Raw genomic sequence first — 57,671 nt, forward strand, 5'->3', positions numbered from 1 at the left:
AACTGATTAACCCTGGTTTTATTAATAATCATGAGAGACCCTCAAACCAGCCCCTCAAACCAAACCCTCAAACTAGCCCCTCAAGTTAGACCCTCAAAGTAAACCCTCAAACCGATTGACCCTCAAAAAGTTTGATTACCCGATAGAGCCTACTCCGCAAGGATGGGCTCTGTTTTTCTGATAATTTTACATAAAACTCGATAAAATGGATATACCCGTGGGTTCTGGCGAATACTATAATGTTACCAAAATATTCGAAAATACTAGGAGAACAAGAAATGCATGGTATAGTTTTGACACAAAAGCCTGATGATTGGCAAATATTCCAACAGGTTGAGGGGAAGGCAGGCGTTTGTATCAAGGGGAAGTATAAAGTAATAAAAGATGCGATAGATGTAGGTGTGGTTTCGGTTCATCCCATTGTCAGAGTAGTTAGAGAAGATGATAACTATATGATCATTCCATGGCATGAGGTGGAGACTGAGGAAAAGATTTCTGAGTATGAGGGAAAATTTGAAACAACTTTATATATTCCTGAAGGCGGGCTATACAGAATAGATACAAGCCTGGAGACTAAGAGCACGCTTCCAAATGTGACATGGCTATATAGGGGAGATAGTGTACTACATTTGGGAGTAGGGGATATTTTTATTATTGCCGGTCAGTCCAATTCATCAGGCTATAGCAGAGATTTTTGCCCCGATGCGCCTCATCTGTGCGTTCACCTTTTTAGAAACAGGGGGAAGTGGGACTTGGCAACTCACCCTATGAATGACAGCACAGATGCAGAGGGAGTGGCTAATGAAGAGTGGGGAATTCCAGGAACATCTCCGTATCTTTCCTTTGGAAAAGAATATTATAAAGCTACAGGTCGCCCGGTAGGCTTTATTCAGACATCATTGGGAGGTTCACCTATGAAAAGGTGGAACCCCGATGTCGGTGACCTTTATGCAAATATGATAGATAAGATAAACCTTACAGGAAGAAAGTATGCCGGAGTTTTGTGGTATCAGGGCTGTTCAGATACTGAACCGGAGTCAGCAACTGTTTATTTTGACAGATTTAAATATATGGTAGAGAGTCTTAGAAAAGAGTTGGGGTATGATATTCCTTTTTTTACCATGCAGCTTAACAGGCAGATAAACGGAATAAACGATGAATCATGGGGAATGGTGAGAGAAGCCCAAAGAAAAGCAGCGATGGAAATATCAGGCGTTTATCTTATGACAACCGCGAACTTGCAGCTCTCAGACGGAATTCATAACAGCGCTATGTCAAATTTAGTACTTGGAGAGAGACTTGCGAGGCAGGCTCTTTCAAAGCTTGAAAACGGAGATACATTTGAACCACCATTTATTGAGAAAGTGAGTGAGATGACTACTGATGAAAAGGAAGAAGAAAAGGTAGATGGAAGCTGGATAAGGCTTGATTACGGCAATATCAATAACTGCATAATAATGTATTCCACACTTCCTGAGGATAGTGGCTTTATGCTAGAAGATGAAGAAGGAAAAATCGAGGTTCTTGAAACTAAGACAAATCGCAGTAATAAGAATAAGATGTATATAAAAGTATCAAGAATTCCTAAGGAATTTATTGATATATCATATTTGTGGGAAGCTAATCCGAAGGGAATACCTTTTGTGGATGAAGTGTCATTTCTTCCACCGGTTTCTATGTATAAGGTTAGATATAAGATTGACAGGTGATTACAATGGAAAAGATAAATTGGGAAAATGTACGGCACGAGACCCCTGAGTGGTTTAGAGATGCAAAGTTTGGGATTTTTTTCCATTGGGGACCATATAGCGTTCCAGCATATATGAATGAGTGGTATTCCCGCAATATGTACGCCAAGGGACTTGAACAGAATAAGTATCATGAAAAGACCTATGGCAAGCTGCATGATTTTGGATACAAGGATTTTTATCCAATGTTTAAGGGGGAGAAATTTGATGCCGATGTCTGGGCAGACCTGGTTGTAAAATCTGGAGCTAAGTACGCCGGACCTGTTACTGAACATGCGGACAATTTTTCTTTATGGGACAGTAAGGAGAACTCTGTAAATGCGGTAAACTATGGCCCGCATAGAGACGTGGTCGGAGAATGTGAAAAGGCATTTCGGAAACGTGGAATAAAGTTTATAACAACCTTCCATCATCAGTGGCTATGGGGCTGGTTTATGTCCACAGATAATGAAGCTGATGTCTATGACCCGGCTAATGAAAAGTACTATGGACCGGCACTTCCTCTTGAAACCAACAGGTATGAGCCCTATAGATACCCGGATGAGGCCTTTTGCAAGAAGTGGTACGGAAAAGTTGAGGAAGTGATAGATAAGTACAAACCAGATATGATCTATTTTGACAGCAGAAGTTTCATAATAGATGAAAAATACAGATATGGCATCGCTGATTATTATTACAATCAAAAGGGCTTTAAGGACGGTCTTATTACCTACAAGCAGGAAGATTTTCCTAAGGGCATAGGAACCTATGATATAGAGTGTGGCAAGTTCTCGCTTCCTAAGCCATTTCCATGGCAAAGCGATGATAGACTTGAAGATAACATTACCTGGTGCATAGTTCAAAATCCCAAGTACAAATCAGCTAAAAGAATCATTCACCAGCTTTGTGATATTGTGTCCAAGAATGGAAATTTGCTTTTGAATGTAGGTCCCTGTGCTGATGGCTCTTTTCATCCGGATGCGGTAAAAGAACTTGAGGAAATAGGTAACTGGCTAAAACTCAATGGAGAGGCTATCTACGGAACAAGACCTTTTGTAATTGCCGGGGAGGGACCAACTATTATTGAGGATGCCCAGTATGACATAGAAAAGATTAATAAGCAGCTAAATTATGGCGGTGCAGTTGACGTGCATAGCGAGACGCTATCTGAATTTGATATTCGTTTCACTACTAAGGGTGATGTTCTATATGCTATTGCCATGGGCTGGCCTGAAGATGGCAATTTTACCATAAAATCTCTTGCCTACGGAAACTACGTAGATAAAGAAGAACTTACAGTTGAAATGCTGGGAGCAGGCCCCCTTACTTGGACAAGGGACAATGGAGGTCTCCACATACAAGCCCCATTAGAGCGACCTTGCAAACACGCCTATGTTATAAAGATCAGCTAATAAAAACTTCCCACATTCTGGTTCGAGTCCGAGCCGGGGCGTGGTAAGTTTGTAGTTATGATTGGGCGAGGTTGTAGGCCTCGTTTTGGCGTTCAATGTAATCTTCCAGGCCTTGATAATACATCTGATCCAAGGCTCGATTCCAACAATCCAATGTGTCGTCAGAACTGATGATGCATTGGATTAATTTATCCTGTACCACAGAAGTACTGAATAGATCAGAAGCCTCTTTTGGGAACATCAGAAAAGAATATGGACGGGTAAGCTGCGTTGTGTTTTCTGAATACCAAATGGCGGATTTTCTTGAAATTGCCAAAGTATCCTCTCCATAAAGAAGTTTGTTGAGATTGTTTTCTTCAAAATCCGTCCAACTGCCTCCCCATGTGGCGAGCCCAGAGAACATATACATTGAGGGATATTTTGATTCAAGAAGAGTCTTTAGCTCGCAGTTTTGAGTATCTAACAGACATTGATAGTTTCCATCACCGGTCTTTATGTAGTCCTCACCTTCAATACCATATTTTGTAAGCATGTATCCTTTTTCGGATAAAAGAAATTCAAATAGCGCCAGTATGCGTTCTCTTTTTTCATCTCCTGCATTAGAGGAGATGTATGACTCTGACCAGAAGATACTACTTGAGTTACTGTACCTTTTTCCATCGGGAGCAGGAAAAATGGGAAGGATGTCTACACATTCCTCAAAGGGCTTATCGTTATGGGAATCCCACAGCTTTTTTATCTCTAAAAGGGTTCCTGGGGATGATTTATACTCAAGGGCTCCCAATCTTCCTGCTGCAAAGTCTTCAATAATGGTTGTTGGAGACTTTGAGTAAAAATCGGGATCAAGACCGCCGCTTTTGTAGAGATAACCATAGTCTTTAACAACTTCTTTGAATTGTGGCGTTGACCAGGAAGGAACATATCTACCATCTTGTTCAATCCATGAATAAACATTACATTCGGGAGTTATGCCCAGCATTACCCATTTGCCAATGGCAGACAGAGTGTTTACGTTGTAGCCTAAGGTATCATCTGTGCCGTTGCCGTCGGGATCGTCATTGGCAAAGGCACTGACCATTCTGGCAAACTCGTCAAAAGACTGGGGATCAGAGTAACCAAGATTGTTCATCCAGTCGCGTCTTACAAGCATGGCAGCATCTGTAAAACCAAGTTCTGAATCAAGAAATGCGCATCTTGGAATTGCATAATATTTGCCGTCGTTGTATTTGGTATAGCTTACAGAATTCAGCAAAGATGAAAGAGCGGGATATGGAGACATATCTTCGGGTAAAGAACATATACTGCCATTTTCAATCATTTGCGTATAAGTTGCAGAATCGTTGGCATCATTGGAGGAAATTGTAAGGTTTGCAAAGACATCAGGGAGACTATCTGTAGCCATAAGAATCTGATATCGTTCCTTGTAATTTGTCCATGTTACAGACATGGGGATAATTGTGATGTTAAACATTTCTTCTATCAAAGCTCTTAATTTATCATTTTCCGCATCATTTTTCATGTTCTCAATATTCCAAAAGCCTACGGATATATCGAGATGTTTATCATAGGATAAGTTCTTCAAGGAATCAGTAAGGTATTGGTTTCGAAGATCTTTTGCAGAAATTACATTATTAGTATTCGAACATGCAAATATATTTACTACCAATGTTAACAATAAGCATAATGAAGTAATCTTTTTTTTCATGTGTGTCACCTGTCATTTCTGAGGTTGTAGTGAAAGACTTTTTCGATAGTTTGTTGGTGTGTCTCCTTTTATTTTTTTGAAAACCTTGGCGAAGTAGAAATAGTCGTTAAAACCTGCTTTCTCAGATATTTCAAATACAGTATCTTCAGAGTGTTCCAGAAGATAGCAGGCATATACTATGCGAAGATTGTTGAGATAGGAAATAAATGACTGGCCAGTTTCCTGCTTGAAAATCTGGCTTGCATAATTGGGATTTATTGAGCAGTACTGGGATATGTCATGCATGGATATATCTTCTTGGAAATGAGCTTCGGCATAGTCTATCATCATTTTTACTGACTTATGAGATACACTTAGATGTTTTGGGACAAAGTTTTCCTGTGAAGAATTTTCTAAACTGGGGGCATTGATCTTACTATCAAGAATTATATAGGCTTTGTTCATGGCATCTATGAGTTCACTTTTTGAAAAGGGCTTAAGACAGTAGCCAATGGCATTGTGGAACATTGCTTTTTGCGCATAGGCAAATTCTGCGTGCCCACTTATCATTATGAACAACGTAGGAAGGCCCTCTGCGTGAGTTGTTTGCAGAATATCAAGACCTCCCATTCCTGGCATTCTGATATCAACAAATGCCAGATCAGGCTTTCTGGTCCTGATATACTCAAGGCCTGAAGTTCCATTGTAGAACTCAGCTGTTATATCGAACATGCTTTGATCTTTTATAGTGGCTATAAGACTTTTTACTACCCATTTTTCATCATCGATAATCACTGCATGATACATAAGTTTGCTCCTTATAATTTGACCTCATCATATGGAATGTGAAATTGAACGTTTGTGCCAACTCCTTCCTCTGAGTCTAATGTAAGAGTGAAATCAGCTCCGTAATATAAAACCATTCTACTGTTAACGTTTAAAAGCCCTATGCTGGTGTGGTCATTAGGGTTCTTGGGATTGTCCACATTTTTCAAGGACTGACGAAGAGCATCTCTTGTAACAGTATCCATTCCTACGCCGGTATCATATACCCATACTGCGTAGTAGGAATTTGAAGGATCCGGTCCAGCACCTATTATAAGTTTTCCCGGTGTTTCGCTGGGTTCTAAGCCATGAACAATGGCATTTTCTACGAGGGGTTGCAGAACCATACGAGGAATCATGCATTGTAAACATTTGTCTGCTACTTCGTATTTAACTTCGAATCTGTCTCCGAATCTTTCTTTTTGGATCATGAGATAAGACTTAACTATTTCAAGTTCTTCTTCTAAAGTAACAATATCTTTTCCTTTGATGCTGTATCTAAAAATCTGTGATAGAGCGTTAGTGACGGATATTATTTCGTCATCCATGGAAGCAGAGGCAAGTCCGCAGATAAGAGTCAATGTGTTATAGAGAAAATGCGGGTTTATCTGGCTTCTTAAGTATGCAATCTCGGTTTTTCTGTTGTTGGACTCCATTTCATACATTCTTGTATAGGTCTCAAAAATTGTGTGGTTAAGTCTGTCCGTCTCAGTAAGCATTTCATTAAAAGAAGTGGTGATGTCGTCTAGTTCTTGAATTCCGATAAGGCCTTGATCAACATGAAGGCCTGCTTTGGCGACATTTCTGTTTCCTGTGGATACCTTGTGCATGAAGTCAGTCATCTGATCAAATGATGTAATGAAAGGCTTATATAGCAAAAACATGAAGAGTAATATCAGGGCTGAAAGACATAAAAGTCCGATAAGTACACCACGGGATAATGAAACAAGCTGCATAGTGATTCTTTTTTGCTCCACCAGAACATAAAGTGTATATGAGATAGAAGATATGTTATGAGCTTTTACGGCATAGTATGCTTTGGTAGATGGAAGGTATGTCTTATAGATAGCATTTTCTGAATACTCTTCCGGCAGGTTGCCTGTAAATTCAGGATCTCCGAACACTATGTTCTTATTGGAATCTTCCAACAGTATAATTGGTGAAAAAATCTCAACTTCTTCTGAACCATTTCCCAAAAGAGCTTCCAGATCAATAGCCAAAAAAAGAATTCCAAGATACCTGTGATCAGCAGAATTCAGTGTGTATATCGGCATAGCAAGAATATGGCAATACTTTTTTCCTATGGTAGTAGTTCCTAGTGCCCTGTAGGGAAAACGTGATGGCTCTAGTGAAGAAGTATATATCTCGTAGTTTGATATGGCTCCGTTTAATGATACAAAGTCTCCATTTGTTCCATATACTGCAATGTCAGCTATAGATGATGCAAGTTGGGCAGAATCAGAGAATTGTTTGTGCAGAGCCTGATACAGCTCATATTTGGAATCGATGTTCTCATTCTGAAGATATTGCTGAACAGAGTTTCCGTAGGCCAGGCTGTAGCAGATGTTTTCGTAGTTCTCATAAGCATTTCTTGTGGTCTTTGCCAATTGAGATGAATAGGTTGTAAGACTGTTATTAAGCAAAGCCAGATGTGAAGTTGTATTTTGGATGGTGATAAGAACTGTTAAAACAAAAGCCCCCAGGATAAACAAAATCATTATAGACAATAATTGTCTTTTTAAAGGAATTAGAATCTTTTTGTCTTGAAAACGTATCATCGTGCATCCTTGTACAACATTTTATAGTCTTTCAATGATTACTCTATCCCAATGATACCAAAACCTCAATGTAATATTCCATACAGAATCTGAGAATTTTACATATTAAATCTAAGAATATTATTTCACATGAAAAATATGCATAGAACGGTGGGAATTATACATTTTACCGAATATAAACCGTTCTTATAATGGGAGTATCAAGCGGAGGTAAGTGTATGAACGGGAAGAAAAATTTCTGGAAGACTTTAGCCAGACAAAAGACTCTGTGCTTTATGGCTCTTTTGCCTGTGCTGATGATCATTGTCTTTAAATATGTTCCTATGTACGGTATTCTTATTGCTTTTAAGAACTATAAAGCAGCTAAGGGCATTTGGGGAAGCCCATGGTTGAATCCTGTATTAAAGAACTATCATACTTTTTTTAAAAATGTAAATTGCATACAGATTATTTGGAATACCTTGAAGATTGGAGTATTGACGCTGGTATTTACATTTCCAATGCCAATAATATTCGCTATTCTCTTAAACGAATTAAAGGGGAAAATATACAAAAGGATTGTGCAGACAATTTCGTATATTCCGCATTTTATATCTATTGTAGTGGTTTGTTCTATGCTGAATGGTTTTGGTTCGACATCTGGGTTCTTTAATGATATAAGAGCCTTTTTTGGAGCAGCAAGAGTAGACATGAATAATGGAAGTACATATTTCCTTCCTATGTATATAGGCTCTGCAATTTGGCAGGGAGTTGGGTGGGGCTCAATAATTTATCTGTCGGCTCTTTCCAATGTGGATGTATCACTCTACGACGTAGCAAACATTGATGGCGCCAACAGATGGCAGAAGATTAAGCATATTGTATTTCCATCTATTCTTCCTACAACCACTATTATGCTGATCATGAATGTAGGAAATGTTTTAAACAGTGATTATACAAAGATTCTGCTTATGCAGAACAGTACAAATATGAGTGATCTGGAAACTATAGCGACTTTCGTTTACAGGCAGGGTATCGTTGAAGGAAAATTCTCATATGCGACGGCAGTTAACCTGTTTGTTTCAGTTATTTGTTTTATATTGGTGTTTGGCGCCAACATGATTACCAGAAAGATAAACCCTGAAAACAGTATGTGGTAGGAGATGAAGATGCTTACTAAGGAAGAAAACAGCAACAAAATATATATTGGCAGCAAAGTCTTTGATGTGTTTTTGATAGTTTTTATGGCGGTTTTATCACTGGTGTTTATTTATCCGTTTCTTAATGTTATAGCAATATCGCTTTCGAGTAACAGGATGATCACTACCGGACAGGTAACCTTTTTTCCGAGGGAGCTGTTCTTTGAAGGCTACAAGCTTTTGTTTAAGGAACAAAACATATTCAGAGCCTATGGAAATACTGTAATAATTGCAGTGGCAACTATGGTATTGTCGCTCTCTCTTACGTCACTTTTAGCCTATGTCATGATGGTTCCTGATTTCGTTCTTAGAAAGTTTCTTGCTATTTTTTTGCTTATAACAATGTTTTTTAGTGGTGGTACAGTGCCGACATACATACTTATACAGCGGCTTGGAATATATGATACATGGTGGGCTCTTATTCTTCCAAATGCTCTATCGGCTTACAATGTCTTTATTTATAGGGCGTTTTATAAGGGAATATCACTTGAAATAAGAGAAGCGGCCAGAATAGATGGAGCAGGAGAATTAAGAATCCTTACTACAATATATGTACCTCTTTCCAAGGCATTGTATGCGACCTTTGGACTTATGTCGGTTGTTGGCGTTTGGAACAGTTATTATGAAGCTCTTTTATACATCAAGGATCCGGACAGGCAGCCCATACAGATGCTTCTCAGGAAGATAGTTTTTTCGTCTGGAACAGACAGTATGAATGACACAAATCTGATGCTTGCCAGCGGAGCTTTAAATCCACTTAATGTTCAATATGCATGTGTTGTGGCTACAATTGGCCCTATACTTCTGGTTTATCCATTTGTTCAAAAGTATTTCGCCCAGGGAATGCAAATTGGAGCTGTGAAAGGCTGAGCATGGTGAGAGTGTTTTTGTGATTCTTAATCATTTTTCATATGAAAAGGAGGATAAAATGAAGAAGAAAGTATTGGAAAAACTTGCTGCTTTGTGCCTGATTGGCACGATGATAGTTGGGGTTGTTGGATGCGGACAGACAGAGACGTCATCTTCAATAAATGATGAGGCGGAAAAAGAAGTGAACACCTCAGCTCAGACAGAGGCATCCGAGTCTAAGTCCACTGAACAGGAAGCTAATAGTGAGGCTACTGTAGACAAGAATGATCCTAATGCTACAGCTATGACAAACGGACTTAATTTGCCTGAGATTGACGGTGGTGTGTTAAAACTTAATGTAAGTATCCCGGAATTCAATATTTCATCTGAAGGAACCATGATCCAGCAGGAGTGGGAAAAGAAAATGGAAGCGTATCTTGGAGTAGACCTTGATATTACTTGGACCAGAACTCCTTATGCAGATTACAGAGAGAACGAGCTTTTGGTATTACAGGCGGGAACAAATATTCCAGATATTGCTACTACTACAAAAGGCTCTTCCATAGTTGAATATGGCGAGGATGGAACATTACTTAATCTTTCAGATTACATGGATTACATGGTTTACTATCCTGATTATCTTGAGCAGACTAATGGTGGTCCTAACTATGCCAAGAATGAAGATGGATCTATGTATTACTTTATCGATGGCTTCTATAATCCTGATGACATTATGGGGGCACAGTCATTTACCGCATTTGCATACCGCTTTGACATACTTCGGGATATGGGCTGGACACCGGCAACAACACTTGATGAGTTCACGAAGCTCTGCGAAGATATGAAGGCAAAAATAGACGACGGAACTCTTGATCTTGATTATGTCATAATAAATAACACCAAGGACTATTCAATTTACCGCGGGTTCGTAGGAATTTTCCATACTTGGGACTGCTTGTATTACAACGGATCTGAGTGGGTATTTGGACCAATAGAAGATAATTTCCGTGATATGCTCAAGTACATCAATGGTCTATATAAGGCAGGATACATTGATCCCGAGTTTGCAACTGCTGACTTTAATCAGGGAACAGTTAAGGCAACAACTGGTGTAGGGGCTATATGTCCCACTCTCTGGGCTGGATCGGTAGCCTCCTGGAATTCTGCAAGAACTGATGACAAGACAGAATGGGGACTGGCTTATCTTCCTGCTGGTGACTACGGTACGGCATGGAAATGGGGCTCAAGGCAGGCTGGAAAATCTCTAAACGCCAATGCTTCCGGTATATATATCAGTGCAGATGTTGAGTATCCTGAGTATGCAGTAGCACTCATAGATTATCAGTACTCTGACCAGATAGTTGAGCTGCTTAACTGGGGCATTGAAGGTCAGACATACAACGTTGTAGATGGCGAGAAAGTTTTTGTTGATGAAATCATGAATGCTGAGAATCCAGCGAACACATCAGGTGAGTATGGACTTATGGCTTCAAGTGTATGCCGTACAGGTATTCCATTTGTACCGATTGACTTTAATGCCATGCTTGATCTTGCATCACTTCCCGAACCTTGGTGGAACGAGAGCAATGGTTTCTACGAAGGCAAGTATTGGGTAGAGTCGAGCGTAAATGGTGGGGATGATTCTGTATCCCCATACGACAGAGCCCCTGTTACATATCTTTCAGCTGAAGAGCAGACGGATAAGTCACAGCTTAGTTATGGTGGTGTTTGCGAGAGCAGAGCAAAAGAGCTTGCTCACAAGTTTATCGTAGGCGAACTTGATATCAATGATGATGCAGCTTGGGAGAGCTACATTGCAGATATTAAGAGTCAGACAGACAATGACTTTGATTCTATTCTTGAAACATTAAACGCTAGGACAGTTAAATGATCTAGGGCAGATAAAGAGAGCAAAAGCATTAAATATGCATAGAAAAAGCGGTGTGGCATTTTGTTACACCGCCTTTTTGAGAAGGAGTATATGATGTAGCCATGGTTATTGAAAAGCTGAAGGTAAACCATATAGAAAAAAATATAAATGTAGAGGATCGGGATCTTTTTATTTCATGGGTTGCTTCTGAATTCGAAAATGACAGTAAAATGGAGTGCTTTAGCATTTGTATAAAAAATGATGACGGAGATACTATTTGGGAAAGCGGGCTTGTTAAGGAGCAGCGTAGAACAGCTTATAGATGTAGTAATGTTCCTCTTAAATCTGATGAGAGGTATGTTTTTACTATATCTCTTTTGGCAAAGGCAAATGGGGAAATGACGGAAGCTAAAGCAAACGGCTTTTTTGAGACCGGGTGGCTTTTTGACAAAGAGAAAAAAGGTATCTTTATTGGAGAAACTAAGGAAGGAGAAAATCACCTTTTCAGAAGAGATTTTCGATGCAATAAGGAAATTAAAAGTGCAAAGCTATATGTATGCGGAATGGGGCATTTTAGTTGTCTTATAAATGGAAAAAAGGTGACGGAAAATGTTCTTGAGCCTGGTTGGAGTGATTATAGGAATCGTTCTTTTTATGTGGCTTATGACATAAAAGATAGATTAAAGTCAGGAAATAACTGCATGCTCTTCAGGCTTGGAGAAGGAATGTTTCATGTACCTCAGTCAGATTATAGATATGTATATTATCCTCGAAGCTTTGGTCTCCCTAAGCTGTGGGTAAGGCTAAGTATAACTTATGAGGATGGCGAGAAAGAGTTTATTGAAACCGATGAAGAATGGAAGCAGATCATAGGGCCTGATATCTATCAGGAAATGTATGGTGGAGCTTACTATGATGGGAGACTATATAAAAAGGAGTACGCTGAGCCGGATGTGGTTCCAGATAGCTCTTGGGAGAAAGCTTCTATTGTGAAGGGACTTCAAGGGAAAATGACTGTAATGCCAATAAGACCTTTAAAAGTTATGAAAGTTCTTTACCCTGTTAAGGTTCAGAGTATTGCTGATGGAATCTGGTTATATGATTTTGGTACCAATTTTTCAGGTTGGGCACGAATAAAAATAAGACTAAAGAAAAAAACTGATAGGCCAATTATAATGCGCCCGGGAGAACTACTAAAAAAGACAGAAGACGGAATTAGAGTTGATCAGAAAGTAACCGGCCAAAACTATAGCTGGATATATGTTCCCGGAGAGGGAGAAGAACAGGAGTATGCGCCGGACTTTACTTATACAGGTTTTAGATATCTAGAGATTGAGGGAGCAACTCCCTTAGAACATGAAAGCATTAATAGAGAAAGCTTTCCGATCATAGAGAGGGTTATAGGGGAGTTTATTTATCCGGACTATGAGGATATGGGGAAGTTTACCTGCTCCAATAAGCTTTTTAATGACATTCACAAGATTGTCCGTCAGGCAATTCTCAGTAATACAAAAAGCTATTTTACTGACTGCCCGCACAGAGAGAGACTTGGATGGCTTGAACAGACTCATCTTATAGGACCATCGATTCTTTATAATTTTGATGCAATAGATCTTTATTACAAGATAGAGAAGGATATGGTGGACTCCCAGCATGAAAACGGACTTGTTCCTGATATATGTCCGGAGTATGTTACGGGTTTTGAAAAATGGCATGAGGGATTTGTTGATTCTCCTGAATGGGGAAGTGCCATAGTACTTAATCCCTGGTATATTTATCGAAGGTGTGGGGATAAGACTCTTATAGAACAGCATTATGATTCCATGAAAAAGTATGTGGATTACCTTACAGACAAGACTCATCATTATGTTTTGCATCATGGCCTTGGAGATTGGTTGGATATAGGTCCCAATACCCCTCATTCGCAGAACACTCCTGTTGCAGTAGTGGCTACCTGCATCTACTATCTGGACCTTCAGATAATGGTTAGGGCAGCAAAGCTTTTGGGGAATGAAAAAGATATGGATTTTTATTCTCAGCTGGCTGGGAGGGTTCAAAAGGAATACAGATTACAGTTTTTTGATGACCAGACATCTAGATTCGCTACGGGAAGTCAGACAGCTCAGGCCATGAGTCTTATGTGTGGTCTTGTGGATTTTAAGGATGAAAAGAAAGTTCTTAAGGTACTTATAGATGATATAGAAAAAAGAGGTTATGCCATAACTGCTGGGGATATAGGGCATCCATTTTTGATAGCAGCTCTCATGAAATACGGAATGTCAGATGTGATAAACAAAATGACTAATATAACTGAGCACCCGGGATATGGGTATCAGGTTGTAAATGGTGCCACGACACTTACAGAAGAATGGGATGGAGTAGACCCTGATAATCCACATGGCTCACAGAATCACTTGATGCTTGGAAGTATTGAGGAATGGTTCTATGGAGGTCTGGCTGGTATGGAATGGATAAAAGGAAAGGGCCATTGGGACAACATTTTTATTAAGCCTGCCGTTTTAGAAGATATCGATTATGTGGATGCATCTACCTGGCATCCTAATGGCATAATATCTGTAGCATGGCGAAGAAATGACAAAACCATAAAGGTTAAGGTGACTATACCCTTTGGAATAAAAGCGACATTATGTGACAGAGAGGGTAATGCCATAAGGCAGGTAGGATGTGGGATACACGAATATGACTTATAGAAAGTCACATACAAGGAGAAGCACAATGATAGCTATTACAGACCCTAGGATTGAAAAATATAAGACACCATATAAGTATTCCGTTCCGGTGCTATCTGGTTCCGGTGCAGTGGGGGCTTTTGATGAAAAAGCTGTGGATATTCCTTTTGTCTTTTGGCATAAAGATAAGTTTTATATGCTTTATACAGGATTTGATGGGAAGGGGTATCAGTCTGCTCTTGCTACTAGTGAGGATCTGCTTAATTGGGAGCACAAGGCAGTTATATTAAAAAAAAGTGAGGATGCCAATAGATGGGATCATGTGGGAGGTGCTGCTACATGGATTATCAAGGAAAATGATGATCTGTGGTCCCTTCCAAAACTTCGTAAGATAGAAGGAAAGTATTGGATGGTTTACCACTCTTATCCACAGGAAGGCTATGAAAATGGACCAGCGGAAATAGGTCTTGCCTGGACTGAGGATGAAGAGCTGATTGACTGGCACTTTCCGGATGCCCCTGTTTTTTCCTGGAAAGACGGAGATGACTGGGAAAAAGGAGGGCTTTATAAGGCGTGCATAGTTAGGGAAAATGATACCTGGTACATGTTTTATAACGCCAAGGATAAAAAGGAAAGATGGATTGAACAGACGGGAGTCGCATTTTCAAAAGACCTGAAGACATGGGAAAGATGCCCGGAAAATCCTGTTCTTAGAGTGGGTGAGGATAGCTGGGATCAGCGCTTTGTATCAGATCCATATGTAGTAAAGGATAAGGACACATGGGTGAATTTTTACTTTGGCTACGGAAAGGTGTATGAGGATGGGCATGCGCATGCCCAGGAGGGGCTGGCACTGTCCAAGGATCTTATTCATTGGGAAAAAATACAGGACCCCATAATTACTTTTGGAAAAACTGGAGATTATGATAGTGGTCATGCCCACAAAGCATCTATTCTGTATCATCAGGGAAGACTTTGGCATTTTTATTGTGGGACGAGCAATTGGAGAGCAGGTTTTTCCACTGATGCATTCGGAGAGTACAGAACTATTTGTGTGGCGTCGGATAAGCCTTTTGAAAATGACAGTCACATCAGGCCATTTTTGTGGATGAAAGGAGAAGGTAAAGAGGCTATTTCAAAGGAGCTTGAGCAGATACAGGCATGTGGGATAAAGGAAGTATGCTTAGAATCAAGACCTCATCCTGATTTTTGCCAAAAAAAATGGTGGGACGAAGTTTCTTTTGTTCTGGAAAAAGCAAAGAAAAATGGAATGAGAGTATGGATATTGGACGATGACAAATTTCCTACAGGACATGCCAATGGTGCTTTTGCTAGGCAGCAGGATAAAAAGAAATGGTATCTTGCTGAAAGGCATATGGATATTATGGGCCCATGCAGGCAGGGGGCTGTACTTGTTGAGCCTTTTTATAAGAGCGGTAAACTGCTTGGAATAATAGCTGTGCCAAAACCTGATGGAGACAGTCTTGACGTGTCTATGGAAGGCTGCATTGAGTTAACTGATAAGGTGGTTAATGGTTTTGTGTATTTTGACCTTCCAAAAGGACCCTATAGATTATTTGTTCTTTATACAACTCATGAGGGCGGCGGAAGGGACGATTACATGAACCTTATTGATGAGGATTCTGTAAGAGTTTTGATAGATGAAGTGTATGAGGCTCATTACACTCATTTTAAAGAATACTTTGGCAGCACTTTAGCGGGTTTTTTCTCGGATGAACCTGAGCTTGGTAACGTAAAGGGATATCCTTTTGATGACACATTGGGGAAAAGGGATCAAAAGCTTCCCTGGAGCAGTGAATTATCGGACAGACTGTTGGAGCTTTGGGGAGAAGACTTTTTGAAAAATATGATTTCTCTTTGGTACGAGAGCGGGATGGAAACAGCAAGGATCAGAAGTGAGTACATGGACTGTATGTCTGAGCTTGTTTATAAATGTTTCTCGGGACAGATAGGAAGATGGTGTCAGGAGCACGGAGTTGAATACATAGGTCACATTATCGAGGATGATAATGCCCATACACGGATGGGATGTAGCATAGGACATTACTTTAGAGAAATGCAGGGACAGCAGATGGCTGGCATTGACGTTGTGCATCACCAGATTGTTCCGGGATTTACGGAACCTGTTCATCAGTGGATAGCAGGGGACAGGGATGGAGAATTTTTCCACTTTGGTCTTGCTAAGCTTGGGGCATCTGCAGCTCATCTGCAAGAAAATAAAAGAGGAAGAGCACTCTGCGAGATATTTGGAAACTATGGCTGGGCTGAAGGTATTAGCTTTATGAAGTGGCTAACAGACCATATGTTGGTTCGAGGAATAAACGAGTTTACGCCTCACGCATTTTCTATGACTTATCCTGACAAGGACTGTCCGCCCCATTTTTATGCCGGCGGCAATAATCCGGGATTTGAGTGTTTTACATATCTTATGAGATATATGAATAGCGCAGCAAAGTTCCTTAGCAAAGGAGTTCATGTGGCTGAGGCAGCTATTCTCTATCATGCAGAGGCTGAGTGGGCTGGTGGAGAGTACGAGCTTTATCAAAAGGCTGGACGTAATCTCATGGAACATCAGATGGACTATGATATTGTCACGGAAGATATGCTTATGGAGCTTATATCTGATGGAATAGAAAATCATCTTACAGGGAACGGCTTTGAGATAAATGGAGTGAGCTTTAGCGTACTGGTCTTGCCCTATAGGACATATATTGATGATGCATTGGAGACATTTGTTATAAAGGCTGGAATGGCCGGAATCAAGATAATACAGATAAAAGGGTGCCCGGAAAAGAAGATTGATAAGGAAAAGGTTTCGGAGGAATTTAGTAAGTGTGTGACAGTGGTATCTGATTACAAAGACTTATATAGGGATATTCCAAGGAAGTGTTTTGATGTTTGCGGAGGAAATATAGATCTTCGAAGTTTTGCCATGAAAGATGGAGAAGAGCTTAATACCATGTGGTTTAATGAAAGCGTAGATGAAAAGATAAGCTTTTGTATAAAACCGCTGGATGTAGGTTTTAACAGAGTAAAACTTTATGATCCATGGAATGAGAAAAATGTGACTTATAAAATAGCAGATTCTGGCTTCCTGTTAGAACTTGAGCCAGGAGAAGCGGTATTTCTTGATATCTATAAAGAGAATAATGAAAATGAATATCCGCTTTCAAGAAAGATGATTTATAGACAGAATCTTGATATAAGTTGGAAACTTTTTTCTAAAAGAGTGTCAGAAGATTATTTTGAGCCTTTTAGGATACTTCAGACTGGTGAATATCCCGCATTAAATGGAATAGGTTATAATCCAGCTTTTGCAGGAGCTTATCGCTATTGTGGAAGTTTTTTGTGGCGTGGAAATTTAGAAAAAGAATGTGTTTTACATATTCCCGAAGCCTCGGATTGCGTTAAAGTAATTCTAAATAACCATGAAATTGGCTGGGTGGCTGGTTTTCCGGGCAAGGTAGATCTGACAGGAAAGCTCTTGGAAGGGGAAAACGATCTGATTCTTGAAGTTAGAACAACACTGGTGTGGACCATAAAGGATGGCGCTTCAACCCATTTGCAGGTATCGGCAACCGGAATTACCAGGGAGCCTTATATTGGAGTATATGAATTGGAGTATACATAAAATGAGAAAAATAGGTGGCTTTATTCATGGAGGAGATTACAATCCGGAACAGTGGCTGGATAGACCGGATATATTGGAAGAGGATGTCCGGATGATGAAAAAAGCTGGTATTAACTGCGTTACCCTGGGGGTATTTTCATGGTCTTTTTACGAAAAGGAAGAGGGCTGCTTTGAATTTAACTGGCTAAAAGAAATAGTTGACCGCCTGTACGAAAATGGCATCTATTTTATCCTGGCAACTCCATCAGGGGCAAGACCTGCATGGTTAGATGCTAAATACCCTGATGTCATGAGAGTAAATGAAATGGGAATAAGAAATCACCATGGGGGAAGACACAACCATTGCATGAGTTCGGTTAATTACAGAGAAAAGGTCAGAATTTTGGATAAGAAGTTGTCTGAGAGCTTTGGTAGTCATCCTGGATTTATCATGTTTCATATTTCCAACGAGTATGGTGGATATTGTTTTTGTGACGCTTGTACTAAGCGCTTTAGAAATTATCTTAAAGACAAGTTTGGAGGTGACATTGAAGCTCTGAACCGCGCGTGGTGGACCAGCTTTTGGAGTCATAGATATAACAGCTTTGAGCAGGTAGAGCCTCCTTTTATCATTGGAGAGAGAAGTGTTATGGGGCTTAATCTTGAGTGGAATAGATTCACTACCTATAACACCACAGACTTTATGAAGGAAGAGATAAAGGCTGTAAGAGAGGCTACTCCGGATGCTAAGGTAACTACCAATTTCATGTGCCTCTATGGAGCTTTGGATTATCATGCTATGGCCAAAGAGCTTGATGTCATATCTTGGGATAGTTATCCCAAGTATGGTAACGATTATGAAAGCCTTTATGAGACAGTGGCAGAGACTGCGTTTAGTCATTCGATGATGCGCTCAATGAAAAAAGACAGACCATTTTTATTGATGGAAAGCGCACCGGGGCTGGTTAACTGGCATGAGTACAACAAGCTTAAACGCCCTGGGGTTCACAAACTTGCATGTATGCAGGCAGTTGCCTGTGGTTCTGATAGCGTACAGTATTTTCAGTGGAGAAAGGGAAGAGGCTCTTTTGAACAGTATCACGGCGCTGTAGTGGACCATCTTGGTAAGGATGACACAAGGATTTTCAAGGAGGTTATAGAAGTATCGGAGCTTCTTAAGAAGATAGAAGAAGTTGCTGGATCGGTTGTACAGTCCAAAGTTGCCATATTATTTGACTGGGATAGCAGGTGGGCAATCGCAGATATGAAGGGACTTTCTGCCAAAACCAAGAACTATGAAAAGACATGCATAGACCTCTATAAGGACCTTTTGAGGCTTGGCGTTGAGGCAGATGTTATTCCTGTGACAGAAAAACTTTCTGATTATGATATTGTTTTAGCCCCAATGCTGTACATGTTAAAGCCTGGTATGGCAGATGCTTTAAGGACGTATGTGCATGATGGTGGGAATCTTGTAGCAACATACCTTACAGGATATGTGGATGATAATGCTTTGTGCTATATTGGAGGATTCCCCGGGAGTGGGCTTTGTGAGTTGTTTGGAGTTATCAGTGAAGAGATAGATACCCTTTATCCTACAGATAAAAACGGAATGAGATTTGCAGACGGGACTGTACTGGAAATTCATGACTACGCTGAAATCTTAAGGGTTTCTGATGCTGAGGTACTTGCCAGCTATACTGATGATTTCTATAAGGATACTCCAGCGCTTACTTGCAAGAAATATGGGGCTGGAAGCGCATATTATGTGGCAGCAAGGCTTATTAGAAATGGCAGACTTGGAATGGTTCAAAAGCTCCTTGAAAAACACGGCGTGAAAACTTGCATACTTCCTGACAATGTTGAATACCATCAGAGAGTAAAGGATGGAGTAAGCTATAGCTTTTATCTGAATTCAGGCAAGAAAGATGAAAGGATAAATAATGTAAAGGGCTATGATCTTGTAGGCCAGGAAGATGTCAGTGGCGAGTTATATTTGAAACCTTTTGAAGTTGCTGTTATAAGGGAGGATTGAATGGAGTAAAGGGGAATTTAAGTAAACATAGGATGTTTGTGCATAAAAAGAGATTTTAGTAACTTCTAAAGTCTCTTTTGTTTATGGTTGAATAATGCTGACCGAAATAACAACCTATGTTGAGGCGGTGATGATTCCAAGCAGGAATACCTGATAAAACAGGCAATACATCATTGCGGTTTGAAATATATACAAATAATTTTATTTGTATTTGTATATTAATAATATATACATAGGATGTTTGATTATTTAAAATAGTAATTGCTTATAAAACTATTTTTTTGGAGGGTAAAAAATGAAAGGAAAAGTATTGGCTAGTGTTTTGACATTATCTATTGCAGCTTCACTGGTTTGTGGTTGCGGTTCTCAGGCTACAGAGACAGTTGCAGAGGATAAGACGAGTGATTCTACAGGTGCAGTTACTGAAGCTAAGACGGAAGAGAAAACTTCAGAAACAAAGTCTGAGGAAAAAACTTCAGAAACCACAGAGTCAGTGCCTATCACTGTATGGGGATGGGATCAGTCATTTAACGGCGTTTCTTTTGAAGAAGCAGACGCACTTGATGACAGTGTAACAGTTGATTTTCAGGAAATGGGAAAAGCAGATTGCCTGCAAAAAATACATACAGTTTTAGCGTCTGGAGTAACTGATGATCTTCCGGATATTGTAATTATTAGTGACGCAGCGGCACAAGGATATCTTATGTCATATCCGGGATCTTTTCTCCCAATGGATGATTATCTGAACTATAACGATTTTGCAAGTTATAAAAAGGACTATGTGTCTTACGATGGGGTTGGCTATGGAGTTCCTTTCGATACCGGTGTGGCAGGTCTTTTTTATAGAACTGATTATATTGAAGAAGCGGGTTATACTGAAGATGATATGCAGAATCTGACATGGGATGAGTATGCGGAGCTTGGCAAAAAGCTTGCAGCTAATGGGCATATGCTCCAAACCTTTAATCCAAACGACGTTTCAAATTTCCAAATATTGCTCCAGTCATGTGGCCAGTGGTATACGGATGATAATGGTCAGGCTAAATTTGTTGACAACGAAGCACTTCATGAATGCTATAGATTATTCAAAGAGTTTAACGAAAGTGATTTTGTGAAAGTGGTCAGTGATTGGTCTGAGTTCCAGGGAGCAATAAATGGAGGAGATGTTGCATGTGTTATCAGAGGTTCATGGATAGCATCAACAATCAAAGCCGGAGCCGACCAGAGTGGATTATGGAAGCTGGCTCCAATTCCTGTACTTGAAGGTATAAATGGAGCAACTAATAAGTCTAATCAGGGTGGATCAAGTTTTTACGTTCTTGCAAATGCAAAGAATGCAGATGCAGCAGCAAAATTTCTTGCGAACACATTTGGCGGCAATACAGATCTTTACAATACACTTGCGAAAAATGCCAATATTATGGGCACATATTTACCTGCTTCTTCAGTAGAGGCATATAGCACAGGCGATGATTATTTCAGCGGGCAGGAAGTAAACAAGATCCTTGCTGGTTGGATTGCTGAGATCCCAGCGGTTAATCCGGGTGCGTATACTGCAGAAGCTCAGGCTGCACTTCTTGCGGTTACTCCCGAGATATTAAATGGTGGAGATATAGATTCACTTCTTTCCACAGCAGAAGAGCAGTTTAATCAGTCAATACAGTAAAAGAGAAATAAGATGCCGGGATGCAATGTCTCGGCATCTTATTAAAAGGATAGAGTGAAAATGGAAAATAAGAAAACTGTTCTTGCACGATGGTCGATGATATCAATTGCAGCAGTATGCGTAATGGTTTTTAGCTATGTTCCGACTGCCTCAGCTTTTTTGCTTTCGTTCCAGACTGGAAAAGGTGCTAATCTTCAGTTTAATGGATTTGCAAACTATATAAGACTAATAAATGATGGTACTTTTTGGGTAACACTGGGGAATACTCTTATATATGCGGCGGTAGAAATACCTATCATGCTCTTTATTGCGCTTGTTGTTGCAGTTCTTTTAAATGATCCAAATATAAAAGAAAGAGGAGTGTATCGTACCTGCATTTTTTTGCCATGTGTTACATCGATGGTCTCGTATTCGATTCTGTTCAAAAATATTTTCGCATTAGACGGAATAATAAATAATCTACTACTTAGATTAAATATTGTTGCAACACCAATTCCTTTTGTGCTTGATGCATTTTGGGCCAAGGTGGTAATAATAGTATCTTTGATATGGCGATATACAGGATATTATATGATCTTCTATTTGGCTGGTCTTCAGAACATAGATCCGTCTATATATGAAGCTGCTAAGCTTGATGGCTGTAACTTTAACCAAACTTTTTTTAAGATTACAGTACCGCTTCTTAAGCCGATTATTTTTTTGACTACGATCATGGCTTTAAATTCCACATTACAGCTTTTTGATGAAGTTGTTAACCTTACAGGTGGAGGCCCTGGAAATTCAACAAGGACTATATCGGAATACATATATGATCTTTCATTTAACTATGTTCCGTCATATGGGTATTCAGCCACAGTGTCATTGGCAGTATTTGCTCTGGTTGTTGCTTTGACAATTTTGCAGAAGGAGGTTACGAGAGAAAAAGGTGAATAAAGCAGTTAGCTATTCAATAAAGAGACTTTTTTTAATAATTATTTCTTTTCTTTCTGTATTTCCTTTTTTGTGGATGGTCATAAGCGCTACTAATGATTCGGCTGATATTATGATGGGGAAGCTGACATTTGGAAGAGCTTTGCTAAAAAATATTAGAAATGCTATAGAAAGCGCAAATTTGGGGAGGTCTTTTATTAATTCGACGCTCTTGTCAGTTGTGATCACAATTCTTTCGCTTTTCATATGTTCTTTGGCTGGTTATGCCTTCGTTATTTATAAGAATAAGGCCACAGAAGTTTTGTGCATGATAATAGTTGCATCGATGATGGTTCCATTTGCGGCTAAGATTATTCCTCTTTATAGAATGTTTGCGAATATGGGATTACTTAATAACTATTTGTGTATTATTCTCCCAGCAATTGGAGCGCCTTTTTTAGTATTTTTCTTTAGACAGAATTCTGAAAGTTTTCCAAAAGAAACTATAGAGGCTGCCAGAGTTGATGGATGTAATGAGTGGATAATCTTTACTTCAATTTATTTTCCCATGATGCGTTCTACATATGCCGCTGCTGCAATTTTTTCTTTTATGGCAGCTTGGAATAATTACATGTGGCCATTGATAGCATTGCAAAGCGAAAGTAAATATACTCTTCCGTTGGCAGTGTCTAATTTGGCCAATGGATTTACCCCTGATTATGGAATGGTAATGGTGGGAATTATTATATCTACAGCCCCTACAATTTTGATTTTCTTTATACTTCAGAAGAACTTTGTTGAGGGAATATTGGGATCAGTAAAGTAAGAGGAAGGTTAATTATGGATAGGAAGCTAAGCAGGCCATTTATCCTGTTTGGAGGAGACTATAATCCTGATCAATGGGATGATGAGACTATAGATCAAGACATTGAGGTCTTTAAAAAAACAAAAATAAATACGGTCACACTTCCGGTTTTTTCTTGGGCAAAATTGGAACCATCGGAAGGAATATATAATTTTGAATGGCTTGATCACATTTTGGATAAACTTGATGAAGCTGGACTTTCTTATTTTTTGGCCACACCAACAAGTGCGCAGCCTGCATGGCTTTCCAGAAAATATCCGGAAGTGCTACCTGTTGATATTGCAGGAAGAAAAAGAACTCATGGAATGAGGGTATTCTTTTGTGTCAATAGTGATAAGTTCAGAGAGCGAGCAGCAATAATCGCAGGCAAGATGGCAGAGCGTTACAAGGATAGACCGGGACTGATCGGGTGGCATGTTGCAAATGAATATGGTACATATTGCTATTGCGAAAATTGTCAGAAAAAGTTTAGAAGCTGGCTTAAAGAACGCTACAAAACATTGGATGAATTAAACTTAAGGTGGCATACATGTTTTTGGGGAAAGACACTATATGATTTTGAAGAAGTGGTAGTTCCAACGGAATTAAACGATGATTACAGGTTTAATCCGGCAGTTCAGCTAGACTATATGAGGTTTATAACTGATTCAACTATAGAGTGTTATGAAAACGAGGCTAAAATACTAAAGGCTGCAACGCCGACACTTCCTGTATTTACAAATATTTCAGGGTATATAAAAAAGCTTGATCAATCAAAGATGGTTTCGCATATGGACACAGCCGGATGGGATAATTATCCATGGCCTACTGATGAAAGGAGTTTTCCGGCTATGAAGCATGATATCATGCGAGCTCTTAAAGGCGGAGAATCCTACTATGTCATGGAGCAGTCGCCTAATCAGCAGAACTGGCAGCCATATAATAAGTTGAAAAAACCTGGAGAGGTAAGGAGGCTTGCTTATCAGGGCTTGGCGCATGGCTCTGATAGTAGCCTGTATTTTCAGATGAGGCAATCTGTTGCTGGGCAGGAAAAGTTCCATGGAGCTGTTATATCACATTCAGGTAGGACAGATACCAGAATAATACGAGAGTTTACAGAGCTTGGTGGTGAATTGGAAAAGCTTGGGGATCAGTTTATTTGTGGGAAAGCTGATAGCAGGATAGGAATTGTGTTTGATTGGAATAATTGGTGGGCGCTGGAGTTATGCAGTGGACCTTCAAAGGACATGGATTATCTTAGAGAAGTTCATAGATATTACAAGCACTTCTATTACAATAATTATTCAGTTGATTTTCTTATTCAGGATGTGGATTACAGCAAGTACAAAGTAATAGTTGCTCCAATGCTTTACATGATGAAGGAGGGGATAGCTGAAAAACTGCGAGAGTTTACGCGAAACGGTGGCATTCTCATAGGAACATATATGACAGGGTATGCAGATGAAAATGACAGATGCATCTACGGTGCATATCCGGGACCATTAAAGGATGTATTTGGGATATGGGTCGAAGAGACAGATGCTTTATATCAGGATGAATATAATCAGATTCATGAAATAGATGATGATAGCTGTTCATATAAATGTAGCTTTTTGTGCGATCTGATTCATACCGAATCTGCGAATACCTTAGCAGTTTACGAAAGAGATTTTTATGCGGGGTTACCGGCGGTTACTGTTAACAGTTTTGGAAATGGGAAAGCATATTATATTGCAACAGCTCCGGACTATGAATATCTTGATAAGCTAATAAATAGAATACTGGTTGATGAAAAAGTCGAACCAGTTATGAAATCCAGTGGAGAAATTGAGATTGTTAAGAGAATAAAAGACGGTGATGAGTATATTTTTGCTATAAATCATGGGAATGAACGTGGCATAATATATATCGGAGATAACCATTATAAAAATCTATTAACAGAAGATCAGGTCACTGGAACAATAGACATATCTGCCGGTGATGTAATGGTTATGAAAAAAGGAATTGATAAGTGAGGATGTTGCATGAGCGCTGAGCATGGATTTGAAGAGAAAAAGAAATCTGTGGTTGATAAAGTGATGGATGGAATAATCGCAGACATTATTGAAGGGAAAATCAACCCGGGAGATAAATTGCCTACAGAGATTGAACTTTGCGATAGATATGATGCAGGGAGAAATTCTGTGCGAGAGGCTATCAAGAAGCTGGAAGCAAATGGAATAGTATATATAAAACGAGCAGATGGAACCTTTGTAAGTGAAAACTATAATCAGAAAATGCTTGATCCAATGCTTTATAGCATTATTCTTCACAAAAACAGTTGGCAGGATTTTGTTGAATTGCGATCTGTAATAGATATAGGAACGCTGGAAGTTATCATCAATAATGCGCATGAAGGTGATAACTATCGGGAATTTAAGAGAATTCTGGCTAATATGGAAAAAGAGATATATGAGGACGAACCATCCATAGACAAGATCATGGAGTGCGATGCGGAATTTCATGCGGCAGTAGCGGCAATAGCGCATAATCCTCAGCTTGTAACAATAACAGATTACATAACAAAACTTACTGCACCTTCCAGGAAACAGGCTATTAAAAATTTTATAGAAAAGAATGAAGAAGACAACTTTATAAAACTTCATAGGCAAATGTTAGACGTCATTGAACACAAGAGAAGTGAGTTGATTGTAAAAACAGTTCTTGATCATTATGTTTATTGGAAAAAATAAGGAGAAAACACATGAAAGTCGGAGTAGTTTATACAAGCACAACACCTGAACTTATAGAAGATGTAAATAGAGAAATAAAGAAAGAACTTGGAAATGACGTTGAGATTTATGCGCAGCAGGATCCAACGATCCTTGCTGATGTCAGAGAGGCAGGATATGTTACTCAGGCTCCTGCAGCAAGACTTATTAAGATGTTTATGAACGCAGCAGAAGAGGGATGCGATGCAGTGCTTAATGCATGCTCATCTGTGGGTGAGGTGGCTGACAGCGTTCAGGTTACAGCTGCATATATTGGAATGCCCATTGTTAGAATTGATGAGGAAATGTGCAGGGATGCAGTAAGAAAAGGACTAAAGGTAGGAGTTATGGCTACACTTCCAACAACTCTTGTGCCAACCTGCAATACAGTTAACAGAATGGCAAGAGAGTGTAACAAGCATGTGGAGATCAGTCAGTGTCTTGTGGAAAATGCTTTTGGTCTTGATCAGGAGCAGTTTAGAGAGCGCATGAGTGCATCTGCAGAAACAATTGCTAAAGATGTAGATGTTATAGTTCTTGCCCAGGGAAGTATGGCATATTGTGCAAAGTACCTGAGTGATAAGTTCGGAGTTCCTGTTCTGGCCAGCCCTGCATACGGAGCGGCAGCACTTAAGGCAGCACTCGTGAAAAAAGGAGTCATCAATGGATAAGGTTATATTATCGGCGGCGCCTGTCTGTGCCACACCTCATAGAATTGATCCGGAAGAACTCGCAAATGAAATATATGAATGCTATAAATGTGGGGCTGCAATGGTGCATCTTCACGTAAGGGATGAGAATGCAAATCTCACTCCCGATATTTCACATCTGTCTAAGACCATAGAAATAGTTAAAAAGAGATGTGACATCATTATCGAGATTTCCACAGGAGGAGTTTCCAACCTGACAATTCAAGAGAGATGTGCACCTATCTATGCAGATTTTACGGAAGCGGTGAGCCTTAATGTGGGTTCTGTAAATCTTGGAAAAAGTGTATATCAAAATCCTATTGATGATGTTAAATACTGTGTTAAGGAGCTTCTTGCTCACAAAAAATTCCCTGAAACAGAGCTCTTTGAACTTGGAATGGTAAATACAATGGCGAAGCTTGTTGAGGAGTTTGATTTTTGTTCACCTATACTTCTTGCCCTGGTATTTGGCCATGAAGGAGAGCTTCCGGCAACAGAGAACGCTTTGCGTCACATGGTCCAGTATGTAAAAGAGTGTTTCAGAGGAAGAGAAGACATCATTTGGGGATACACACAGGCTGGCAGAAAGAACTGGGATATGATGAGATATGCTCTTAACTATGGAGCGGGGACCCTGCGAGTAGGATTCGAGGACTCAGATTACCTTGATGAGAAAACGCGAGTTGAAACTAATAGCCTCATTGTGAAAAGAGCAGCAGATCTCATCCGCGAATGTGGAAAAAAGGTAGCAACACCAAGGGAAGCAAGACAGATCTTAAATCTCTTTTGAAAAAAATATATTCATAAAATACAAATAGGGGAAGGTTTTACCGGGGATGGAAAAAGTATCTTATGAAGAACTGCTGAAAAATGCAAAAGCTATCAGCGCTGAATACAGGAAAGAATTGGATATTGCCAAAAAAGAGCTCAAAGAAGCGGCAAATTCTTTAAACATGGTTTGGGTCGTTCTTGATGATGACCCAACGGGAGTTCAGACAGTTCATGATATTGCGGTTTACACAGATTGGGAAAAGACCACTCTTCTTAAAGCTTTGAAGAGTGAAAAAAGTATGTTCTACATACTGACCAACTCAAGAGGCATCACTAAGGATGCGTCTTTAAAGCTTCACAGAGAGCTTATGGATAATCTCATAGATGCATCGCTTGAGAGCGGCATAGCCTTTGGAGTAATTAGCAGAAGTGATTCAACACTTCGAGGACATTTTCCTCTTGAAACAGATGTTATAGAAGAGCGTATCAGAGACAGACTGGGGCAAAAGAGCGACGGTCTTATTCTGGCGCCCTTTTTTTATGCCGGAGGAAGGATAACTTATAACGATGTTCATTACGTTAAATATGGAGATGAACTGATCCCTGCCGGTTCTACTGAATTTGCCAGAGATGAAACATTTGGATATATAAGTTCTGACCTTAGAGACTACATTGAAGAGAAGACCGGAGGAAAAAGAAAATCAGGTGAAGTTATCAGTATTTCGCTTGAGCTTTTAAGACAGGGAAATCTGGATGAGATTGAAAAAAAGCTGGATGAGGCGACTAATGGCGCTCCGATAATAGTTAATGCGCTTGAGCCGGTTGACCTTGAAGTGTTCTGCGCAGCTCTATATAGGAGTCTGAGAAAGGGAAAGAAATTTGTTTATCGCACGGCTGCAGATTTTGTAAAAGCTGTTGGGGCAATTTCTGACAAGCCTCTTTTAACAAAGAAATCGCTGAATATCACATCCGATAAAGGCGGGGTGATAATTATCGGATCACATACTGAAAAAACAACAAGGCAGCTTGAGAGGTTAAGGGGCTTGGATAACCTGGTGTTTATGGAATATGACTCAGATAAAGTTTTGGAAGGAAAGCTTAGTGAAGAAACAAAAAGGGTTTCCAAGTGGGTGACTTCTGAAATTGAAAAAGGAGTAACAGCTGTAGTTTATACCAAGAGGAAGGTACTGAGTTTACCGGGAGATACTAAGGAGACAGCTCTTTTGCGGTCTGCTGAAATATCGGATGCCTTTACAAATATAGTCGCAAGTCTTGGTTGCGAGCCGGCATATATTATAGGTAAAGGAGGAATAACCTCCAGTGATATTGGAACAAAAGCCCTTGAGGTGAAAAGAGCTCTTGTGATGGGGCAGATACAGCCCGGAGTTCCTGTGTGGAAAACAGATGAAGATAGTAGATTTCCCGGAATTCCTTATGTAATATTCCCTGGAAATGTAGGCGATGATGAGACTCTTTATAATGCGGTAATGGCGCTGACAGACTCAGAAAGGACTGACTGATATGCTGACTGATACAAGTAAAAGTAAAAATGCAAAGGTGGTACCCCTGGGAGCCAGGGAAGTTGAGCTTACAGATGGTTTTTGGAAATCTGTGAGAGACGTTGTATTTAGCGCGACTGTTCCTCAGCTTGAAAAGATGTTTGACTCAGCAGATATCAGCCATGTGGTTGAGAATTTTAGAATATGTGCCGGTGAATCAAAGGGGGATTTTGCGGGAACCGTATTTGGTGACGGCGATTTTTATAAGTGGCTTGAAGCTGCGATGTACTGTGCAGTCATGGAAAACAACTGTGACCTTTTTGACAGGATAGAAAAATATATTGATCTTGTTGGAAGGGCTCAAAGAGAGGATGGCTATATTTCAACAAAGCAGATAATCGGTGAGATGAATCACAGCGGCCTTGGAAGAATGGGCGACATCAACGATTTTGAAGTGTATAACTTTGGCCATTTGATGACGGCAGCAGCTCTTTATTACAGACTGACCGGAAGAACGAGCCTTCTGGATATTGCATCAAAAGCTGCTGACTATTTAGATAGCATGTACGAAGATGCAGAGGAAAAAGATCAGGTGCAGACAGCTGTTTGTCCATCTCATTACATGGGACTTATAGAACTTTATAGAGCTGTTGGGGACAAGAAATATCTTTTATTGGCTGAAAAAGCTATAAAGCTCAGGGATTCTGTAAAGAACGGGCTCGATGATAACCAGGACAGACTCCCGCTAAAGCAGCACAGAAAGATCATAGGACATGCGGTAAGGGCCAATTACCTGTACGCAGGACTTGCTGATCTTTATCTGGAAGAGGGTGGAGATGAGTACCTTGAGGTTCTAAACAGTGTCTGGGATGATCTGATGAGGCACAAGATATACATAACAGGAGGGTGCGGAGCGCTTTATAACGGAGCATCACCTTATGGAAACTTTTTTAAACAGCAGCTTGTGCATCAGGCTTATGGATATGATTATCAGCTTCCAAATGTGACGGCATATAACGAGACCTGTGCTAATGTCGGGCTTGTAATGTGGGCATACAGGATGTTTCTGATAAGTCCTAAGGCAGAGTATTTTGATGTTATTGAAAGAGTAATGCTCAACACAAACCTTGCTTCACTAAGTCTTGATGGAATTAAATTCTTTTATGAAAATATGCTTGAAAGGATTAAAAATCCCGGATTTGATCCGGTGTGGCCCCTTCATAGAACGGAATATATAACAAGTTATTGCTGTCCTCCGAACCTTGCCAGAAATCTTGCTCAGAGTTCTGAGTATCTATATGCAGTCCGCGATAATGCAATATACATAGGAATGTATGCGGCTTCAAACGCGCATATTAAACTGTATTCAGGTATGGAGACAGAGCTTAAGTGCGAGACTTCATATCCCTACGACGGAACAATTATATTCACTTTTGAAAATGTAAAAAATGAGGCCCGCGCAGATTTAATGCTTAGGATTCCTTCATGGGCAAAGAGCGGCAAGATAAAAGTAACTGATGCAGGAGTTGAAAAAATAACAGATATCACATCTGATCTGACAGGATCATACTATAGGGTATCTATTGAAAATCCAAGTGAGTCGGTTGTGGAAATTGTTTTTGATATGCCGGTGAGATATACCGCAGGGCATGATAGAATTGAAGAGTGTAGAGGCAGAGTATGCCTTGAAAGGGGGCCTTTAGTTTATTGCATGGAAGAGGGCGATGCAGGAAGTGCTGAGCTTAAAGATGTTTTTCTTCCGGTAAACGAAAGATTTTTTGTCGAAAAACACGTAGATATCCTGGGGCGGGATATACTGAAAATTGAAGGAAAGGTTAAGATTTTAAAAGGCGATGAGAATAAGAGTGGCAGTCTGTACAGAGAATTGCCTGAAGTAAGATTCGAAGATCAGACAGTTTGCTTTATTCCCTATTTTGCCTGGGACAACAGGGGAGAAGACAAAGACATGAGGACATATTTCCCGTTGTATTATGGAGGGTGACATGAAAATCGTTGATCAAAAATGCAATTATCAGTTTAATCCAATAGGTATAAGTCTGGAAAACATTGTTTTTACATGGAAGTGTGCAGAAGCACTTGGAACAAAAAGTGTTAAGACCAAATTTATCCTTGCGGAAGACGATAAATTTGAAAAGGTTCTGCATCAGGAAGAAAGTAGTGAGATAGCAAGTCCCTATCATCCTGAGTTTTCATATGATGCAGGGAAAACATATTACTGGAAAGTGTGTGTGACAGATGATGCAGGAGATTACTGTGAAAGTGGAGTAAGCTCTTTTGAAGGTGGACATCCTGACGGTAATTTTAGAGGAATGTGGATAACACCAAAGTTTTCACATGATCTTCATCCGGTTATGAGAAAAGTCTTTTCACTTACAGAGGATGAGATTGAAAAAATAAAAAAGTCCAGATTGTATATATGTGGGCTTGGATTATATGAAGCCTGCATTAATGGTGAGAAAGTAGGTAATGACTATCTTACACCATATTTTACTGATTACAGATATTGGATACAGTACCAGACATATGATATCGGAGAGCTTTTAAAAGAAGGAGAAAATACGGTTACTGTATATCTGGCAAATGGCTGGTATAAAGGTAAATTCGGCTATATGGCTCATGGGCAGATGTGTGAGTACTATGGCGATAAATTCCTGTTGATAGCAGATATGATCCTATCGGGTGATGGCTTTGAAAAGCGCATATGCACGGATGAGAGCTGGGATTGCTTGAAGTCACCTGTTGCATCTTCAGGAATATATGATGGTGAGGTTTGGGATTTTAGAAAACAAAAGAATATTTGCAGTGCGCAGGGAAGAGAAGTTTCAAAAGCGATAGCTGCAAAAGCGCCGGTCGGTAAAATAACTCCAATGATTGGGGCGCCGGTCCGCGCCCATGAAAGGATAAAACCTAGTGAGATCCTGTTGACGCCTGCAGGTGAGTATGTAATTGACTTTGGCCAGGAAATAAGCGGATGGGTTGAGTTTACCAATGAAACAGAAAAGGATAACAGAGTAGTCCTTGAATATGGCGAAGTTCTTCAAAAGGGCAATTTTTATAGGGATAATCTTCGTACTGCAGAGGCAAAATATACTTATATAAGTTCGGGAGAAAAAGACAGAGCCAGAGCTCATTTTACATTCTTTGGATTTAGATATGTAAAAGTTACAGGTATGACACTTGAGGAAATAAAAAAAGCTGATTTTGAGGCAGTGGCACTGTATTCCGACATTGCAGAGACTGGTTTCATTGAGACTTCAAATGAAAAGATAAACAGGCTTATCTCCAACACAAAATGGAGCCAAAAAGATAACTTTGTTGATATACCAACCGACTGTCCTCAGAGAGATGAGAGGTGCGGATGGACCGGAGACGCTCAGATTTTTTCTGGTTCTGCATCTTATCACATGGAGACACCTTCCTTCTTTAGAAAGTATTTGAAAGATATGCTTTTTGAGCAGAGGGAGAAAAATGGAGCAGTTCCCTATGTGGTTCCTGATGTACTTACCATTGGAAGAGAAAAAATGGCTGAGCCTGAATTTGACCTTACAGAAGATAAGTGGGGAGAGGCAGGTGCCAGCGTTTGGGGGGATGCTGCTGTAATCATCCCATGGAACATGTATCTTCATTATGGCAATAAGGAATGGCTTTCCGAGCAGTATGACAATATGAAGTCCTGGTGTGATTTTGTGATCCATATGGAGGAAGACCATTGTCAGGGTAAGAGATTATGGGACTGCGGATTCCATTTTGGAGACTGGCTATCTCTTGACGTTGAGGGCGATGCAGCCGGAATGGATAACAGAGAAGGTGGAACCGATAAATACTTTGTTTCATCAGTCTATTACATGACTTCTCTTGAGATTACTTCAAAGGCAGCAGCAATACTTGGAAAAAAAGAAGATGCGGAAAAGTATCATGTTCGTTCACTTGAGGTAAGGAAGGCTATAAGGGACAAGTATAGGACCGGCAAAGGGACTATCAGTATAAACACTCAGACAGCTTACGCTATATCCATATGGTTTGATGTTTTTGACGAAGATGAAACGGAAGCAGCCGGAAACAACCTGATAGATATTTTGAAAAAATGGAAATATCACCTTGCAACAGGATTTGTGGGTACGACATTTCTGTGCAGTGCTCTAACTAAGACGGGACACACAAAAGAGGCGTTTACACTTCTTTTGAATGAGGATTACCCAAGCTGGCTCTATGAAGTAAACCTTGGAGCAACCACCATTTGGGAGAGATGGAATTCTCTTTTACCTGATGGAAGCATAAGCGGAACTGGGATGAACAGCCTGAACCATTATGCATATGGTGCAATTGTTGAGTGGATATATACAATGGTTTGCGGCATAAGTGTTGATGAAGATCATGTTGCAGGCAAAAAAGTATGTATAACTCCGCATGTTGACGAGAGATTAAGCTTTGCGAGAGCTTCTGTTGACATGCCGGTTGGTAAATATGAGTCAGGATGGGAAATAAATAATGACGCAGTAACATATTCATTTACTGTGCCATTTGATGGTGAAGCCGTATTTGTCCCTGATAAGAAGATCACTGACATTACTTTAAATGGTGATAGTATCTCTTTTGACGAACTAGTGAAAAGAACTTTCTCAAAGGGAAATTATGAGATTAAGGCTACCTACAAGCAGTGAGAGAGCCTCTTGATCATTTTGGTGCTGACTTCTGTTTTGCAGCAGTGGAGCATTTTGGTTGTGATCTGCTCAATGAGCTGCTTGGCAGCGGTCTGACCGATAAAAAGTCGTGGAACGTCCATGGTTGTAAGACTTGGTTCAACGACGCGGCATTCGGAAATATTGTCAAATCCAATAATGGCAATATCTTCCGGGATGCGGTATCCACGAAGCTTGAAAGCTTTAAGAGCACCGATGGCGATGATATCATTGTCAGCAAAATAGCACCTGGCAATCTCGGCGCCATCATCTATTATTTCGAGCATGTCCCCCATGGCATCTTCGATGGATGGGGCAAGTTTATGAATTATGGAACGGGATTTTGACATCCCGTTCTCTTTTATTGCCTTAAAATAGCCTTCCTGTCTGGCGGCAAAATTGTAAATAGGATAGCTTGACTGCAGGTAACCGGGCTGAGTACCGGAGATACTGATCAGATATTCCGTGGCGATGTAAGCGCCTTGAGAGTTATTTATAAGAACGCTGTTGCAATCCAGCGACTCAAAATATGTATCCATAAGCGTAAGAGGGATGTGAAGGTCTATAAATTTCTGACATACCTCTTTAGTTATCTCAGTTCCGACAAGAATGATACCAAGACAGTCAGATCCTCGAAGTTCTGCAAAGCATTCGTCAAGACTGTCTGTTTTTTCATAGAAATGAATAATCTTCGTTCCGATCTTTCTTTTTTGGCATTCTTCTTTTACCCCCTGATATAACTCATCAAATATAGGAGTATAGGAAAGAATAGCGTTGTGAGTCTTATAAAAAATCACGTAGATGCTTCCGTTTAAACTGTCGGAGTTTTTGAGTTTTGTAAAGTCATACCCGGCTTCTTCCGCAGCCTTTATAACGAGCTGTCTGGTGCTTGTACTGACTCCGGGTTTATTGTTTAAAGCCATGGAAATGGCTGTTTCACTGAGATTTAGCTTCTTTGCAAGTTCTTTTGCTGTAATAGACATACCCTCACCTCTCTAAAGATAATTCTAAAATAAAGTAAAAATAAAGTAAATAATACTTTACTAAATATTGGAATAAAGTTTGCGTGAAGTTATATTTACGCTATAGAGATGATTGTTTTTTTCGTAGAGGAGGATGAGTATGGCTAGTATAAAAATTGGTTTCGCACCTACAAGAAGAAGCATTTTCAGCGCACCGGCAGCAGTTGAATATGCTAACTACACAAGGGAAAAACTAAGGAAAATGGGCGTTGAGTTTGTCGATATCGATGATATCGCTGAAGATGGGCTTCTTCACGATGACGCTGACAGAATAAAGATTGAAGAGAAATTCAGAAAAGAGAAGGTTGACGGATTATTTTTTCCACATGGTAATTTTGGAACTGAATATGAGGTGGCAAGACTGGCAAAAAACATGAATCTTCCGGTGCTTATCTGGGGACCAAGGGATGAAAGACCTGATGAGAATGGAATCAGATTAAGAGACAGCCAGTGCGGCATTTTTGCGACAGGAAAGGTATTAAGAAGGTTCAGAGTGCCATTCACATATCTAACAAACTGCAATTTGGATGATCCTGGATTTGAGCAGGGAATAAGACAGTTTATCAGAGTTTGCAATGTGGTTAAGGCTTTTAGGAATATCAGAATTTTGCAGATTGGACCACGTCCCTATGATTTTTGGTCAACCATGTGCAATGAGGGGGAACTTCTTGAAAAATTCAATATACAGCTTGCACCCATACCACTTCCGGAGCTGACAGCTGAGATGAAGGCTGCCAAGGAAGAAGGAAAAAAGGTAGCTGAGACTATTAAGTATTGTAAAGAAAACTTCAACATTTCTGTAAATGAAGAGCAGCTTGAGAATGTTGCGGCTCTTAAGGTTGCTATGAGAAGTCTTGCAGATAAGTATGGATGCACTGCAGGAGCCATTCAATGCTGGAATGCGCTTCAGTCAGAGATAGGCATCATGCCATGCGCTGCCAATTCTCTTTTGAATGAAGAGGGATTTCCTGTAGTATGCGAAACAGATATCCATGGTGCAATAACAGCACTTATGGTGGAAGCTGCCGGTATGGATGAGAGCAGATCCTTTTTTGCTGACTGGACTGTAAGACATCCAGATAATGATAACGGTGAGCTTTTGCAGCACTGCGGGCCATGGCCTATTTCCTGTGCCGGCTGCAAGCCAACAATCGGGTATCCTCTTGCCTTTGACCATCCAGGTGCAGTTGAGGCAGAAGCTAAACACGGAGATCTGACTCTCGCAAGATTCGACGGGGATGATGGGGAATATTCACTCCTTTTGGGAAATGCAAAGGGAATCGATGGCCCATACACAAAAGGAACATATCTGTGGGTTGAAGTTGCTAACTGGCCAAGACTTGAGGCAAAGATTGTGGAAGGCCCATATATCCATCACTGTGTAGGAATTCATCAGGACGTTGTTCCTGTTCTTTACGAGGCATGTAAGTATATCGGTGTTAAACCGGATCTCTATGACGATGTTGAGCAGGAAGTACTGGATAAGATACATGGAATTATTTAACTGCCAGGTGCTCAAAGAGGTGATTGATCATGAATAGAGAAAGAGTAAAAGAATTAAGTATAAAAGCGATGGACCTAAGGAAAGTCGTTCTTGAAATGATAAGAAAATCCGGCGGAGGACATATTGGTGGTGACTTTTCCGTTATGGAAACGCTGGTGACACTGTACTTTGACATTATGAATATATCGCCGGACAACAAGGATGATCCGGATCGTGATTATTTTGTAATGAGTAAAGGGCATTCTGTTGAAAGCTACTATGCCGTTTTGGCAGATAAGGGATTTTTTGACACGCAGGAGCTTATTGATACATTTTCTCAGTTTGGTTCAAAGTTTATTGGACATCCCAATAATGAGGTGGATGGAGTGGAGATGAACTCAGGTTCCCTTGGACATGGACTTCCTGTGGCGGTTGGAATGGCTCTTGCATGCAGGATGGACAAAAGACCAAGTCGCATCTACACAGTTATGGGTGATGGAGAACTTGCGGAAGGCTCGGTATGGGAAGGCTTCATGGCAGCAGGTCACTATAAACTCGGAAACCTCTGTGCTGTGGTTGACAGAAACCATTTACAGATTTCGGGAACAACAGAGGAAGTGATGACTCATGAAAATCTTCATCAACAGGTGGAAAGCTTTGGATGGAATGTTCTGGAAGCAAACGGAAACAGTATAAGTGAGATGTCGGAGGCTTTTCAAAGTGCTATGAACGTAGATGATAAGCCTACTCTTATCATTGCCAATACAATAAAAGGATTTGGTGGTGGTGATGTTATGGAAAACAATGTGGGATGGCATCATCATGTTCCAAATGATGAAGAGTACGAGAAGATTGTTAAGGCAATAGATGAAAGAAGGGAGGAACTTGAAAATGAATAAGATTCCGAACAGACAGGCTATCTGCGAAGTTTTAATGGAACATGCAAAAAGTGATAAAGATATAATTGCACTCTGTTCAGATTCAAGAGGCTCGGCTTCTATGACTCCTTTTTTTAAGGAGTTCCCGGAGCAGGCTGTGGAAGTTGGGATTGCTGAGCAGGATCTTGTTGGAATAGCGGCAGGAATGGCACATGCAGGTAAAAAGACATACTGTTTTTCCCCGGCTTGTTTTTTATCTACTCGTTCTTATGAGCAGGCAAAAGTTGATGTGGCTTATTCAAATACTAATGTTAAGCTCATTGGAATAAGCGGCGGAATAAGCTATGGTGAACTTGGAATGAGCCATCACAGCGCACAGGATATAGCAGCAATGTCAGCAATTCCCAATATGCGAGTTTATCTTCCAAGCGACAGATTTCAGACGGCAAAGCTTATTGAAGCTCTTTTAACAGATGATTCACCTGCATACGTAAGGGTGGGGCGAAATCCGGTGGAAGATATATACAGTGAAGAGAGCACACCTTTTGAGATGGATAAGGCAACTGTGTGGAAGTTTGGAGATGGAATCGGCAAGAAGATTGTGATCGTGGCTTGTGGAGAAATGGTGAGACCTGCGCTTGAAGGGGCTAAAAGCCTTGAAAAAGAAGGTATTACAGTTACGGTTCTTGATATGTACTGCGTTAAGCCTTTTGACAAAGATGCACTGATTAAAGCAGCAGAGGATGCAGACCTTGTTGTTTCTGTCGAGGAGCATGCTCCTTTTGGAGGTCTTGGATCAGATGTTGCGTCTGTTGTATCGGCGAACAAGCCTTGCAAAGTAGTGCAGATGGCACTTCCTGACGATCATGTCATAACAGGAAAATCCAAAGCAGTATTCGATTACTACGGGTTAAATGCTGAAGGAATCGCAAAAACGGTAAAGGGGAACTTATGAGTGGGCGGTATGTAATAAGTATCGATCAGAGCACGCAAGGAACAAAAGCTCTTTTGTTCGATAAAAACGGGGTGCTTATGTGCAGATGTGATGTGGCTCATAAGCAGATAATAAATGATCTCGGATGGGTTAGTCATGACCCTGAGGAAATCTATGAAAATGTAATAACGGCAGTTAAAGGAGTCATTTCAAAAGCAAATATAAGTCCTGAACTTGTGGTGTCGGTTGGAATAAGCAATCAAAGGGAAACAAGTCTTATTTGGGAAAAAGAGACCGGCAAACCCTTGAACCATGCGGTAGTCTGGCAGTGTGCAAGAGCGGCCAGCATATGCGAAAGATCGGAGATAAAAGAAATTGAGGCATATATCTACAAGACAACAGGCATAAAACTGTCGCCATATTTTCCGGCTGCCAAGATAGCATGGCTTTTGGAAAACACAATGGGGGCGGGGAAACTGGCAGATAATAACGCCATTTGCCACGGCACGATGGACAGCTATCTTGTGTACAGGTTAACAGGTGGACAAGTATATGCAACTGATTATTCCAATGCTTCAAGGACGCAGCTATTTGACATTTTTAATCTGAAGTGGGATGAGAGAATCTGTTCAGCCTTTGGGATAGAAGTTTCTAATATGCCAAAAGTCATGGATTCTGATTCTTGTTATGGCTACACTGATTTTGAAGGCCTTTTGTCTGAAAAGATACCGATCCATGGAGTAATGGGCGACAGCCATGCTGCATTGTTTGGTCAGGATTGCTGCGAAAAAGGAAAAACAAAAGCCACTTATGGTACAGGCTCATCTATAATGATGAATATAGGTGAAAAGCCCATACTAAGTAAAAATGGATTGGTGACGTCTCTTGCATGGGGAAGAGGTGGGCATGTTCAGTACGTTCTGGAGGGAAATCTTAACTATACCGGAGCTGTTATTACATGGCTTAAAGATGACCTTGGCCTCATTGAAAATGCAGCTGAGACCGAGAAGTTTGCCAATGAAGCAACCAGGGATGACGAGCTTTACCTTGTGCCGGCTTTTACCGGGCTTGGGGCTCCATATTGGAATTTCCGCGCAAAAGCAGCGATAATAGGAATGGACAGAACTACAGGGAAAGCTGAGTTTTGCAGAGCAGCCCTTGAATGCATTGCATATCAGATCACTGATATTGTAAAAGCCATGAGCGAAGATTCAGGAGTGACACTATCGGAGTTAAGAGTAGATGGTGGTCCCACCAGAAATGAGTATCTGATGCAGTTTCAAAGTGATATGGCGGGCTGTAAAGTTCTTGTCCCCAATCAGGAGGAATTATCCGGTATCGGAGCTGCATATATGGCGGGAATTGCTGCAGGTCTCTGGGATGATAGCATCCTTTCGAAATTGAAAAGAACTGTTCATGAGCCGACAATGGATGAAAAGAAAGTAAAGAGTAAATATGAAGGTTGGAAAAAGGCAGTAGAAACTGTCAATAAATGAGGTAAAAGACATGATAAAATTCAATATTCCGGATGAGAAAAAAGTAAGAGTAATTCTAGATACAGATGCAAAGAATGAAGTAGATGATCAGTTTGCGATTGTTCAGGCACTTCTTTCTGAGTCCATGGATCTAAAGGCGCTTGTAGCCGCGCACTTTGGTACAGGAAAATCAGAACATAGCATGAAGGACAGTTACGATGAGATTCAAAAACTTCTTGATCTAATGCACATGAATGGCCAGGTTAATGTTGTTTGCGGCGGGGAAAGAGCAATGTCATCGGAAGATGATCTGGTGGAGTCTGAGGGCGCCAGATTTATTGTGGAAGAAGCTATGAAAGATGACGACAGACCATTATATGTGGCATTTCTCGGTCCCCTTACTGACATGGCAGCAGCTCTTAAGATGGAGCCTCGAATTGCTAAAAAGAATCTGACTGTTATATGGATTGGAGGAAGAGATTGGCCAATTGGAGGTTGGGAATACAATCTTAGTAACGATGTTGCTGCAGCAAACTATGTTTTTAAGTCCGATGTGCAGCTTTGGCAGGTGCCTAGAAATGTATACAGAATGATGCCTGTTTCTTTTGCTGAAATGTATGACAAAGTGTATCCTTGCGGAGAAGTTGGGAAATATCTCGTTGAGAATGTAATTGCTTTTAACAATGAAGATAAAGCACGCCCAATTGAATACAGATGTCTGGGCGATTCTCCTGCTGTGGGAATCATTATGTTCAATGATTGTGGTGAATGGGATTACAAGCCAGCACCTTCATTTGATGAAAAGATGAATTATATTCATGAGGGTAAATACAGACCTATTAAGGTTTATAAGAATATCGATAACAGATTTATTCTGGAGGATTTCTTTGCGAAATTGAGACTTTTTACGTCTTAATTTTGAACATTCTGTGAAAAATAAAAAATAAATAAAAACTTGATTACAATCAATGTTCACTCTATGACTAGGTGTTAAGATATGCTTCGTAAACATTAGTGATAAATAATTAACAAACAATTTTATTGGTTTGAGAGGAGTATATGATGAACGAAGCATGGAGAGGGTTTAAAGGAACCCACTGGCTGGATGATGTAAATGTTAGAGACTTCATCCAGAACAACTACACACCATATGATGGAGATGAAAGCTTCCTTGCTGATGCTACAGATGCTACAAACAAGCTCTGGGGCAAGTTACAGGAGCTTCAGAAGCAGGAACGTGAAAAGGGCGGCGTTCTCGAGTGCGAGACAGAAGTTGTATCAAGCCTTACAGCTTATGGCCCTGGATACATCGATGAGTCTATGAAGGACCTTGAGCAGATCGTTGGTCTTCAGACAGACAAGCCACTTAAGAGAGCATTCATGCCTTACGGTGGAATCAAGATGGCAGAAGAAGCTGCTGAGACATATGGTTACAAGGTAAATGAGAAGTTCCACAAGATCTTCACAGAGTACCACAAGACACACAACCAGGCAGTATTTGATGCTTACACACCTGAGATGAGAGCTGCCAGACACAGCCACATCGTAACTGGTCTTCCAGATACATACGGCCGTGGACGTATCGTAGGCGACTACAGAAGAGTAGCTCTTTACGGTATTGATTACCTCATCAAGAAAAAGCAGGAAGATTTCAACAACTGCGGTGATGGCACAATGCTTGATCACATCATTCGTCAGAGAGAAGAGATCTCAGAGCAGATCAGAGCTCTTAAGGGAATGAAAGAAATGGCTGCTGTATACGGATTCGATATTTCACAGCCAGCTAAGAATGCAAAAGAGGCTGTTCAGTGGCTTTACTTTGGATATCTTGCAGCTATCAAGACTCAGAACGGTGCTGCTATGTCTGTTGGACGTGTTTCAACATTCCTTGATATCTATATTGAGAGAGATATTAAAGAGGGAACTCTTACAGAGTCACAGGCTCAGGAGCTTATCGACCACATGACAATGAAGTTCAGAATGGTTAAGTTTGCTCGTATCCCTTCATACAACAACCTCTTCTCAGGAGACCCGGTTTGGGCAACACTTGAGGTTGGTGGACTTGGTATGGATGGTCGTCACATGGTTACAAAGAACGACTTCAGATTCCTCCACACACTTGAGAACATGGGACCTTCACCAGAGCCTAACCTTACTGTTCTTTACACATCAAAGCTTCCAGCTACTTTCAAGAAGTATGCTGCTAAGATTTCAGTTACAACATCTTCAATCCAGTACGAGAACGATGATGTTATGAGACCTATCTGGGGCGATGACTACAGCATCTGCTGCTGCGTATCTGCTACACAGACTGGTAAAGAAATGCAGTTCTTCGGAGCCAGAGCAAACCTTGCTAAGTGTCTTCTTTACGCTATCAACGGTGGTAAGGATGAGAAGTTCCTTACAAAAGATGGTCAGCACATGCAGGTAGGACCTGAGATGGCTCCTATTACTTCAGAAGTACTTGATTACGACGAAGTAATGCACAAATATGACATTATGATGGATTGGCTTGCAGGACTCTATGTAAACATCCTCAACCTCATCCAGTACATGCATGATAAATACTACTATGAAGCAGCTGAGATGGCTCTTATCGATACAAATGTAAGACGTACATTCGCTACAGGTATCGCTGGTTTCTCACACGTTGTAGATTCACTTTCAGCTATTAAGTACGCTAAGGTTTCAACTGTTCGTGATGAGTCAGGTCTTGTAATTGATTACAAGGTAGAGGGAGACTTCCCAAGATACGGTAACGATGATGAGAGAGCTGACGAGATCGCTGTATGGCTTCTTAAGACATTCATGAAGAAGATCGAGAAGCATCACACATACCGTGATTCAGAGCCTACAACATCTATCCTTACAATTACTTCAAACGTAGTTTATGGTAAGGCTACAGGTGCTACACCTGATGGAAGACCTGCATTCGCTTCATTTGCTCCCGGTGCTTCACCATCATACGGTGCAGAGAAGAACGGTCTTCTTTCATCACTTAACTCTGTTGCTAAGATTCCTTACGAGTACGCTCTTGATGGAATTTCAAACACACAGACAATGAACCCTAACGCTCTTGGTCATGACGACGAAGAGAGAGCAAATAAGCTTGTTAACGTACTTGATGGTTACTTCAACCAGGGTGCACACCACCTCAACGTTAACGTATTTGGTAAGGAGAAGCTCATCGATGCTATGGAGCATCCTGAGAAGCCTGAGTATGCTAACTTCACTATCCGTGTATCAGGATATGCTGTTAAGTTCATCAACCTTACTAAGGAGCAGCAACTCGACGTTATCGCACGTACATGCCATACAGCTCTTTGATATACTTTCTTGTGAGCGCTAAACTAAAATTCTGTGTTGCATAGCTTTATATAGAGCTCTGTAGTATTTGCAAAGACACAGTAAATAAAAAATAATTCGCCTCATTTCCTTTCATGCTTATTCAGAACAGGAAATGAGGCTTTTATTTTTTATTAACTGTCTCTATTGCTCATACTAAATCGCTCTATCTAAAGCTATGGTCACCACAGAATTTTTCTATTTACTGCTGAAGATAGTACCATTTGTGTATGAAGAACAGCAGACTGCCCATGCTCATGGCCAATCCGCGTCCCTCTTTAGAAGAGTAGTGATTTCCATACGAGGAGTTCTTTGGATGAAACGGTGCTAAGTGGTCCTGGTATGGTCTCCGATGAGCGGTGGTTTCCGAGAAGGTCACAATCAAAGATGATCGGCGTGCCATCGGGATTTTCAAATTTCTGCTCTGGTTCGAATGCAACTCCAAGGCAGTCTGTGCTTAAAACTCCGCAGGTGAAATCCTTAAGTGCTTTGTCATAATTTGTCTTAAGGAAATATTCTCCATTTTTTTCTTTTAGCTCTATGGTGACTTTAGTCTTCTTATCTACAAGCTTATTCTTCTCTTTCTTATAAACAGTTGCTCCATTGAAGTAAGCATTACCATCAACCCATACTGGAAGATGACCAAAGTGAGCTTCGGCAAGATGTCCCATATCGGGATCTTTTTCAAAGTCAAATTGATTATTCCACTCATCATAGGTTGGGAAAATATCAAATGGTGCAGTTCCAACTACCTTGTAATCTGCATCAGCGGCAGTTTTCTTTTTGTCATCTATTTTGTGCTGCTGCACAAAGATGTTGTTGTAAATTCTGTCATCACCATGAAGGATGGTCATAAAGCCTGCAACCTCTGTACGGTGACGGATATGGTAAGGTGTATATCTTGGCTCACGTTGACCGTTAACGATGCTGTCTACACCGGAATTTATAAGGCTGAAGCTTCCGAGAAGAAGATTGTGAAGTACTGCAATTCCTTCACTTGGAATAGTGATAGCAACAGGTGATAAAAGAATGTTGTTATCAATAAGTGTAGGACCATGTCCAACCTCTATAAACACATCGCTGTTAAACATGGCACCGGGACCTTGTTTTATACCATCAGGACGGGTATTGTCATGCATAAGATTTTGGCTTACTCTTGCCCCTTGAGCCTGCCAGTCAAGCCAGACACCCATAATGCTGTGATGAATATGATTTCTCCTTATTGTCACATCTATTGCGGCATGGAGCTTTATTCCTGCAGTCTCTGCACCACCAAGCTGCTGAGAGGTACATACATCATGAATTTCGCAGTCCTCAATTGTCGAGAATACTGCGCCCATTCTGCCAACTATACCTGTCTGTTCGCAGTGGTGGATGTGACATCTGCGAACAGTATGATGACCTATGTTTTCTTTTAGCCATCCGTGGTACTGACCGCGGCATACAGCGTCTCTCTCCATTTGAGTTGGGCTCTTGACCTGTCTTTTTGTAAAGTACATATCGTTTTCCGGATCGAGATACTTACCAAGAGAAATGCCACAGCATTTACTTCCGTAAATTTCGCAATCTTCAATTACCCAGCCTTTGCTCCAGTGAGGTCCGATCATTCCATCCTGATAAGCAGCAGGAGGAGCCCATGTTGTGGCAGCTTTACAGATAGTAAAGCCACTGACTGTTATATAGTTGATACCGTTTTCTTCAGGCATAAAACAATTGCGTCTTACAAGAAATTCTACATTTTCCTTATTAGGGTCAAGTCCCTGGAAATTACCATAAAGAATCGTCTCATCTCCGTCCTGTTCAGTGTACCATAGGTATTTTGCTGCATCCTGATTCCAGGCAAGAGGATCCGGATTGCCCATTTGGCATTCAGAAAGGGAAGTGGTTTCAAACATCATGCTGTTATTAATGAAAACAGCGCCTGTGTGCCTGATGATTGGAGCAAAGTACCAATCTCCGTAAACTCGTGTTGTGTATGGATTATAGTCACCAAAAATGCTGTTCTTAACAGATGTTTTCCAAAGGTTTCCTTTAACCTTAGTCCAGTTTTTGGCTTCTTCGGCACCGGTTATTACGGCAGCAAGCGGTTTTTCAGAGCGATATATTATTGGAGAATTTTCTGTTCCGGCATTTCTCGGAACTACATGTTCTCTGTATATCCCCGGTCTTACAATAATCTCATCTCCCGGCTGAGCAATTTTTGCAGCATCACCGATAACTTTAAAAGGGCGCTCAGTGCTTCCGTCCCCATCGCGAAAGGCATTGGCATCAACGTAGTAGATCATAAAAACTCCTTTCATACATAATTGACAATAAAGTTGAAATTTGTTTAACGATTAACATAGATATGTATAATATACTATGCACGAAATGCCCAAAAGTCAATGATAAATGCACAAAAATAGAATGAATAAACCGAATAATTAGTTAACTTTAACAAAAAACCTTGACAAGAGAGTTTGCTGAGCGTAATAATATACATACGTTTAACGATTTACTAAATATCACAAATGAGGAATCATAAATGGTAACACTCAAAGAGGTTGCTGAAAGGTGCAACGTGTCTGCCACAACAGTTTCTAATGTTATCAATGGCAAGGCGAAGACCAGTGAAGAAACTAAAAAAAGAATATTGCAGGTGATAAAAGAGACCGGTTATAAGCCTAACTATATTGCGCAGGGACTTCGAGTAAAAAAGACCAGAACAATTGCCATAATAGCAGAAGATATTGCGCAGTTCACTTCTCCTGCAATCATCGAGCGTATCATGGAGACCTGCGAAAAAAAGAACTATCGGGTTGTGGTTCATAATCTCAGACTTTATGACAGGTGGTCGGACACCTGGTATGGTCAGGAAGACGAATATCATTCGGTTTTGGATCCGGTGATAAAAGATATACTTTCATCTCAGGTTGATGGAGTTATATATCTGGCCGGACATGCCAGAATCATAAAGACATTTAATGCAGGCTTTGATCTGCCGATAGTTATGTGTTATGCCTACTCGGAATCTTCTGCAATTCCGTCAGTTGTCATAGACGACGAGAAAAGCGCCTATGAGATGGTTTCATATCTTATAAATAAAGGGCATGAACGTATTGGATTTATCGGAGGACGAATGGACAATATTCATACTGCTCAGCGATTATTGGGGTATCAAAGGGCCATGTATGAGAAGGGACTTTTATTTGATCCAAAGCTTGTATATTACGGGGACTGGACGAGGCAGGCAGGCTTTGATGGTGCGAGGTCATTGCTTGAGAAGAACGTCACGGCAATATTTGGAATATCTGACAGGATGACCGGAGGTGTATATGACTACCTCGAAGAAAAAAATCTGATTGTCGGAAAAGATATTTCAGTAGCCGGATTTGACAATGAAAGTATAGCGGCGTTCTTTAGACCTCAGCTTACAACAACAGAACTACCACTTGGAGAAATAGGAAGTAAAGCAGCAGAACTTTTGCTTGATAAACTGGAAGATGCGAATGGGGATTCGCAAAATGGGGATAATCCGAGGGTTTACAAGTTTCCATGCAAGATGATCATCAGAAAATCGGTTTCTGAAAGATAGTGTTTTTTTACCATTTTGGTTTAACGTTAAACCAAAGGGAGGTGTTAGGGGTGTCAAAAAAGAAGATTTATTCTCTTAAACTATTTCTGTTAGTATTACCATTCATTATTTTGGTATTACTCTTTAGCTACTATCCGCTCTATGGCTGGATGTACGCGTTTTATGATTATAAGCCGCCAAAAACTTTATCTAATTGTCCGTTTGTGGGATTTAAATGGTTTGAATCTTTGGTAAGCAGCGAGACTAAAGTGCAGCAGATCATTCAGGTTCTGAAAAACACATTTGCCATGAGTGGACTTACGCTTGGAACCAGCTGGCTTCCAATGCTTTTTGCAGTATTTCTTAATGAGATCAGAGGTGTAAAGTTCAGAAAGTTTGTGCAGACAGTAACAACACTCCCAAACTTTGTGAGCTGGGTAATGGTTTACTCAATCGCTTTTTCACTTTTTAACAGCACAGGTATGCTCAATTCCCTTTTATTAAAGTCAGGAGTGATTGATCAGCCTATTCTTTTCCTTCAGTCATCAAGTCATGTATGGTTTACACAGTGGCTTTGGCTCACATGGAAAAATCTTGGCTGGGCAGCAATTATGTACATTGCGGCTATATCAAGCATTGATGATGAGATGATACAGGCAGCCAGAGTTGATGGAGCAACCAGAATGCAGATAATCCGGCACATTACAATACCTAGTCTTTTGCCAACCTATTTCGTGCTTCTGGTGCTGAATGTGGCTAACTTCCTCAACAATGGAATGGAACAGTATTACGTATTCCAAAACGCTTTTAATAAAGAGTACATCCAGGTTCTCGACCTGTACGTTTACAACATGGCTATGGGTAGTGGCGGATATTCGGTTTCTGTAGCAATCAGCATGCTAAAGAGTCTGGTAAGCGTAGTTCTTTTGGTCATAGTTAACGGAGCATCAAAGAGAATCCGCGGTGAGAGCATACTATGATGGAGGTTTGAGATGGGACATTCAAATGAAAAAGGTTCAACAATAAAAGTAAGTGCAGGGGACAGAACAGTGGAAATTGTGTGCTATATAGTTTTTTCTATAGCAGCTTTCCTTTGCCTTTATCCTTTCTATTACATAGTTATCAACACAATTAGTGCCAATGATTTAAGCGCAAAAGGAGATATTCTTTTTTGGCCGCAGGGGATTCACTTTAAAAACTATTTGTCGGCTTTCCGGATTGATGGTCTTTTAAGGGCATTTCAGATTTCTCTGATGAGAACAGTTATAGGAACAGCGCTGACAGTATTTGCTTCAGCTTTCCTTGGATTTATGTTTACTCAGGAAAAAATGTGGCTCAGAAAGTTCTGGTACAGACTGATAGTTGCAACGATGTATTTTAACGCCGGAATCATTCCATGGTTCCTCGTAATGAAGACAATGCATCTTACTAATAATTTCTGGGGCTATATTCTTCCGGCAATCGTGTCACCTTTCAACCTGATCCTTACAAAAACATTTGTTGAGTCAGTGCCAAAGGAACTGCAGGAAGCAGCAGAGATGGACGGGGCAGGAGTTCTGACTGTATTTTTCAGGATAATAATTCCTGTAATCAAGCCTATCATGGCTACAGTAGCGATTTTTTCAGCGGTAAGTCAGTGGAACGCTTTTCAGGACACATTGCTTCTTATGACAGATACAAAGCTTTATCCGTTGCAGTTTGTATTGTATCAGTATTTAAATCAGGCAAGTTCACTGGCATCTCTTGCTCAAAGTAACACCAGCACCTCTTCACTTGCCGCAGCAGCCGCTACAACACAGACAACAACAAGTGTAAGAATGACTATTACAGTAATCGTAGTGTTACCAATCATGCTCGTATACCCAATCTTCCAGAAATACTTCGTAAAAGGAATCATGATTGGAGCAGTAAAAGGCTAACGCCCCCAAAAGGTAATGGAAGCAACCCATGCGGGTTGATATAAATGTTAAGAGGTTAAAAGGAGGAATGAAAATGAAGTGTAAGAAAATTGCTTCTCTTGCTCTTTCCGCAGTTATGGCAGCATCAATGCTGGCCGGTTGTGGAAGTAGCGGAGACAGCGCAGGGGGAACAACAAACACACAAACTCAGACGGAAAGTAAAACCGAAGCTACAACTACAACTGAAACATCTACAGGGGATACGGCTGCAGCTGCTGAAGTGTCACATGATGAAGAGTACACCGTAGACTTTTACGATGTAGCTGCAAACTTTCAGGGCGTTCAGTCCGGATGGTATGGCAAGATTGTAAAAGACAAATTTAATATGAATCTCAACATTATTGCTCCACAGGTTTCAGGTGATGGCGCAGCTCTTTACCAGACACGATGTGCAGCAGGCGCTCTGGGTGATCTTATCATTCTTGATAATGCTGATATGCAGGAGTGTGTAGAGTCAGGGCTTATTCATGATCTTACAGATGTAATTGCCCAGTATCCAAATCTTTCCAGATATATGGAACAGATTAAAGCTTTCAATGCAATGCTTGGTGATGGAAGCAAGATTTATGCCATTCCGCTTGAAATGAATACAAATGGTCCAACAGCCTATAAGCAGCTTCATGTTTATACTTATCCTCGTTTGGGATGGGATATGTACAATGAAGTAGGTGCTCCGGAACTTAAGAATACTGATGATCTTCTCAATTGTCTTGCTGAAATTCAGAAGGCTCATCCACAGAATGATAAAGGCGATCCGGCATATGCAATCAGTATGTGGAAAGACTGGGATAGCCAGTACATGGAAAATGTTGCGCAGCTTACAAAATGGTATGGACAGGAAGTTAACGGTTCCGTTCTTATCGGAACAGACAATTCAATTGCACCCCTTACAGATAAAGCCGGTGCATATTACAAAATGCTTAAGTTCTTTTATCAGGCAAATCAGATGGGACTTGTAGATCCCGATTCAGCTACACAGGACTGGAACATGATGGTTTCAAAGATGCAGGACAAGAGAGTTTACCTGTATTGGTACAGCTGGCAGTATGGATTCTGGAACACGCCTGCTAAGGGAGAAGAAGGTGTTAACTACATTGAGATTCCTGTAGCAGATACGAACCTTTATCAGCCTTCTGATACATATTATGGCGACGGAAGAGTTATTGCTGTAGGCTCTCAGGTCAGTGATGAAAACTTTGCAAGGCTTATGGAATTCCTTGACTGGTATGCGTCACCGGAAGGCGTACAGATACAGCATGGTGGTACAGAAGGTCTTATCTATACAGTAGAAGATGGCAAATATGTCCTTACAGAAGACGGACTTAATCGTTTCTCTGCAGAAGTTGCAGTTCCTGAAGATCAGGGCGGCGGAAACTGGAATGATGGCAACAACCAGATTAATCAGTGGATCGTTGCAAGCTGCGATATCAATCCTGATACAAACGAGCCTTATGGAACAGATATGTGGTCATCAACAATCAAGATGAATGAGACAAAGACAACAAAAGAATGGACTGAGAAGTTTGGCGCAGCTGATGACGTTGAGTATCTGTCAAAGAACAATATGATGACAGTAGTTCCAAGTATCAACATTGCTCTTGCAATTGATACAACTGATATAAGCCTTATCCGTAAGCAGTGTGGCGATATTATCAAGGATGCATCCTGGAGAATGGTATTTGCTGCTGACGATGCAGACTTTGAGAAGCAGTGGGATGATATGACTTCCCAGCTTGAAGGCCTTGGATGGGCAGACCTGGTAGCATTTGATACAGAAAAGTACGCTCCAATGCTTGAGGCAAGAAAAGCAGCACAGTAATAACAACATTGCAAAAACCAAAGAAACACTCTATGCTAAAATATAAGCATAGAGTGTTTTTTTGGTTTAAAAAGCTTTTTGGATTAATTTTGAGGATAAAAATATGACATATTTCACTTGCTTTTTTCTGGACAATGAAAAAGACATAATAGTTAACCTGTACAAAGAATTGGACAGGATGTACTACGTACTGACTACGCCTAATCATGGTACCGGGAATCTTATAAGAAATCTGGCGAGTTTATGTAAACTGCCACTTTCCAAGGGAGAAAATGATATGCTTGTCATCCGCGGTGAAGTGCCGTGCTTTGTTGATTCATCCAATGCGGAGAGCTATGTTTTTATGTTGGGAGGGACTGAGGTCGCCAGTATTTATCCGGACGGACGTGTTTTGGTTAAAGCTTCAATTCCTGCAATAGCCAAGACTCTTATGAGCCAGACCAAGGACTTTAAGCTTGAGCTTGACAAGACAATATTTAAGACCAGAGTTCGCAAAGACTTGAAATTCCGTGCGGACCTTCACACGCATATGAACGGAAATCTTCCGGGTGATGTGCTTATTGCATTGGGAATAGCTCATCAGATAAGATATCCTCTTTATTATGTAAAAAAACTTGATCTAAAGCTCACTCCCATGCAGTGGGAGAAAGTTAATGCCCAGAGAGAAAAGGTGGCAAGACAGTTTGTTACATCAGGACTTCAGGGAAAATATCTCGACAGACGAATCAATGACAATACGTTCATTAACTTTGCGGACCTTATCTTAAATAATCTGGATAATGCAGAGATGAATATAGTTAAAATCCGCGGTTCCCTTGCTGTTATTAAGGATGGGCAGGCCGTTTTCACAAACCTTGAGAAAGTCTATCTCTATCGCTATGTCTTTTGCAAAGGAAAAGAGAGCGAAGAAAAAATAAATCTGCACAGTGTGGATCAGATTCCGGATGAAGATGTAAAAGCTTATCTGAAGCAGATGCTCAAGGATAAAGAAAATGCTGATTACTGCAAGAACACAATCTTTCAGGATAAGCTCTTGTGGATAGCAAGAAACTACAAAGCACAGGGTGTTTATTATGCCGAAATAAGTGATACGACTCTTGTAAAAAAATACGAGTCTCTGGAAATGCTAAGACAGGTTCATGAGGTCATGCCTCATATATACAGGGAAACCGGCGTAATGATCAGGTTCCTTGCAGCTATGCGAAGAATACCTTTGACTATTGTAAAAGATGCGGTAACACCGTCGGATTACATAGAGCAGAATCTTGAAGTTCTGAAAGCCACTGCACTTGACCCATATGTTGCAGGATGCGATTTTGTTGGCGAAGAGATAAATGACATAATCACATTAAAACCGGCTTTCAAGGAGATTGTAAAGATTGCAGGTAAAGATCCAAGTTTTGTTATAAGGGTTCATGCCGGAGAAAATGACAGCCAGAAAGATAATATTGCGCACAGTATCGCCTGTGTAAAGGATTCTCTTGCTCCCGGACAGAAAATGCCGAGAATGCGCCTTGGACATGGTCTATATACCTATAGTCCGACTTCCAAAAAGGGAAAAGAAGTATTAAAGCAGCTTAAGGAAAACAACGTTGTTCTTGAATTTCAGATAACAAGTAATGTGCGCCTTAACAACCTTAACTCATTGGAGCATCACCCGCTTAAACAGTATCTTAGACAGGGAATAAGCTGTGTTCAGGGAACTGATGGTGCAGCTCTGTACGGAACATCATCTATCGATGAGCAGCTGTCGCTGGCCAAAATGCTTGGGTTATCTGATGCAGAGCTTAAGCTTATGAAAGACTCTGAAACCCGGATAATAAATGAGGCCCGCGAAGCATATTCGGTCAAGAAAGCTTCTTTTGCTGAGCTGGTAAAAGACAGGGATATGGAAGAAGTCCTTTTGGAAAAGATGCAAACTGTGAAGATTTCAAAAGGTAATTCCAAAAAGATGGCAAAACTTGACTCTAATCAGGAGTTAAAGGAGCAGATAAGCGAAATAACCTGGGACAGATTCCCGGTAATATTTATCGGAGGCAGCTTTAATACTGAGAACAGAGCTACGAGAATCAGTAAAAAAGCAACAATGCAGATTGATGAATTACTGGAACATATGAATCCGGATGAAGTGTGTTTTGTTATTGGACATAAGCTGGCAGGTTATGAAAAATATCTTTTAAGTCATAATAAAAAGGGCTTTAGAATTTATGCCGTTGTCCCCTCTCAGATGGAGAGAAAGGAAATAGACAAGATAAAAGCTTTGGGAGTACAGGTCAGAGTATCAACGGAATCTCAGGGAATGGGAATATATAAGAGCTTCAATTACGAAATATTTGAGCGCAGACCTTCTGCTGTTGTGGCATTTGATGGTAACAGTGCTGCAGCAAATCTCATTCAGGAAGCCAAAAACGGCAAAGGTAAATCAGCTATTTTTGTTTGGGAGCATTCCAAAAACCTGATGCAGAAAGCAAAATCCCTTCACGGATATGTGTATACCTTTGGAGATGAGTCAAGTTTAGTAAAAATCATGACGGATCTTCAAAAGGATTTACTAAGAGATGTCAGGCAGTAAATACTCGTGTGGATTCTCTTAGGTGGATTGTGTGTTCAACAGTTATCATAGTTCTTTTTTCAGTACCGTTAAGAAGACCATACATTGCTTCACCTGCATATACTCCCATTTGACGCGCGTCAAAATGGGCGGCAGTTATGGAAGGGTTGTGGTGTGCCAAATCGCTGCTGTCATAGCAAGCTGCAAGCAGTATGTCTCCAGGTACGGACACACCCATTTTTGTGAGGGCATCACAAGACCAACCGGCAGTTACATCATCACAGCATATTATGCCGTCGCAGCGCCTTTGCATAGCGGTTTCAACAGCAATTTTACAAGAGCTGAAGCTTGAGACGTCACGAAATATTAAATTGGGATCGGGGTCTATGCAAAAGTCGGAGATGCCCATTTTGACCCCTTCCAGCCTTTTTATGTTGACGTTATAATTCATGTTTCCGCCGATAAAAGCGATCCGTTTACAGCCATTGTTCATAAGACTTGAAGTAAGTTCCCTGCAAGCCAGAGCAGTGTTTGGTTCTACCATAACAGCGTCTTTTATTCCGGAGCCTACAACTACCACAGGAATATTTTTCTTTTTTAGATATGAATGGCTTTTCTCACCTGAAATGGCACGGGTAAATATCACACCGTCAAGTGCGCCTTTTTCTACGGCCGGAATAAGTGGCTCGTACTCATCGGTGTTACAAAGTATCAGAAGAGTTTCATAGCCGTGATCTGCCAGAGCCCCTGCGGCTCCAAGAAGACACAGGTGAAAAAATTCTGATTCATATAAAAGATCTCTTGATAAGACCACACCAACATTACCACTTTTTCCATTGGAAGGAGTGGTATTTTTTTGCCTGTTCTGAGAAGGAGAGCTGTAGTCCAGTTCTCTGGCGGCTTCAATGACCTTTTTTCTTGTCTCTTCTGAGACCCTTCCATTTCCGGATAAGGCCCTTGAAACAGTTGTGGTGGAAATATTCAATTTTTCAGCTAGTTCGTTTAACCGTATTTCTTTTCCCATAGTTTTGATTATAGTTTGGCAAATTCAAAAAGACAATCAGTTTTGCGCAAAAAAATTGAAATTGCGCGGATGATGCGCAAAATTGCGCGCAGATTATAAAATATTCGTAAATTTGATATAAAAACTTTGAATTATTTGAAAATTATTCATCTAGAGGCTTTTGGGCACAATTACTAAAATATAATCATGGATTTCGAAAATTTATAAATAATGCACATGGGAGAGGGTATGGAAAAAAGTAAAACGAAGACTCCGTTTATGAAGGTAATAAAAAGGCATTGGCTACTTTTACTGATGCTTTTACCGAGTCTTTTATATGTGATCATTTTCAGTTACGTTCCAATGACAGGAATAATCCTGGCTTTCAAAAAATATCAGTATGCAGGAGGAATTTACTTTTCTCCTTGGAATGGTCTTAATAACTTCAAAGCTCTTTTGATTTCAGGGAAACTTGGGATGGTTACAAGAAATACGCTGCTCTACAACATAGCCTTTATAACTTTGGGTGTCTTATTTGAAATGGGTAGCGCAATTTTGCTCAACGAGTTGTTCTCCAAGTACTTTAAAAAGATAACTCAGTCACTTATGTTTTTGCCCTACTTCATAAGCTGGGTTGTAGCAGGCGCCATAATGTACAACATTTTCAACTACGAGAAAGGAGTATTTAACCATGTATTGACATCTCTTGGAGGCAATGCATTTGATTTATACAATACTCCATCGGCGTGGATCATAGTAATTATTTTCCTGAAGATATGGAAACAGACAGGTTATGGCTCAGTTGTTTATCTGGCAGCCATTACAGGTCTTGACCAGGAAATGTTCGAGGCAGCATCAATTGACGGTGCCAGTGCCTGGCAGAAGATAAGATATCTTACGATCCCATCTCTTATGCCAACCATGATGATATTGGTTCTTTTGGGAATAGGAAATATCTTCAGAGGAGATTTTGGTCTGTTCTATCAGACAGTAAGGTCAAGCGCACTGCTTCAGCCAACAACTGACGTTATTGATACATATGTGTTCAGACTCCTCATAGACAACGGAGATATCGGAGTATCTGCGGCAGCAAGTTTATATCAGTCAGTGCTGTGCTTCATAACCATAATGATATCCAATGGCTTAGTTAAAAAAGCTAATCCTGATTATGCACTGTATTGATGGGAGGAAGGAAGACATGACAAATCAAGTAGTTATAAATAAACGCAGAAGGCTAAGTAAAGATGAGCTTGCGGTTAATATAGTCGGAGTTGTTCTGATAGGTATTTTTGCTCTGATCTGTGTAATTCCTTTTTACCTGATAATCATAGCTTCTTTTACCTCAGAGACATCACTTATCAGAAACGGCTATCCGCTTTTGCCGTCAATTGAAAACTTTAGCTTAGACAGTTATAAGCTCAGCCTTAAAAATCCAATCGCGATACTTAAGGCATATGGAACAACAATAGGAGTTACGGTAGTTGGAACATTTTTGTCAGTTCTTTTGGCTACAATGACAGGCTACGTTCTTTCAAGAAAAGATTTTCCCTGGAGAAATAAGTTCGCATTTTTCTATTTCTTCACAACTTTGTTTAATGGAGGACTCGTTCCATGGTATTTGCTCTGTGTAAGATACCTTAATTTCAAAAACAGCTTCGCGGGACTTATTTTGCCACTGATGTTCTCTGTCTGGAACATGATAATAGCCAAATCATTCATGTCAGGGCTGCCTATGGAAATAACAGAGTCAGCAAAGATAGACGGAGCCAATGATCTGGTCATATTTGCAAAACTTATCATTCCGCTTTCAAAGCCGCTTCTTGCGACCTTATCTCTTTTCTCAGCGCTGGCTTACTGGAATGATTGGTATAACTGCATGTTATATGTGACTGACGAAAATAAATTTACACTTCAATACTACCTGCAGAGACTTTTGGGAAGTGCGGAAGCAATGAGAATAGTTGCTGAAAAGTCAGGAATTGCTCTTCCGTCAATTCCAATCGAGAGTATGAAGATGTCCATGACAGTAATAGCTACAGGACCAATCGTGTTGCTTTACCCGTTTGTACAAAGATATTTTGTAAAGGGGTTAACTATAGGAGCAGTGAAAGGATAAAAGGAGGTATAAATGAAAAAGAAGGTATTATCAATTATTTTGTCTGTCGCTATGACAGCGGGGGTATTAACAGCTTGTGGTGAGAGCGCTTCTACAACAAGTGCTGACACAACAACACAGAGTGCAGGATCGGCAGAGCAGACACAGACTTCAGCAGAGGCACCGGCAGCAGAATCAACCGATCTGTTGGCAGGGCTTCCCTCAGCAATCGGGGAAGGAACAGTTACCGCAACACCTGAGATGTACTCAGGAATTGACTTAAGTAAGCCCTACACAGTTCAGATGTATCTTATCGGCGATACACCAAATGACTGGGACGAGGTACTTGGGCTCATAAATGACTATCTTAAGCCATTTAACACAGATCTTAATGTAACATTCCTTAGCTGGAGTGATTACTCGACAATGTATTCACTTGTTCTTCAGGGAGGAGACGCAGACCTTATTTTCACAGCTCCATGGTGCTACATGTACACCGAAGCTGCAAAGGGATCTTTCTATACACTGGATTCTGACTTTATTGCAAAATGTATGCCACTTACAAATAAGTATCAGGCAGCAGAGAGCTGGGATGAGACAACTCTTTCAGGTAAGACCATAGCAGTTCCATCAAACACAGCTCAGCCAATGGGTAAGATTGTAGCAATCAGACAGGATATTGCTGACAAGTATGGAATTTCAGAGCTTACAAGCTGGGATGACTACAAGAACTTCTCTCTTACAGTTGCAGAAAAAGAAACTCCTGAGACAGGTGTGTATGCACTTGCTGCAGCAGGGGATAACAACGAGCTTTGGGATGTATACAGAGAGCAGTATGACACATTCCTGGCACTTGATTCAGATTTCTTTGACATGATCTATGAGTATAAGGAAGGATCACTTCCTACAAAGGACGATATCAAGCTGGTATACGAATATGAACCTTTCCGTCAGTATGCAAAAGACATGAAGGAAATGGCTGACGCAGGATGCTGGAGCAGATCAGCTCTTACAAACACAGTAACAGATGACGATGCTTTTGGAGCACTTCAGGGTGCATCAATTGCATGGAACGCTTCAGTATTCACATACATCAGACAGGCAGAGCAGACAGACGGCGTAGTAGGCGCTGCTTATGATATCACAAAGCCACATCTTGTAGGCTGCGAAGCATATTCCAACAACGACATGGCTATCACAGCAAGCTCCAAGAATCCTGAGAGAGCAGCTATGGTTCTTGATATCATGAAGATGGATACATATGTTAACCGCCTTATTCTTCTTGGTGAGGAAGGAAAGCATTACACAATCAATGAAAACAATGAGTACACAAAGGTTGACGGAGCAACAGAAAACTATCCTCCAATGACAGTTTCAGCATCCTGGGCAATCAAGAATGGCGAGCTTTCAGAGGCAGGCGGAGATCCTAGAGAAAAAGAGGTTTCTGACAGCTGGGAAGAAAGAGTTGTAAGCAACCCTACTATCACATTTGTATTTGATGACACAAATGTTTCCAATGAAAAAGCAGCAGTTAACACAGTATTGAATTCTTATGTTCCAATGCTTGAGCTTGGTCTTGTAGATGATGTTGATGCTACTCTTGATAAGATGATAAAAGAGTGCTACGATTCAGGACTTCAGACAGTACTTGATGAATTCTACAGTCAGTATGAAGCTTGGCTTGCAACAAGATAAAAAAATATGCAGTATCGTGATTTTGTGTGATGCCGCAACAAAAATGCACGAAATGATTATTCAGGGAGCAGATAATCCTGCTCCCTATATTTTTAAACTTTATCAGGAGAGAGGAAATGGAGTTAAAAGATACCAGCTTAATAAATCAAAATTGGAAATTCAACTTGGAAGATTGTAATGGAGATATTTTTGCAGGAGCTGAATATGATGATTCATCATGGGAAGTGTTGACACTGCCCCACGACTGGGATACTTTTTTTGCTCCTGATAAGGATAACAAAAGTGGTGCCGGGGGCGGCTATGCAAAGGCCGGAACCGGATGGTACAGAAAAGAAGTGACCTTAAAAGATGAG

40 protein-coding genes (1 of these 40 running past the window's edge) are annotated in these 57,671 nt (G+C 40.5%); 34 read left to right on the plus strand and 6 right to left on the minus strand.

The annotated features are described in order from the left end of the window. The first annotated feature begins 278 nt into the window (after positions 1–278). Positions 279–1,709: a sialate O-acetylesterase gene (locus J6O61_RS09195; protein ID WP_292212227.1), complete on the plus strand. Its 1,431-nt coding sequence runs from the start codon at positions 279–281 to the stop codon at positions 1,707–1,709. Positions 1,710–1,714: 5 nt separating this feature from the next. Beyond that, positions 1,715–3,139, plus strand: coding sequence for an alpha-L-fucosidase (locus tag J6O61_RS09200; RefSeq protein ID WP_292212228.1), 1,425 nt, complete (start codon positions 1,715–1,717; stop codon positions 3,137–3,139). 55 nt (positions 3,140–3,194) lie between these two features. Here J6O61_RS09200 and J6O61_RS09205 read toward each other — a convergent pair whose 3' ends face one another. The 3 genes from J6O61_RS09205 to J6O61_RS09215 are packed head-to-tail and all read right to left on the minus strand — an operon-like array spanning position 3,195 to position 7,366. Beyond that, positions 3,195–4,844, minus strand: coding sequence for a hypothetical protein (locus J6O61_RS09205; RefSeq protein WP_292212230.1), 1,650 nt, complete (start codon positions 4,842–4,844; stop codon positions 3,195–3,197). A 12-nt stretch (positions 4,845–4,856) separates the two neighbouring features. Continuing rightward, positions 4,857–5,630, minus strand: coding sequence for a response regulator transcription factor (locus J6O61_RS09210; protein ID WP_292212231.1), 774 nt, complete (start codon positions 5,628–5,630; stop codon positions 4,857–4,859). 11 nt (positions 5,631–5,641) lie between these two features. Then, entirely contained in the window at positions 5,642–7,366 is a 1,725-nt protein-coding gene (locus J6O61_RS09215; protein ID WP_292212233.1) for a sensor histidine kinase, read from the minus strand. Positions 7,367–7,644: 278 nt separating this feature from the next. Here J6O61_RS09215 and J6O61_RS09220 point away from each other — a divergent pair, with 278 nt between their 5' ends. From J6O61_RS09220 to J6O61_RS09295, 16 genes are all read left to right on the plus strand, one after another. Continuing rightward, a complete protein-coding gene (locus J6O61_RS09220; protein WP_292212235.1) occupies positions 7,645–8,565 on the plus strand; it encodes an ABC transporter permease in 921 nt (306 codons plus the stop codon). A gap of 9 nt (positions 8,566–8,574) precedes the next feature. Further along, a complete protein-coding gene (locus J6O61_RS09225; protein WP_292212237.1) occupies positions 8,575–9,474 on the plus strand; it encodes a carbohydrate ABC transporter permease in 900 nt (299 codons plus the stop codon). Between the two features lie 58 nt (positions 9,475–9,532). Then, positions 9,533–11,344, plus strand: a complete 1,812-nt coding sequence (locus J6O61_RS09230; protein ID WP_292212239.1) for a hypothetical protein — start codon at positions 9,533–9,535, stop codon at positions 11,342–11,344. A 101-nt stretch (positions 11,345–11,445) separates the two neighbouring features. Continuing rightward, entirely contained in the window at positions 11,446–14,034 is a 2,589-nt protein-coding gene (locus tag J6O61_RS09235) for a family 78 glycoside hydrolase catalytic domain (protein WP_292212240.1), read from the plus strand. 25 nt (positions 14,035–14,059) lie between these two features. Next, a complete protein-coding gene (locus J6O61_RS09240; RefSeq protein WP_292212242.1) occupies positions 14,060–17,665 on the plus strand; it encodes a hypothetical protein in 3,606 nt (1,201 codons plus the stop codon). Between the two features lies 1 nt (position 17,666). Next, the gene (locus J6O61_RS09245; protein ID WP_292212244.1) at positions 17,667–19,679 is read left to right on the plus strand and encodes a beta-galactosidase; all 2,013 of its coding nucleotides are present in this window, start codon (positions 17,667–17,669) and stop codon (positions 19,677–19,679) included. A 295-nt stretch (positions 19,680–19,974) separates the two neighbouring features. Continuing rightward, positions 19,975–21,345 (plus strand): ABC transporter substrate-binding protein, encoded by a 1,371-nt coding sequence (locus J6O61_RS09250; protein ID WP_292212247.1) that lies wholly within the window; start codon positions 19,975–19,977, stop codon positions 21,343–21,345. A 60-nt stretch (positions 21,346–21,405) separates the two neighbouring features. Continuing rightward, on the plus strand, positions 21,406–22,278 hold the full coding sequence (locus J6O61_RS09255) for a carbohydrate ABC transporter permease (RefSeq protein ID WP_292212249.1): 873 nt from the start codon (positions 21,406–21,408) through the stop codon (positions 22,276–22,278). Continuing rightward, the gene (locus tag J6O61_RS09260) at positions 22,271–23,080 is read left to right on the plus strand and encodes a carbohydrate ABC transporter permease (protein ID WP_292212251.1); all 810 of its coding nucleotides are present in this window, start codon (positions 22,271–22,273) and stop codon (positions 23,078–23,080) included. The genes J6O61_RS09255 and J6O61_RS09260 overlap by 8 nt, the downstream gene beginning before the upstream one ends. A 14-nt stretch (positions 23,081–23,094) precedes the next feature. Beyond that, entirely contained in the window at positions 23,095–25,113 is a 2,019-nt protein-coding gene (locus J6O61_RS09265) for a beta-galactosidase (RefSeq protein ID WP_292212253.1), read from the plus strand. 9 nt (positions 25,114–25,122) lie between these two features. Further along, positions 25,123–25,830 carry a FadR/GntR family transcriptional regulator gene (locus tag J6O61_RS09270; protein ID WP_292212255.1) on the plus strand — a complete coding sequence of 236 codons (708 nt, stop codon included), beginning with the start codon at positions 25,123–25,125 and terminating at the stop codon, positions 25,828–25,830. An 11-nt stretch (positions 25,831–25,841) separates the two neighbouring features. Then, on the plus strand, positions 25,842–26,519 hold the full coding sequence (locus J6O61_RS09275; RefSeq protein ID WP_292212256.1) for an aspartate/glutamate racemase family protein: 678 nt from the start codon (positions 25,842–25,844) through the stop codon (positions 26,517–26,519). Continuing rightward, entirely contained in the window at positions 26,512–27,327 is an 816-nt protein-coding gene (locus J6O61_RS09280) for a 3-keto-5-aminohexanoate cleavage protein (protein WP_292212258.1), read from the plus strand. The genes J6O61_RS09275 and J6O61_RS09280 overlap by 8 nt, the downstream gene beginning before the upstream one ends. A 46-nt stretch (positions 27,328–27,373) precedes the next feature. Next, a complete protein-coding gene (locus J6O61_RS09285; protein ID WP_292212260.1) occupies positions 27,374–28,828 on the plus strand; it encodes a four-carbon acid sugar kinase family protein in 1,455 nt (484 codons plus the stop codon). A gap of 1 nt (position 28,829) precedes the next feature. Further along, positions 28,830–30,809, plus strand: coding sequence for a glycoside hydrolase family 127 protein (locus tag J6O61_RS09290; protein WP_292212262.1), 1,980 nt, complete (start codon positions 28,830–28,832; stop codon positions 30,807–30,809). 1 nt (position 30,810) lies between these two features. After that, a complete protein-coding gene (locus J6O61_RS09295; protein ID WP_292212264.1) occupies positions 30,811–33,489 on the plus strand; it encodes an alpha-L-rhamnosidase in 2,679 nt (892 codons plus the stop codon). On the opposite strand, the gene J6O61_RS09300 is transcribed toward J6O61_RS09295, so the two are convergent. Continuing rightward, positions 33,477–34,490, minus strand: a complete 1,014-nt coding sequence (locus J6O61_RS09300) for a LacI family DNA-binding transcriptional regulator (protein ID WP_292212266.1) — start codon at positions 34,488–34,490, stop codon at positions 33,477–33,479. The two genes, J6O61_RS09295 and J6O61_RS09300, sit on opposite strands and share 13 nt — an antisense overlap. Positions 34,491–34,629: 139 nt before the next feature. Between J6O61_RS09300 and J6O61_RS09305 the strand changes: the two genes are divergently transcribed. From J6O61_RS09305 to pflB, 6 genes are all read left to right on the plus strand, one after another. Next, entirely contained in the window at positions 34,630–36,033 is a 1,404-nt protein-coding gene (locus J6O61_RS09305; protein ID WP_292212270.1) for an L-fucose/L-arabinose isomerase family protein, read from the plus strand. Between the two features lie 29 nt (positions 36,034–36,062). Beyond that, on the plus strand, positions 36,063–36,911 hold the full coding sequence (locus tag J6O61_RS09310) for a transketolase (RefSeq protein WP_292212272.1): 849 nt from the start codon (positions 36,063–36,065) through the stop codon (positions 36,909–36,911). Then, the gene (locus J6O61_RS09315; RefSeq protein ID WP_292212273.1) at positions 36,904–37,845 is read left to right on the plus strand and encodes a transketolase family protein; all 942 of its coding nucleotides are present in this window, start codon (positions 36,904–36,906) and stop codon (positions 37,843–37,845) included. The genes J6O61_RS09310 and J6O61_RS09315 overlap by 8 nt, the downstream gene beginning before the upstream one ends. Beyond that, positions 37,842–39,320 carry an FGGY-family carbohydrate kinase gene (locus tag J6O61_RS09320; protein ID WP_292212274.1) on the plus strand — a complete coding sequence of 493 codons (1,479 nt, stop codon included), beginning with the start codon at positions 37,842–37,844 and terminating at the stop codon, positions 39,318–39,320. The genes J6O61_RS09315 and J6O61_RS09320 overlap by 4 nt, the downstream gene beginning before the upstream one ends. A 10-nt stretch (positions 39,321–39,330) precedes the next feature. After that, a complete protein-coding gene (locus J6O61_RS09325; protein WP_292212276.1) occupies positions 39,331–40,215 on the plus strand; it encodes a nucleoside hydrolase in 885 nt (294 codons plus the stop codon). Between the two features lie 146 nt (positions 40,216–40,361). Then, positions 40,362–42,626 carry a formate C-acetyltransferase gene (gene pflB, locus J6O61_RS09330; protein WP_292212326.1) on the plus strand — a complete coding sequence of 755 codons (2,265 nt, stop codon included), beginning with the start codon at positions 40,362–40,364 and terminating at the stop codon, positions 42,624–42,626. A gap of 296 nt (positions 42,627–42,922) precedes the next feature. Here pflB and J6O61_RS09335 read toward each other — a convergent pair whose 3' ends face one another. Continuing rightward, on the minus strand, positions 42,923–44,929 hold the full coding sequence (locus tag J6O61_RS09335; protein WP_292212279.1) for a right-handed parallel beta-helix repeat-containing protein: 2,007 nt from the start codon (positions 44,927–44,929) through the stop codon (positions 42,923–42,925). Between the two features lie 239 nt (positions 44,930–45,168). Between J6O61_RS09335 and J6O61_RS09340 the strand changes: the two genes are divergently transcribed. The 5 genes from J6O61_RS09340 (at position 45,169) to J6O61_RS09360 (ending at position 52,546) form a co-directional block, all read left to right on the plus strand. Next, positions 45,169–46,218, plus strand: coding sequence for a LacI family DNA-binding transcriptional regulator (locus tag J6O61_RS09340; protein ID WP_292212280.1), 1,050 nt, complete (start codon positions 45,169–45,171; stop codon positions 46,216–46,218). Between the two features lie 50 nt (positions 46,219–46,268). After that, positions 46,269–47,177 (plus strand): ABC transporter permease subunit, encoded by a 909-nt coding sequence (locus J6O61_RS09345; protein WP_292212284.1) that lies wholly within the window; start codon positions 46,269–46,271, stop codon positions 47,175–47,177. Positions 47,178–47,189: 12 nt separating this feature from the next. After that, entirely contained in the window at positions 47,190–48,116 is a 927-nt protein-coding gene (locus J6O61_RS09350; RefSeq protein ID WP_292212286.1) for a carbohydrate ABC transporter permease, read from the plus strand. 73 nt (positions 48,117–48,189) lie between these two features. Continuing rightward, complete coding sequence (locus J6O61_RS09355) at positions 48,190–49,974, plus strand: sugar ABC transporter substrate-binding protein (protein WP_292212287.1); 1,785 nt, start codon at positions 48,190–48,192, stop codon at positions 49,972–49,974. Positions 49,975–50,077: 103 nt separating this feature from the next. Further along, positions 50,078–52,546, plus strand: a complete 2,469-nt coding sequence (locus J6O61_RS09360; protein ID WP_292212289.1) for an adenosine deaminase — start codon at positions 50,078–50,080, stop codon at positions 52,544–52,546. On the opposite strand, the gene J6O61_RS09365 is transcribed toward J6O61_RS09360, so the two are convergent. Continuing rightward, complete coding sequence (locus tag J6O61_RS09365; RefSeq protein WP_292212291.1) at positions 52,536–53,549, minus strand: LacI family DNA-binding transcriptional regulator; 1,014 nt, start codon at positions 53,547–53,549, stop codon at positions 52,536–52,538. The two genes, J6O61_RS09360 and J6O61_RS09365, sit on opposite strands and share 11 nt — an antisense overlap. 228 nt (positions 53,550–53,777) lie before the next feature. Here J6O61_RS09365 and J6O61_RS09370 point away from each other — a divergent pair, with 228 nt between their 5' ends. The 5 genes in view from J6O61_RS09370 to J6O61_RS09390 are tightly spaced (at most 16 nt apart) and all read left to right on the plus strand, a layout consistent with a single transcriptional unit that may run on beyond the window. After that, positions 53,778–54,710 (plus strand): ABC transporter permease, encoded by a 933-nt coding sequence (locus J6O61_RS09370; protein WP_292212294.1) that lies wholly within the window; start codon positions 53,778–53,780, stop codon positions 54,708–54,710. Positions 54,711–54,726: 16 nt separating this feature from the next. Then, on the plus strand, positions 54,727–55,644 hold the full coding sequence (locus tag J6O61_RS09375; protein WP_292212296.1) for a carbohydrate ABC transporter permease: 918 nt from the start codon (positions 54,727–54,729) through the stop codon (positions 55,642–55,644). Positions 55,645–55,656: 12 nt separating this feature from the next. Further along, entirely contained in the window at positions 55,657–57,318 is a 1,662-nt protein-coding gene (locus J6O61_RS09380; RefSeq protein ID WP_292212301.1) for an ABC transporter substrate-binding protein, read from the plus strand. Then, positions 57,293–57,496, plus strand: a complete 204-nt coding sequence (locus tag J6O61_RS09385; protein ID WP_292212304.1) for a hypothetical protein — start codon at positions 57,293–57,295, stop codon at positions 57,494–57,496. The genes J6O61_RS09380 and J6O61_RS09385 overlap by 26 nt, the downstream gene beginning before the upstream one ends. After that, positions 57,483–57,671, plus strand: the 5' portion of a protein-coding gene (locus J6O61_RS09390) for a glycoside hydrolase family 2 TIM barrel-domain containing protein (RefSeq protein ID WP_292212307.1). The gene runs 2,148 nt beyond the window's last position; only the first 189 of its 2,337 coding nucleotides appear in the window; the start codon lies at positions 57,483–57,485; its stop codon lies beyond the right edge, outside the window. The genes J6O61_RS09385 and J6O61_RS09390 overlap by 14 nt, the downstream gene beginning before the upstream one ends.

The organism is Butyrivibrio sp., assembly GCF_017635265.1.
Taxonomy (GTDB): domain Bacteria; phylum Bacillota; class Clostridia; order Lachnospirales; family Lachnospiraceae; genus Butyrivibrio.

Coding starts and splice junctions, on each gene's coding strand:
- J6O61_RS09195 (WP_292212227.1), top strand. CDS start 279: ATGCATGGTATAGTTTTGACACAAAAGCCTGATGATTGGCAAATATTC.
- J6O61_RS09200 (WP_292212228.1), top strand. CDS start 1,715: ATGGAAAAGATAAATTGGGAAAATGTACGGCACGAGACCCCTGAGTGG.
- J6O61_RS09205 (WP_292212230.1), bottom strand. CDS start 4,844: ATGAAAAAAAAGATTACTTCATTATGCTTATTGTTAACATTGGTAGTA.
- J6O61_RS09210 (WP_292212231.1), bottom strand. CDS start 5,630: ATGTATCATGCAGTGATTATCGATGATGAAAAATGGGTAGTAAAAAGT.
- J6O61_RS09215 (WP_292212233.1), bottom strand. CDS start 7,366: ATGATTTTGTTTATCCTGGGGGCTTTTGTTTTAACAGTTCTTATCACC.
- J6O61_RS09220 (WP_292212235.1), top strand. CDS start 7,645: ATGAACGGGAAGAAAAATTTCTGGAAGACTTTAGCCAGACAAAAGACT.
- J6O61_RS09225 (WP_292212237.1), top strand. CDS start 8,575: ATGCTTACTAAGGAAGAAAACAGCAACAAAATATATATTGGCAGCAAA.
- J6O61_RS09230 (WP_292212239.1), top strand. CDS start 9,533: ATGAAGAAGAAAGTATTGGAAAAACTTGCTGCTTTGTGCCTGATTGGC.
- J6O61_RS09235 (WP_292212240.1), top strand. CDS start 11,446: ATGGTTATTGAAAAGCTGAAGGTAAACCATATAGAAAAAAATATAAAT.
- J6O61_RS09240 (WP_292212242.1), top strand. CDS start 14,060: ATGATAGCTATTACAGACCCTAGGATTGAAAAATATAAGACACCATAT.
- J6O61_RS09245 (WP_292212244.1), top strand. CDS start 17,667: ATGAGAAAAATAGGTGGCTTTATTCATGGAGGAGATTACAATCCGGAA.
- J6O61_RS09250 (WP_292212247.1), top strand. CDS start 19,975: ATGAAAGGAAAAGTATTGGCTAGTGTTTTGACATTATCTATTGCAGCT.
- J6O61_RS09255 (WP_292212249.1), top strand. CDS start 21,406: ATGGAAAATAAGAAAACTGTTCTTGCACGATGGTCGATGATATCAATT.
- J6O61_RS09265 (WP_292212253.1), top strand. CDS start 23,095: ATGGATAGGAAGCTAAGCAGGCCATTTATCCTGTTTGGAGGAGACTAT.
- J6O61_RS09270 (WP_292212255.1), top strand. CDS start 25,123: ATGAGCGCTGAGCATGGATTTGAAGAGAAAAAGAAATCTGTGGTTGAT.
- J6O61_RS09275 (WP_292212256.1), top strand. CDS start 25,842: ATGAAAGTCGGAGTAGTTTATACAAGCACAACACCTGAACTTATAGAA.
- J6O61_RS09280 (WP_292212258.1), top strand. CDS start 26,512: ATGGATAAGGTTATATTATCGGCGGCGCCTGTCTGTGCCACACCTCAT.
- J6O61_RS09285 (WP_292212260.1), top strand. CDS start 27,374: ATGGAAAAAGTATCTTATGAAGAACTGCTGAAAAATGCAAAAGCTATC.
- J6O61_RS09290 (WP_292212262.1), top strand. CDS start 28,830: ATGCTGACTGATACAAGTAAAAGTAAAAATGCAAAGGTGGTACCCCTG.
- J6O61_RS09295 (WP_292212264.1), top strand. CDS start 30,811: ATGAAAATCGTTGATCAAAAATGCAATTATCAGTTTAATCCAATAGGT.
- J6O61_RS09300 (WP_292212266.1), bottom strand. CDS start 34,490: ATGTCTATTACAGCAAAAGAACTTGCAAAGAAGCTAAATCTCAGTGAA.
- J6O61_RS09305 (WP_292212270.1), top strand. CDS start 34,630: ATGGCTAGTATAAAAATTGGTTTCGCACCTACAAGAAGAAGCATTTTC.
- J6O61_RS09310 (WP_292212272.1), top strand. CDS start 36,063: ATGAATAGAGAAAGAGTAAAAGAATTAAGTATAAAAGCGATGGACCTA.
- J6O61_RS09315 (WP_292212273.1), top strand. CDS start 36,904: ATGAATAAGATTCCGAACAGACAGGCTATCTGCGAAGTTTTAATGGAA.
- J6O61_RS09320 (WP_292212274.1), top strand. CDS start 37,842: ATGAGTGGGCGGTATGTAATAAGTATCGATCAGAGCACGCAAGGAACA.
- J6O61_RS09325 (WP_292212276.1), top strand. CDS start 39,331: ATGATAAAATTCAATATTCCGGATGAGAAAAAAGTAAGAGTAATTCTA.
- pflB (WP_292212326.1), top strand. CDS start 40,362: ATGAACGAAGCATGGAGAGGGTTTAAAGGAACCCACTGGCTGGATGAT.
- J6O61_RS09335 (WP_292212279.1), bottom strand. CDS start 44,929: ATGATCTACTACGTTGATGCCAATGCCTTTCGCGATGGGGACGGAAGC.
- J6O61_RS09340 (WP_292212280.1), top strand. CDS start 45,169: ATGGTAACACTCAAAGAGGTTGCTGAAAGGTGCAACGTGTCTGCCACA.
- J6O61_RS09350 (WP_292212286.1), top strand. CDS start 47,190: ATGGGACATTCAAATGAAAAAGGTTCAACAATAAAAGTAAGTGCAGGG.
- J6O61_RS09355 (WP_292212287.1), top strand. CDS start 48,190: ATGAAGTGTAAGAAAATTGCTTCTCTTGCTCTTTCCGCAGTTATGGCA.
- J6O61_RS09360 (WP_292212289.1), top strand. CDS start 50,078: ATGACATATTTCACTTGCTTTTTTCTGGACAATGAAAAAGACATAATA.
- J6O61_RS09365 (WP_292212291.1), bottom strand. CDS start 53,549: ATGGGAAAAGAAATACGGTTAAACGAACTAGCTGAAAAATTGAATATT.
- J6O61_RS09370 (WP_292212294.1), top strand. CDS start 53,778: ATGGAAAAAAGTAAAACGAAGACTCCGTTTATGAAGGTAATAAAAAGG.
- J6O61_RS09375 (WP_292212296.1), top strand. CDS start 54,727: ATGACAAATCAAGTAGTTATAAATAAACGCAGAAGGCTAAGTAAAGAT.
- J6O61_RS09380 (WP_292212301.1), top strand. CDS start 55,657: ATGAAAAAGAAGGTATTATCAATTATTTTGTCTGTCGCTATGACAGCG.
- J6O61_RS09385 (WP_292212304.1), top strand. CDS start 57,293: ATGAAGCTTGGCTTGCAACAAGATAAAAAAATATGCAGTATCGTGATT.